Here is a 55,018-nt window from a genome sequence, read left to right as displayed (position 1 = left end):
GTCGCCCCCTCCTACTCGATTGTGACAGCGCGTTTTACGCACTTCCTTGTTAATCCAACCCAGAGGTGAACATGCGTTATGGATTCCCATATATTGCAATTGTTGCAAGAAGGTGCAACATCCGTCTCCAACCTTCTTCTAAAGATGTACAAACGAATGTCTCTGGCAGACGACGAAATGATGCTGCTCATTCATCTGCTTTCTTTTCAGCAGGAAGGGAATCGCTTTCCGACCTTGACCGAGCTGGAGGAGCGCATGTCCATGTCCAGCATGAGATTGATCCAATCGCTGCAAAAGCTGCTGAAGGAAGACTGGATCAGCATTGACGAATTTATCGATCCGCAGACGGGAATGCGCCATGAGCAGTACAATTTGACTCCTTTGTATAAAAAGCTGTATCAGACCTGGCGCGAGCAGCAGGCTGATCCGCGGATGATGGAGCCGTTCATGGAGGCTGCTGCGACATTGGATGCAGAGCCGGTTGCGATTTATTCCCGTTTTGAGCAGGCGTTTGGTCGACCTTTGTCTCCTTTTGAGTTGGAGAGTATCCACATGTGGACAGAGCAGGACGGTTACCAGGAAGAGCTGATCCTAACAGCATTGCGTGAGGCCGCAACGGTAGGCAAGCTTCATATTCGCTACATCGACAGAATCCTTTTGGAGTGGCAAAAGCAGCAAATTACTACGGTAGAGCAAGCCCGCTTGTACAGTTTGAATTTTCGCCGCCAAAATCAGTCCAAAGATTATCGACAGCCGCTTTGATGCTACCAATCAAAGCGGTTTTTTCTATTGTCTGTCTCCTTTGTACACGTACCCATTTTCCGCGTTTGTCATAGCATATTACGTAGAAGCACGTTGCAGGAGGGAAGGCTTATGGAAAAGCGGAAAAAAGGGGATTTGCCCCACTGGGTAACACCAGGCGTTTTTTCGGGGCATTTTGTCGTCGATGAAGCGGTGGAGCGCATCTCGATTGTGAAACCCGTGGAAAAAGCCCAGGAGGCCGTGATCGAGCAAGTTCCAAAACAGCCGGCAGACGAAAAGCCGGATGAGGAAAAACAACTGGTGCTTGAGCCTACATTCGAAATTATTATGCGAGAAACCGACGTGGCGACGAGCGAACAGCTGGAAAAGCTGGAGCAGGAAGTGGCAGCACTGAAGGAATCGCTTGCGGCATGGGAAAAACGCTGGAAAAAGGCAGAGGAGGAACAGTCCAAAGAGAGACAACATCTGTATCAGGTGGTTCTGTCCTTGAAAAAGGAGTGGGAGAGCGAGCGGAATGAACATCGCCATAATTAGCCCGGGGCCATTTTCCGTACCACCCGTCAAAGGAAGCTCGGTGGAGCACGATATCGACGAAGTGACCAAAATGATCGATCCCGAGCACAAAGTGACGATTTACACCCGGCGCTGCGCGACTTACCCCAAGTCGACAGTAGAGGAAAACCGCGAGTTCATCCGTTTTTCCTACGATGGCCCAGGTCCTTATTTGCGAAAGATCATCAAGCATATCCGCAAGCACAAGCCGGATGTCATTTTGGTGGAAAATCGGCCGATTTACGTGCTCCAGCTCAAGAGGCATTTTCCGAAGATTCCGGTCTTTGTCAATATGCATTCCCATGTGTACGGATCGCCAGGCATGATCAGCAAGGAAAAAATGAAGCGTGTCGTTCGCCTGGCGTCCGGCTTTATTACGAACAGCGAATTTTTGCGGCAGCATTTTATCAAGTCATGCAAAATTCCCGCGGAAAAAATTCATGCGGTTCATCTCGGGGTAGATGTGTCGCCTTATCAGGTGGCAAAGCTGCATTACACGATCAAAAAGCTGCGCAAGCAAGTCGGTTTGTCGCCGGATGACCGCGTGCTTTTTTACGCGGGAAGACTGATGCGCGGCAAAGGTGTCCATATTCTGATCAAAGCGTTTCACCAGGTCAGCAAGCAAGACCCACGCGCCCGTCTGGTCATCGTGGGAGGCACAGGCTACGGCAGCAATCGCCTGAATCCGTACGTGCGGGAACTGAAAAGGCTGGCGAAGCCGCTCGGTGACAAAGTCCGCTTCGTCAATTTTGTCCCTAGTGCCCAAATGCCGCTCTACTATCAGATTGGCGACGTGGTAGCGACTCCGTCGATTTGGAAAGAGGCATTTTGCCGCGTCAATCTGGAGGCGATGGCTTCGAGCAAGCCAGTGATTTCCACGACGCGCGGCGGGATCAAAGAGGTTGTCACCCATCAGGGCAGCGGCTTCTTGATTCCTCCCAAAGATTGGGGAAAAGAATTGCCAGCGGTTTGGGAGCTTTTGTGGAGCGCGCCCTATGTTCGGACGGAAATGGGGAAACAGGCGCTGCTGCGTGCCAAGCAGTTTTCCTGGTACGCGACGGCGCAAGGCTACCTGCGCGTCTTTGAGAATGCAGTCGGAAAGCGCCAAAAAGAAAAGCTTCCGCTCCTCAAAACCGGATAACTTTTTTTCGGGCATCGCTAGGTTTATGCCCTTTCTTCAAGGAGAATGGACGTCTGCCCTGTCCAGATATCACGAGACGCATACCTTATAAGTATCGCAGAGCACAACTGGGGAGTGATACTTGTGAAAGGGTTAATCTTGTGTGCTGGACGTGGTACGCGACTGCACCCGTTCTCCTATTCGCAACCAAAAACCCTCCTCCCTGTGGCCAATCATCCGGTATTACACTACTGCATCAGCAAACTGCGTGAAGTGGGTGTGCAAGAGATTGGAATTGTCATACACCCTTCCCAAGTGCAGATTCCTCCTTTGGTGGGCAATGGTAGTCAATTTGGGGCTACCATTACTTTTATCGAGCAGGAGGTGCCGCTTGGAATCGCACATGCTGTCCATTTAGCGCAACCGTTCTTGCAAGACGAACCGTTTATTTTGTTACTTGGTGACAACTTGTTGATGGATTCGCTGCACGGGCTCATGCGTGCGTTTACCAGTGATAATTCAGACGGTGCTGTGATGCTAAGTGAAGTGGAGAGACCACAGGATTATGGGATTGCCGAAGTACAGGAAGGGCGTCTGGTCTCGGTCGAGGAAAAACCCCGCCAGCCGAAGAGTAATCTGGCTGTCATTGGCGCATACCTGTTTACCCCACCCATTTTTGAGTCGATTGCTACACTACAGCCATCCGCCCGTGGTGAATACGAGATCACGGATGCGATCCAGTCCATGATTGACCGCGGTTTCCATATCGCGCACGCCCTTACAAGCGGCAAGTATTCAGATGTCGGAACGATTGACCGTTGGCTGGAGGCCAACCGCTGGATGCTGGCAAAAGATTTGGGCAACACTCATCGGGTTGGCGAAGGGTCAATCGTCACAAATTGCGAGATCGTCGGGCCTGTGTTGATCGGCGAGGGCTGTCATATCGAAAACTGCCGATTGGGACCGTACGTATCGATCCAAAACGGGGTACATCTGCAAAATTGCGCCCATATCGAAAATAGTATTATGTTGGAAAACAGTTCGCTTATGGATGTCGCTTGGAGCATTACGGACAGTGTATTCGGGCGTTCCTCCCATCTGGTCGGGCAGTCAACGGATACGAGCGGGGTCTTTATTTTGAGCGACAAGTCATCGATTCGCATTCCAGCTGTGAAGAGGGAGGACACATGAACCCAACTTTTACTGTGGTCATCCCGACGTACAATCGTGCCAAGTTCATCCGCAAAGCAATCAACAGCGTCTTGAAGCAGACGTCAAAAGACTGGAAGCTGCTGATTATCGATGATGCATCGACTGACAAGACGCGCAAAAAGGTCGAAAAGTATTTGTACCATCCCAACATCATGTACTACCGGATGGAGAAAAACTCAGGCATCGGCAAAGTGATGAATCAGGCTTTGTCGATGGTTGATACTCCGTACTTGTTGCAGCTGGATTCGGACGATTGGCTGCCCAAACGGACGCTGGCGGTCATCAAAAGGTACATTCGCAAAAGCAAGAAAAGCACCGCGCTTTACTACGGGAACGTGAAAATTTGGCGCGTGCGGCGCGGGAAGTATTACAATCCGTTTCTCGTCAAGCACAAGCATTTTCGCAACAAATACCAATTTTTGAAATACAATCGCTGGATGGTCGCGCCGCGCTGCTACCGGGTCGAAGCGCTTCACGAAGTAGGGGGCTGGGACACCTCTGACAAATACGAAGGCCGCATCATGGAAGATCGCCGCATCATTTTGCGGCTGATCGAAAAATACCGCGTCCGCTTTATTAACAAGAAGCTGTACAACCGGACGAAACACAGAGGGCAGCTGACCGACAATAAAATGAAGCGCAGACGGAATCATTTGCGCAAAAAGACGTTCAAATACTACCTCAAACGTTGGGGCAAAAAGTACAAAGCTGTCTACGGCTACAAGGACGGATATCTCGTGATCAAAAGGTTGAAGAAAGTGAGGCGGCGGAAGCGATGACAAAAGCGCTTGTCACCGGTTGTGCTGGTTTTATCGGGTCACATTTGACTCAGCGCTTGCTAAATGACGGGGTGACAGTGATCGGCATCGATGGCTTCGTCGACAACTACGACGTTGCTGCCAAGCTTCGCAATCTCGCTGAGATCGGAAGCCATCCCGCCTTTACTTTTCATTCAACCATGTTGCAGGCAGAGCGTTGGAACGATTGGTTGGACCAAGTCGATGTCGTCTATCACCTGGCTGCGCTGCCCGGCGTGCGGAACAGCTGGGGCAAGGCATTCTCCGAGTACGTCAGCCACAATATTTTGGCGACCCAACTGCTGCTGGAGGCATGCCTGCAAAGACCGAAACCGCCTGTCATCGTAGTCTCTTCCTCCTCATCTGTATACGGAACGATGCAAGGGACGCTGACGGACGAATCCGCTCCGCTGCGTCCCGTATCGCCTTATGGGGTGACGAAGGAAGCGATGGAGCAGGTTTGTTCCGTCTATGTGAAAGCGTTCGGTTTGCCGATTACGATGTTGCGCTACTTTACCGTATACGGCCCGAGGCAGCGGCCGGATATGGCGTTTCACCGCTTTTTCCGGCAGATGATGAAGGGAGATCCTGTCGTCATTTATGGAGATGGCCAGCAATCGCGGGACTTCACCTACGTAACCGATGCAGTAGAGGCGAACATACTCGCTGGCCGCCACGCTGCGCCCGGCGAGATTTTCAATGTAGGCGGCAACCGCGAAATCAAGCTGATCGATGTCCTTACCATCATGGGCACGCTCTTGAACACGACGCCCAACATCCGGTTTCAGCCTGGTCCGGCCGGTGATTCGCAGCGGACTTGCGCAGATATACGGCTTGCCGAGCAACGGTTGGGCTATCGTCCGCAAGTTTCCCTGGAAGAAGGGCTGCGCCGACAGTTGGCGGATATGCGTTTCCAACTGAGGAGCTAAAACTCGAAAATAGGAGGCCAGTTGCATGCATCGGGTCCTCGTCTATCGGAGAAAATTTCTGCCCAGAAGTGAAACCTTCATCTACGAGCAGCTGCTTGGACATCAGAGAGTCAAACCTGTCGTCTTGACCAGGCAGCGGCCGTTCAATCGCAAACAGTTCCCGTATGCGCCTGTCTATGTGCGAAATTCCATGGCAGGACTCTCCGGGTGGATGAAGCGCAAAAAAATCAAATGCTTGCATGCCCGCTTTGGTCCCGCTGGCCTGGAGCTTCTTCCCTACGCGCGAAAAGCGGGGTTGCCGCTGATCACTTCTTTTCACGGCTTCGATGCGACCAAGCGCGTACGGGAAAATCCGGGCTATCGTCGTTCGCTCAAGCGCCTGTTCAAAAAGGGCAAGGCGTTTACGGTCGTCAGCAACCATATGAAAAAGCGTCTGATCCGCCTGGGCTGTTCGGGTGACAAAATCACACTGATTCGCTCGGGGATCGACTTGCGCAAATTCCCGATGCTGCCACCGCAGCCTGTTCAGAACGGCGAGTATCGCCTGCTCAGCGTCGGCCGCCTGACGGAGAAGAAAGGCATGGACACATTGATCAAGGCGTTTGTGCAAGTGCACGAAAAGCATCCGCGAGCCAAGCTGATCATCGTCGGGGATGGCGACGAAAAGAAAAAACTGCGGCGCATGATCAAAAAATACAAGCTGGGCAAGCAAGTCGTGCTCAAGGGAGCCTTGCCGCATCAGGATGTGCAGCGCGAACTGGCGAGATGCCACGTGTTTGTCATCGCCTGCAAAACGGCTCGCAACGGCGACCAGGAAGGGATTCCGAACGTGCTGATGGAAGCGATGGCTTCCGGTCGCCCGGTTGTTTCCACCTACCATTCCGGGATTCCCGAGCTGATCGAGCACGGAGAGTCGGGCTATCTCGTGCCGGAGCGTTCGCCTGCGAAGCTCGGCAGAATGATCAACCATGTCCTCGCCTCCGAGCACGAGTGGCCGGAAATGACCGCCCGAGCCAGGATGAAGGTGGAGAAAAACCACGATGTTTCCAAACAGCGACTGAAGCTGGAAGAACTGTATTTGCGCGTGATGAAAAAATGATGAGGTGAAGCAATGAAAGTTGCCGTGATCGGTACCGGCTACGTAGGATTGACGACTGCCGTTTCCCTTGCCATGAACGGCCATCATGTGATCGGGATTGATCTTGTCGAAGCGAAGATTGTCAAATTGCGGCAAGGCATCTCTCCGATCTATGAGCCGGGATTGGAGGAAGCGCTGCGACAAGTGCTTGCAGCAGGTACCCTGGCTTTTTCCACGCAGCTGTCGGAAGCGAAAGACGCGGATGTTTTTTTCGTCTGCGTAGGGACTCCCGAAGCGGATGACGGAACCGCTGATTTGACTTACTTGTACAGCGCGGTAGCAGCGATCAAAGAAGTGCACAACTCAGCTTTGCAAAAACGGGTTGTGGTGATCAAAAGTACGGTGCCAGTAGGGACCGGAGACAAAGTGGCCGACCTGCTCGACGGCTGCCAGGAACTGTCTGTCGCGTCCAACCCGGAGTTTTTGCGGGAAGGGAGCGCCTTGCTGGATGCCATCGAGCCTTCGCGAATTGTCATCGGCGTGAGCGATCCGTCGACGGGGGAAGTGATGGAACAACTGTACAAAGGCGTGAATGCCCCGCGCGTGGTGACGACCAGGGCGAATGCGGAGCTGATCAAGTACGCTTCCAACGCCTTTTTGGCGACACGCATCTCGTTCATGAATGAGCTGGCGAGACTGAGCACGGCACTGGGTACAGATATCGCCACGATCGCGCACGGGATGGGGCTCGACAGCAGGATTGGCCCGGAATTTTTGCGGGCGGGTGTCGGCTACGGCGGCTCCTGTTTTCCGAAAGACACGATCGCTTTGCTGCAACTGGCAGCCCAGAACGGCATCTCGCTTTCGATTCTGGAAAAGGTACGGGAGGTCAACGCCACACAGCCCGTGTGGTTTTTGCAGCAGTTGCAAAAGCTCGTGCCGGACTTTCAGGGCAAACGGATTGCCGTACTGGGGCTGGCGTTCAAACCGGATACGGACGACATCCGGGAGGCTCCGTCTCTTTCCATTTTGCACGAGCTGACAGAGCAGGGAGCTGCCGTCTTTGCCTATGATCCGGTTGCCGAAGACGCTGTGAAGCAATCTTTTCCGAATGTAACCTATACGAAGACAGCCGAAGAAGCGTTAGCGGGCGCCGATGCTGCGCTTTTGGTCACCGAGTGGAAAGAGTGCGTGCAGCTAGATTGGGAGCGAATCCGCCAGAGCATGGCTCAGCCCGTGCTGCTCGACGGACGCAACGCCTGGCCTGCCCAGACCGTCAAGCAAGCAGGCTTTACGTATATCGGGGTAGGAAAAAGCTGACTTTTCCTTGGGAAAGCTCAGCTTTTTTCTTTTGGCTGGCAACTTGGCGCAAGTGCAGGCTAATGATTTGAACAAGTTGGCATAATACGGTAGGATAGTCACATATGGATGATTTGACCATCTAGCGCAAATTACGAGGGAGTGATCACGGTGAACAAAAGCAAAACACTGCCAAAACGCAGTGACGTCCCCGCTGAATACAAATGGCGGTTGGAGGATATTTACCCAACCGACGCGGATTGGGAAAAAGATGTGCAAAAGGCGAAACAACTCACCGAGCAAGTTGCTGCCTTGAAAGGGACGCTGGCCCAGTCCGGGGAGCAGCTGCTCGCAGCATTGACGCTTCAGGACGAGCTGACGAAGACGCTCGATACGGTGTACGTCTACGCTCGCATGCGCCGTGACGAGGATAACGCAAACAGCACGTACCAGGGACTGACTGATCGTGCTACCAGCCTGAGCACGCAAGTATACGGTGCGCTCGCTTACATACAGCCGGAGATTTTGACCATCCCGACGGACAAGTTGGAAGCGTGGATCAACGACACAGAAGGTTTGGCGCACTACCGGATTTTGCTGGACGAGATTACGCGCTTCAAGCCGCATACGCTTTCCTCGGAGGAAGAGGCGCTCCTGGCGAACATGAGCGAACTGGCTTCGGCTCCTTCGAAAATTTTTGGCATGCTGAACAACGCCGACATGAAGTTCCCGATGATTACGGACGAAAACGGCGAAGAAGTCGAACTGACAAAAGGTCGCTACACGCAGTTCATGGAGAGCAAGGACAGACGCGTGCGCAAGGAAGCTTTTGAAGCGCTGTACACTACGTACGGCAAGTTTCGCAATACGATTGCCGCATCGCTGACCTCGGCGATCAAGGGCGATGTGTTTTACGCCCGGACGCGCAAATATCCGTCCGCCTTGTATGCGGCCCTGTTCGCGGACAACGTGGACTTGTCTGTGTACGACAACCTGATTTCGACGATTCACGAGCACTTGCCGCTGATGCACAAATACATCGCGCTGCGCAAAAAACTGCTCGGGGTCGACGAGCTGCACATGTACGATTTGTACGTGCCGATCGTGCCCGAGGTAGACATGAAAATCCCGTACGATCAGGCGGTCGCAACGATCAAGGAGGCGCTCCATCCGCTCGGCGAGGAGTACGGTCGCGTGCTGGCGGAAGGCTTCTCCAACGGCTGGATCGACGTGCATGAAAACGAAGGCAAGACGAGCGGGGCGTACTCATGGGGAGCATTCACGACCCATCCGTACGTGCTCATGAACTACCAGGACAACGTGAACAACATGTTTACGCTGGCCCACGAAATGGGGCATGCCCTGCACAGCTACCACTCCAATCAGGCCCAGCCATACACGTATGCCGATTACAAGATTTTCGTGGCGGAAGTAGCTTCCACGCTCAACGAAGCCCTGCTGATGCACCACCTGCTCAAGACCACGACAGACAAGAAGCAGCGTCTGTACCTGATCAACTACTATCTGGAGCAATTCCGCGGCACGGTTTTCCGTCAGACGATGTTCGCCGAGTTTGAGAAAATCGTCCATGCCAAAGAAGAGCAGGGCGAACCGCTGACAGCCGACTCGCTCAGTGCGATCTACCGTGAGCTGAACGTCGCTTACCATGGACCAGACATGGTTGTAGATAAAGAAGTAGATTTGGAGTGGGCGCGCATTCCTCACTTCTATCGCAATTTTTATGTCTACAAGTACGCCACGGGCTTCTCGGCGGCGACTTCCTTGTCCAAGCAGATTTTGGAGGAAGGACAGCCAGCTGTTGACCGCTACTTGGAGTTCCTCAAGGGCGGCAGCTCCGACTATCCGCTCAACCTGCTGAAAAAGGCGGGCGTCGACATGACCTCTCCCGCCCCGGTTGCAGAAGCGTTGAGTGTTTTCAAAGAGTTGCTGGACGAAATGGAGCAGCTCTTAAACGAGAAGTAAAGCGATGCTAAAAAAGCAGTCAAGTAATTCTACTTGGCTGCTTTTTCCTGTTTTAGATTTTTTCTGCTGAAAGCCCAAAAAACGGTAACGGTCTTCTATGTTGTTCGTATATACTTATGAAACTGGTAGGGATTATGTCCTCCTCCGCCTTGGGACGGAGACGAAATTCCAACCGCTGACTGTTTTGCAGCGAAGGTAAAAACTGGCACAATTACGCAAGGGGAACAGATTGTGAAAATTTGGAGGAATCATTGTGAAAAAACGGGCATCGATCATCATGGCCTCTCTATTGCTGGTTACGGCTGGTTGCGGAGGCCCAGCACCAGAGCCTCCAACGCAGGCTGAGGCAAAAGCGAAAGTCGTTGAAGTGGTTACGGTTCAAAAAGCTGCACAGCCAGTCGTGCTGCGTGTTACCGGAATGGTAGAGGCAAAGCGTGACGCCGTACTGCCTTTTGGAACGGGAGGAACGATTTCATCCATCCCGGTAAGTAAAGGGATGAAGATCGCGCAAGGCCAGTTGTTGGCAACGCTTGACTCGCGTTACTACCAAAAGGAAGTAGAAGCAGCCGCAAGCCAGGTGGAAGAGGCAGCGGCGCGCAAAAACAAAGCATTGAAGGGAGCAACTGCCGAGGCGATTGAACAGCAACGACTGCAAGTACAAAGTGCCCAAAGCCGTCTGGAAAAAGCAAAGCAGGACCTGACAGCAGGCGAAAAGCTGTTTGCTGGCGGAGCTATTTCACAGACCGAAATAAATGACTTGAAACGCGCCCTGACTCAAGCGGAAATTTCTGCGCGAGACGCACAACTGTCCCTCACCGAATTGCAACGCGGTGCGCAGCCAGAGGACATCGCCATGGCCAACGCATCGATCAAATCGGCAGCCGGACAGGTTGAGCGGGCGAAAAAGAGTCTGGATGATGCGAAAATTCATGCTCCTTTTGCCGGAACGGTCGTGGATGTATACAAACAAACAGGCGAACAGGCTTCGCCAGGCGATCAAATCATTCATCTGGTGGACTTGAGCGAAGTGAAAGTCACTCTTGATATTACCAATGATCTCATCAGTCAATTCCAGGAAAAAACGAAGGTGCAGGCTGTATCCGATGACGGCAAACAAAGCCAGGGAACGATTACTTTTGTCTCCCCGGTCGTGAGCAAGGAAACAGGCAAGTATCGGGTGGAAGTAACGATTCCGAATGCAGATGGATTCTGGCGTGGCGGAATGGCTGCAACGATTGAGGCTCCGCGCAAAGTGAACGGATTTTTGGTGCCGCTGGAAAGTGTCGGAGTTAACTCTACAGAGCACTATGTCATGGCGGTGGAAGATGGCCTTACTGTGAAGAAGGAAGTGAAGACCGGACAGATCGTCGACGATCAAATCGAGATTCTCTCGGGCGTCAAAGAAGGCGACCAGCTTTTGCGCAGCGGCATTACTTTCTACGTCGAGGGGCAAAAAGTAGAGGCGAAGGGAGAATAGTAGCATGGAAAAGTTGATTCTCTTTTTGCTGAAACGACGCCTGATTGTGTACTTGTTTACCTTTTTGCTCGTGCTTGCTGGCTTGGGCTCGCTGTTCAGCTTCAATGTCGAGCTGCTTCCGAAAACAAACTTCCCATCGATCTTCGTCAATGTATCGGGTGGGGCACTTCCCCCGGAAGAGATGGAAGAGAAGGTAACGAAGAACATCGAGCAAAATATCAAGTCAATTGCAAACATTAAAGAATACTCTTCTACTACAGGTACAGGTTACGCCAATATTACGATTATCGCCTTGGAAGGCAAAGGGGAACAAGTTAAGCAAGATGTGCAAAATACCGTTAACCGGCTGCGCAACGGCTTCCCGAAAGCGATTGACACGGTCAGCGTAACCCAGAACAGCTTCGGGGACGATCAAATGATCGACTACGCGCTTGTGGGAGCCGATCCGAAAGCGATGCTGAGCCTGGCAAAAACAACGCTCAAAGACCGGATCGAAGAAGTGCCAGGCGTAAAAGAAGTGTCTGTATCAGATCGCAGCTTCGAGAACAAAATCGCGATCACTTTGCGCCCTGAGAGACTGAACGCCTACCGCACAACGCCATCCGAGGTTGTTTCCCAGCTACAGGAAACGAACTGGAAGCAAGCGATCGGCACGCTCGAAAACACGGGCTTTGACACGGTCATCATGATCGACAACAGCTTCCATTCTGTACAGGAAATGAACGTGCTGCCGATCAACACGCCAAACGGAACCGTCACGCTGGAGCAATTGGCGACTGTGGAAGACATGCGCGGAAAAGTGAAAGACTCGGTAGCGCTGACTGATGGCATGGTATTCGTACACCTTAGCGTGTCGCGCTCAGACGGTTACGATCTGATTACTACCCAGCGCAATGTCGAGCAACTCATCAAGCAGATCAATACGGAAGCCGATGGAAAATATCAAATAAAAGTCATGTTTGAGGCTGCTTCCTTCATCGAGCATGCGGTATCGAACCTCAGCCGCGATGTGGCCATTGGTGGGGCATTGGCGATCATCATCCTGTTTGTGTTCTTGCGCAACTGGAGGGTGACGCTCGTCATCGCAACGACATTGCCATTGTCAGCTCTCATGACGTTTATCGCCATGAAAATGGCTGGCTACAACATCGACATGGTCAGCTTGCTCTCGATGAGCTTGTCGGTCGGCTTGATTGTCGACGCCGCGATCGTCGTACTGGAGAGCATCTATCATTTCCGTGAAAAAGGCGAGCAGCTGAAACAGGCGATCATCAAAGGAACGAAAGAGGTACTGACGCCTGTATTTACTTCGCAGCTTACGATCATCGTCGTATTTTTGCCGCTCGTTTTTGCAGACTTTGCCGATTGGCTCAAACCGATCATGGCGACGATTGCCTTTACCGTATCGGCTGCCATCATCGCTTCGACCATTGCCGCGTTCTTTTTCGTACCCGTGTTTTCCGATCGCTTTTTGCAGAAAGATAAAAAGGTCTCGCTGGAGGGCGAAGGAAAAGAACACGCTGTCAATCGGTTGTTCAACGGGCTGTTGAATATGGCTTTGCGCCACCGGGTCAAGACGATTATCGTGGCGGTGCTCATGCTTGTCGCCGTAACTTTCCTTACCCCTTTTGTGAAGATGGGGAACGGACTCGATCCGAACGAAAACTTTATTTTTGCCACGCTGAAGATGCCGACGGGTTCAACGCTGGAACGCACGCAAAAAGCTGCGGTGGTCGGAGAAGAAGCACTGCGGGGCATTTCCGAAGTAAAAGACGTCTTCTTCATAGCGTCCAAAAGTGATTCGGACATCTTCATCTCACTCGTGCCGAAGTCGCAACGCAATCGTACCAAGGAAGCTTTGACGGCTGATATCAACGAGCGCCTGAATGCGATCCCAGGCATTGAGTCCATCTCCATGTCTTTCGGACAACAAGGTGGATCAGCCCCGGTTCAGCTTAACATCACCGGGGACGATATGGAGCAAATGCGCAAGATCGCCACGGAGCTTGAGGGCATGCTGTCCACGATCAATGGCGTAACGAATATTCGCAACGATTTCAAAGAAGGAAAAGAAAAAGTAACGCTGATTCCGAAGCAAGATGCACTGGCCAGACTGAACGTTGACCATCGCTCCTTGCTCCAGCAACTGAGCGTTCTGATTGGCAACCAGCACATTACGTCCATCACAAAAGATGGCATCGATGTGGATGTGGTCGCCAAAATGCCGGACAACTGGCTGAAGCATCCAGAGCAGCTCAAGGGGATTACGGTAACATCCGAGAAAGGGGCACAAGTGCCGCTTGCTGACCTCGTAGATTGGGTCTACAGCAAATCGCCGATTACGCTTACACATCAAAAAGGCGAACGGATCATCAGTGTGTCCGCAGAGCTGTTGGGAAGCGATTTGGGTACGGTTGGACGTGAAATCAACGAGAAGCTGCCGGGCATGGTCATTCCTGAGGGATACAAAGTGGAAATTGCCGGCCAGTTGAAAGAACAAAGCGCCAACATGACACAAGGGATTCTTGTTTTCCTCGGCGTTCTTGCGCTGATCTATGTCATCATGGTCGCCCAGTTCGGCCGACTGTCGCAGCCGTTCATCATTATGCTGACAATTCCGATGGCACTGGTTGGCGTGGTACTTGGCTTCGTGCTCACGCAACGAACGTTTGGCGAGATGGCGATGATCGGGATTATCATGCTGGTCGGTATCGTGGTCTCCAACGCGATCTTGCTGATCGACCGGATCAACCTGCTGCGCGGTCGCGGCATGGCTACGGCAGAAGCGATCGTGCAAGGAACGAAAGACCGCGTGCGTCCGGTTATCATGACGAAGCTGACAGCAATCCTGGGGATGCTGCCGATGGGATTGGCAATGGCGGAAGGCTCCGACATGGAAGCTCCGCTTGCGACAGCCGTTATTGCCGGCTTGATTTTCCATACGATGGTTACCTTGATCCTCGTGCCTGTGCTGTACTCTTTGTTCGAAGGGGCAAAAGAAAAACGCCTGGCTCGCAAGGCAGCGCGTCAAGCGAAACGGGAAGCCAAGCGTTTGGCGAAACAAAACAAAAACAACGAGGTTTCCAAAACCGAGCTGTAGCACGATGCAGTCAGACTGCTTCGCCTGCCGCAAGCAAGCGGGGCACATCTGATCAACGAAGTGCGTTCCAATACGATAGCGAAAAGAAGAGAAGGGAAGGTGTGCTTTTGCCCCTTCTCTTTGCTTTTCGTTCGTCAGAAAGTTCTGTAGAATAGAAACTAAGGAAGATACATACGCACCGCGAAAGGAGTCTGACTATGGATCTGCAACTGAAGGGTAAGACAGCTCTTGTGCTTGCGTCGACAAAAGGGCTGGGAAAAGCGACAGCGCTTTGCCTCGCTCACGAGGGAGCAAACGTAACGATTTGCGGCAGAGACGAAGGCGCTCTGGAAGCTGTTCGCGCCGAGATTGAACAGGCAACAGGAAAAGCTCCGCTTGCCGTGGTCGTCGATGTGACCAAGCCGGAAGATATCGAGCGGGTTGTGCAGGCGACCGTCAGCGAGTTTGGCAGGGTGGATATTTTAATCAACAATTCAGGCGGGCCTGCCGCGGGCAAGTTTGACCAGTTGACGGACAAGCAGTGGATTTCCGCCTTTGAGCTGAACTTGCTGAGCTATGTCCGGGCGATTCGCGCCGTTTTGCCGCATATGCGCGCCAACCAGTTTGGGCGCATCGTCAACTTTGCCTCTTCTTCGTTCAAGCAGCCGTTGGAAAACTTGATTTTGTCCAACACGTTCCGCACGGGCGTTTTGGGCTTGGCGAAAACGTTGTCTTCCGAGCTGGGGCCGGACGGCATTTTGATTAACACAATCGGCCCGGGACGAATCGCCACAGACCGCGTGCAGCAACTGGACGGACTAAGCGCGAATGCAAAAGGCGTTACGGCAGATGAAGTCCGCGCAAACTGGGAGCAGCAAATTCCGCTTGGCAGGTACGGTCACCCGGATGAATTTGCCCGCACGGTGACTTTTTTGGCGTCGCCAGCCAACAGCTATGTCACCGGACAATCGTTTCTCGTTGACGGCGGCCTGGTCCGGGCGATCTAGGGCACTATTTCCCATTCAAAGGAGGAAAGAAAATGAGCAAAGAAAGCTCGTTTGACATCGTATCCAAGGTGGACTTGTCGGAAGTGAACAACGCCATCCAGACGGCTTTGAAGGAAATCGAGAACCGCTTTGATTTCAAAGGGAGCAAAAGCAGCATCTCATTGGAAAAGGAAGAGCTTGTCCTCATCTCGGATGACGAATTTAAGCTCGGCCAGGTCAAAGACATTTTGCTCGGCAAGCTGGTCAAGCGCGACGTCCCGATCAAAAACTTGGACTATCAAAAGGTGGAGCCGGCAGCGGGCGGGACGGTTCGGCAGCGCGTGAAGCTGGTGCAAGGAATCGACAAGGAAAACGCCAAAAAGATCAACAGCATCATTAAAGACGCAGGGTTGAAGGTGAAAACGCAAGTGCAGGACGATCAAATCCGCGTGACCGGAAAAAGCCGGGATGAACTGCAACAGATCATTCAGGCGATCCGCAAGGCAGATTTGGCGCTCGACGTGCAATTTATCAACTACCGCTGATTGCTAGAAAAGTTTTGCGTCTAACTCTCTTTGCTCTCGCATATGCATGTACAAATAAGTGACAAGCACTTGCGAAAGGGAGAGTAGAGACATGAAGGTCTTTATTATCAGTATGCGCAATCTCATTTTGGGCGGGATCGTCTTCGTAGTTGTTTTGGTGGCGGGAATCGTGCTATTGGTCAAAGACCCGTTGCACGTCTCTGACTCCTATCGACCAGGTGACACGAGTGTGCCGACTACCACGGCCAACACTCCGGTGAGCCAGCCGACCGATGCCGCCAAGCCGTCTTTGAACATGGATATTTCCGTGGACGGAACGACAGCAGAAGTGTCGCTTTTGACGCAAAACTTCGAGTTCGTTCAGGAGAGCAGCGAGCTTGGGCAAACCCCGGTGTTTGGCAAAGGCCACGCCCATCTGTACCTCGATGGAGAATCCAAAGGAATGATCTACCATCCGGAGTTCATGCTGAAAAAGCTGCCAAAAGGCGAGCACGAAATCCGCGTGGAGCTGAATTACAGCAACCATCTGCCATACAAGGTAGAAGCGACGCAAAAAATTGTGGTGAAATAAGCGAAAAGCGTTCCGATGAGGGCGCTTTTCTTTTTCTGTTCGGAAGGAATATGATGGAAGAGAACGAATCCTAGTTGATAAAGATGGAATAGTCTGAATGTTTTTGGGGGTGCTTGCATGCTGCGGATGATTACGATTGGCAACTTGCTGGATGAGACAACCAGACTTTATCAGGATAAGGAAGCGCTAGTCTACCATGAACGATCGTTGCGTTATTCGTTTGCCGAGTTTCAGGAAGTGTGCAATCAGGCGGCAAGGGGATTTATGTCGCTCGGCATTCAAAAAGGGGAGAACATCGCGATCTGGGCGACAAATGTGCCGGAATGGGTGATTTCCCAGTTTGGAACGGCCAAGATGGGCGGAGTGCTTGTGACGGTGAATACAAGCTACCGCGTCCATGAGCTGGAGTATTTGCTGCGGCAGTCTGAATCGACGACACTGCTGCTCATCGACGGGTATCGGGATGCGAACTACCTCGACATGATCAAGGAAATTTGTCCCGAGCTGGAGACGTGTGAGCCGGGCGCTCTCCAGTCGAAGCGGCTTCCCCATTTGCGCAATGTCATCTACTTGGGCGAGGAGCGGCAGCCGGGGATGTTTTTATGGGCAGATTTGCTCGCGCGGGCCGAGCTGGTCAGCGAGGAAGAACGGCGTTTGCGGCAAGAGTCGCTTTCGCCCGACGACGTTATCAACATGCAATATACGTCAGGGACGACTGGCTTCCCCAAAGGAGTCATGCTGTCGCATGTGAACATCGTCAACAACGCCATCAAGGTAGCGGAATGTCAAGGGCTCGGCATCGAAGACCGGGTGTGCATCCCCGTGCCGTTTTTTCACTGCTTTGGCTGCGTGATGGGCACGCTCGCCTGCGTTGCCACGGGAGCGGCGATGGTCCCTGTCACCGCTTTCGATCCCGGATTGGTGCTCTCGATTGTCGAAGCCGAACGATGCACAGCGCTGTACGGAGTGCCGACCATGTTCATCGCCGAGCTGAACCATCCGTCTTTTGCCGAGCGCGATCTCAGTTCGCTGCGCACGGGCATTATGGCGGGTTCTCTTTGCCCGATCGAGGTAATGAAAAACGTAGTGGACAAAATGGGCATCCGCGACATCACGATCGCCTATGGACAGACGGAAGCTTCCCCGGTCATCACCCAGACGCGGCCAGAAGATTCCATCGAGCGCAAGGTATCCACCGTAGGCAGGCTGCACGAAGGAGTGGAAGCGAAGGTCATCGACCCAGCGACGGGAGAGACGCTGCCTCCTGGCGTCCAGGGCGAGCTGTGTACGCGCGGATATTTGGTGATGAAAGGGTATTACAATATGCCGGATCAAACCGCGAAGGCGATCGACGAAGAGGGCTGGCTGCATACGGGAGATTTGGCGACGGTCGACGAGGAAGGCTACTACCGGATCACAGGCAGATTGAAGGATATGATCATTCGCGGAGGGGAAAATATTTATCCGCGTGAGGTCGAGGAGTTTCTGTACACGCATCCGAAAATACTGGACGTGCAAATCGTCGGTGTTCCAGACGCCAAATACGGAGAGCAGGTGCTGGCCTGCATTCGGGTAAAACCGGGCGAGACGCTGACAGAGGAGGAAGTGTTGGCGTACTGCGAAGGCAAAATTGCCCGTTTCAAAACGCCGCGCTACATCCAGTTCGTCGCCGAATACCCGATGACAGCGTCTGGCAAAATTCAAAAGTTCAAGCTGCGTGAACAGGCGCTGGCATCGTTTGATCTTGCCGATTCGGCCCGGAACGAGCTTGCCTGAGCAACGAATAAGTGGTGAAAAGAAGCGCCGGGGGATGCTGTCCTGGCGTTTTTTTGTTCCGGTCAGGCTGGCGATCTGGAAGCGGAGCCGTGTTGTACCGACCAGACTGGCGATCCGGTAGGGGAGTCGCGTTGTTCCGGTCAGGCTGGTGATCCGGTAGTTGTCCACTTTGATCCAACCGGGCTGCCTATCCGATATGGGTACCGCGTTATCCCGGTCAGGCTGGCGATCTGGAAGCATAGCCGCTTTGTGCCGACCGGACAGCCGATCCAGTAGCGGTACCGCTTCGTTCCGTCAGCAGTGGAGAAAATGCAGCTTCCAGTTCCGCAACACCGCTTGTCGTCTCTGTAGCTTGGCGGGAAAGCGAACGCACCTTCCAGGAAAACTTTTCTCCGTTACAAAAATGGTTTAAAAAGGAATTTTTCAACCTTTACAACCTGGCAACTCTTTACTATCATGAGTGGAAATGCGAGGAGAGAGGGGAAACGCACAATGGAAGTCCGCCGATTGGGGCCAGAAGATGCAGAAGCTTTTGTAAAAGTAAGATTGGAAGGGTTGCAAACCGACCCGGATGCATTCGGTGCTACGTATGAAGAAGATGCGGCACGGCCTATGGCGGAGTGGAAGGAGCGGCTGTCTCAGGGACCACAAGGCGACAGCGGTTATTTTGGCGCTTTCGTCGCAGGGGAGCTGGTAGGGATCATCGGCTATTTCCGCCATCGCGGCATCAAGGCGCGGCATAAGGCAGCGGTCGTGTCTATGTACGTCCGGGAAGCGCATCGCGGGACAGGTGTCGCGCAAGCGTTGATGCACGAAGAGCTGGCGTATTTGAAAGCGCGCGGAGACATTAGCCAGGTTCAGCTTGCGGTTGTGACGAGCAACCCTGGGGCTGTACGTTTTTACGAGAAAATGGGTTTTGTGCCGTACGGTTATGAAAAACAAGCTTTGAAGGTAGGGGAGCGCTACGTCGACGAGACGCTGATGTACGTACTCTTGCATGAGTAGTGGCTACCGCTTGAAAACGAACGCTTGACCAGACGAAAAAGCGAAGGCATGTGTGGCAGCATGCCTTCGCTTCTGTATGGAAAAACATGTTTCGAGCAAAAAGATTAACGATTTGCTTCGTAGGCAGCGATTTTGTCCTCGTATTGCAGCGTAATTCCGATGTCGTCGAGGCCGTTCAACAGGCAGTAGCGGCGGTACGGGTCAACCTCGAACGGATAGGACAAACCATCGCTGTCGCGCACGACTTGCTGTTCGAGATCAATCGTCAGCTCGTAATTTTCGCGGCTTTGTGTGCGCAAGAACAGTTCGTCGACTTGCTCTTCGCTGAGCTTGATCGGCAGGATGCCGTTTTTGAAGCAGTTGTTGTAAAAAATGTCGGCAAAAGACGGAGCGATCACGCAGCGGAAGCCGTAGTCGAGCAAAGCCCACGGAGCGTGCTCGCGCGACGAGCCACAGCCGAAGTTGTTGCGGGCGAGAAGCACAGTCGAGTCTTTGTAGGCAGGGGTGTTCAGGATGAACGAGTCGATCGGCGAGCCATCGACGTTAAAGCGCCATTCATAAAACAGGAACTGGCCAAAGCCGCTGCGCTCGATGCGTTTCAGGAACTGTTTCGGGATGATTGCGTCTGTATCTACGTTGACACGGTCCAGTGGCGCGACCAGTCCGGTGTGGATGACAAATGGGTTCATTGGAATACCTCCTCGCTTGCGCTCTCTCTTTTCCATTCACGTACGTCTACGAAGCGGCCTGCGATGGCTGCCGCGGCTGCCATTTCCGGGCTGACGAGGTGAGTGCGTCCGCCACGGCCTTGACGTCCTTCAAAGTTGCGGTTGGAAGTGGAAGCGCAACGCTCTCCTTCTGACAAGATATCCGGGTTCATGGCGAGGCACATGGAGCAGCCGGATTCACGCCAGTCGAAACCGGCTTCCTGGAAAATGAGGTGCAAGCCTTCTTGCTCAGCCAACTGCTTGACTGCCTGGGAGCCAGGTACGACCATCGCGTGTACGGAAGGGGAGACTTTGCGTCCCTTGGCAACTTCCGCCGCTTTGCGCAAGTCTTCAATCCGTCCGTTTGTACAGGAGCCGATGAAGACGCGGTCGATTTTGATTTCGCTCATAGGCGTTCCCGGAGCAAGATCCATGTAAGCGAGAGCGTCCTGAGCCGCTTTGCGCTGTGCCGTAGTCTCAAAAGCTTCCGGGTCTGGAACCGTGCTGGTGATGTTCGTGCCCATGCCTGGGCTGGTGCCCCATGTCACTTGCGGTTCGATGGCAGCGGCGTCGATTTCGACACATGTATCGTACGTAGCGCCTTCGTCTGTGCACAGCTCTTTCCATGCTTCCACTGCTGCCAGGAAGTCTTCGCCTTGCGGAACGTAGCGGCGGCCTTGCAGATAGTCAAACGTCGTTTGGTCCGGAGCGATCAGCCCGGCGCGTGCGCCACCTTCAATCGTCATGTTGCACACGGTCATGCGCTCTTCCATTGTCAGCTTGCGGATCGCTTCGCCTGTGTACTCTACGACGTACCCGGTGGCAAAGTCAGTTCCGTATTTTGCGATAATCGCCAATATTAAGTCTTTTGCGCTGACACCGAAAGGCAGGTCGCCGTTCACGCGGACTTCCATCGTTTTTGGCTTCAGCTGCGGCAAGCATTGTGTGGCGAGTACGTGTTCGACCTCGCTCGTCCCGATCCCAAAGGCGAGGGCGCCGAATGCCCCGTGCGTGGAAGTGTGGCTGTCGCCGCACACGATCGTTTTGCCGGGATGTGTCAGGCCAAGCTCAGGGCCGATGACGTGGACGATTCCTTGATCCGGGCTGTTCAGGTCAGCGAGTGTAATGCCAAATTCCCGGCAGTTATCAGTCAGTGTTTCCATTTGCTGACGGGAGATCGGGTCTTTGATATTGAAGCGATCCGCTGTCGGCACGTTGTGGTCCATGGTGGCAAAAGTCAGTTCTGGACGGCGGACTTTGCGGCCAGCCAGGCGGAGCCCTTCAAACGCTTGCGGAGAAGTCACCTCGTGCACCAGATGCAGATCAATGTACAAAAGGCTCGGTTTGCCAGCTTCCTCGTGAATCACGTGATTGTCCCAAATCTTTTCAAACATTGTACGGGGTTTCATTAGTGAATGCCTCCTTCGTGCGAAAACTCTTAACAAGGTTGTATCATGGCAAAGAAAATAGTTCAAAGATATAATAATTATGAGAAGGATAGCTTTTGCCTATCGGGAGGTTTTTTATGGAGTTACGACAGATTCGTTATGTGCTTGCAGTAGCGGAGGAACGCAGCTTTTCGCGTGCGGCCAACCGCTTGCATCTGGCTCAGCCATCGCTTAGCCAGCAAATCGCCAAGCTGGAAAAAATATTGGGTGTGAGTCTGTTTCATCGTTTGCCCCAGCATGTGGAGCTGACAGATGCGGGCCAGCGTTTTGTGCAGGTGGCGCAGACGCTGGTAGACATGTCGGAAGGGCTGGAGCGGGAAATGCGCGCGTATGCAGTGGGGGAGAGCGGCCGACTGCTGGTTGGCAGCTTGCCGATCACGGGCGCTTACGTCCTGCCGCGTGTGTTGCCGACGTTTACCAAGCTGTTCCCCGGAGTCGAGCTGCAACTGATGGAGGAAACATCCAGCCATCTGGAACAGTTGCTCGTGCGTGGAAAAATCGACGTCAGCTTGCTGACGATGCCGATCAGCGACCCTTCGCTGGAGATCATTCCGGCGATCAATGAAGAAATTTTCCTGGCGGTGCCGCCGAATCATCCATTGGCTGGCAAAAAGCAGGTCGACTTGGCCGAGCTTGCGGATCAGCCGTTCATTTTGCTGAAGGAAGGGCAAGGCTTCCGGACGATTTCCTTGCGGTTGTGCGAGCAAGCTGGCTTCCGTCCGCGCATCGTCTTTGAAAGCACCAACATCCAGACCGTCCAATCGCTGGTCGCGGCGGGCATGGGGCTGTCTTTTGCCCCGGAAATGATTACGCTGGCGCCAGGGACGATAGAGCCGCCCGCCTACGTACGGCTTACGACGAAGCCATACCGGACACTCGTCGTTGCCTATCGCAAAGACAAGCCGCTGTCGCGCCCGGCTGAAGCGTTTGTGCGCTGTTTGGTGGAGCAGGGCGGGGCGTTGTAAAAAGCGGATGAAGTGTCAGCCGCGTGCGACAAACAGGCAGGCTTTGTGCTACACTGTTTCCAAATCATTCTAGGAAGGAAGATCCATGATGAGAGAACTCAAGACAGAAGCAGAATTTGAACAGGCGATTGCCGCCGAGAAGCCCGTCGTGGTCAAATTTTTTACCGATTGGTGCCCGGACTGTCACCGCATCGATCCGTTCATGCCGGAAGTGGAAGAACAATATAAAGAGCAAGTGGACATGGTCGCTGTCAATCGCGATACGCTGCCTGATTTGTCCCAGAAGCACGATGTGTTCGGGATTCCCAGCTTCATCGCGTTCAGCCGGGGCAAAGAGCTCGTTCGCTTCGTCAGCAAGCTCGGCAAAAGCCGCGAAGAGATCGAGCGTTTTCTCGACCGCGCCGTTCAGGTAAACAACGGTTTGAACGCAGAGTAATGCAACGAACATAAGGCAGGGAGATTGACCATGCGATCGATGAAAAAAGAAGGGGAATGGCTCGTCTGCCACTTGCAGGCGGAGGACGACGCCATTCCGATCGGGAACCTGCTGCGCGAGGGATGGAAGCTGCCACGCAAGCAGGTCCATCTTTTGTTTCAGCATAAAGAAGTGCTTGTAGACGGCGCTCCTTGTGCCCAGCACACGCAAGTGCGAGAGGGACAGGAAATTCGCATGCGCTTGTGCCAGCCAGAGCCGCTCGGACTGGACCCGGCGAGCGAAACGGTGCCGATTTTGTACGAAGACGACCATCTGCTGATCGTGAACAAGCCTGCGGGCATGCTGCTTCATCCAACCGAGCCGAACCATCACCTGACTTTGGATCATTTGGTGTCCGGGCACTTTTTCCGCACCGGACTGCAAGCGAAAGTGCGTCATGTGCACAGGCTGGATCAGGATACGTCCGGGGTGGTTTTGTACGCCAAGCACGCCTGGGCGTCGGCCTTGCTGGACGAAATGCTGCGCGAGCGCAAAATCAAGCGGACATACCTCGCTTTCGTCTCCGGGCAGATGGCAAAAGGGAACGGCAAAATCAATGAGCCGATCGGCAAGGACAGGTATCATGCCACCCGCAGAAGAGTCGCGCCCAACGGCGATTCTGCCGTCACGCACTATGAAGTCAAGGAGCGCTACAAGACGGCGACAAAAGTCGAGTGCAGACTGGAGACGGGGCGCACGCATCAAATTCGCGTCCACCTGAGTCATATCGGGCATCCGTTGCTGGGCGACGAGCTGTATGGAGGGAAGCAAGATTTGATCAGAAGACAGGCGCTGCACGCGGCGGTACTGACGCTTGCCCATCCGTTCGGGGGAGAGCTGGTGCAGGCGTCGGCCCCGCTGCCGCTCGATTTGCTCGCTTTGGAAAAGAAGCTGCGCTAAGCGCCATTTTGCCGAATCGTGAATAAACTGCCAAGGAAGAAACGAGAGAGGGTGGCAGGATGAAACGACCCACAATCGGCATCTTGACTTGGCGGGAGGGCAAGCGATTCGCGGAGCCAACCTATTTTCGCCGATTGCTGAAGGCGGGACAAGAACTGGGCTGCACTGCCTTTTTATTTTCGCCAAAAGACGTGCTGGCATCAGGCAAGCAGGTGAGAGGGTACGTCCTGGATGCAAACGGCAAGTGGCAATCGCGCTTGTTTGACCGTCCGGACGCTGTGTTCGACCGTTACCGCTACACACCGACCCAGGCGTTCAAGGATTATGTGGCATTTCGCCGCACAAGCCCGTTCTTGTACGCCAACAATCGTCTGGCGAACAAATGGCGCGTCCATGAGGTATTGCACCGCGATTCGCGCATGCATCGCTGGCTGCCGGAAACGCTTTTGTACAATCGGCAAAATCTCATCAAAATGCTCGGCAGGCATTCGCTCTTGTACGTAAAGCCGTTGAATGGAACAGGCGGACGCAACATCCTCTCGATCGAGAAGCACGGCGGAGGGTATCGTCTGCTTGGGCGCGACAAGCAAAGGGCGAAGATTTCCAAGGTCTTTTCCGACATCTCCGCCGTTTTGCGCTGGACGGATCGGTGGACAAGGCAAGAGAAGTACATCGTTCAGCAAGGCTTGCGGCTGCAACTGGTGCCAGCGCGAGCCGTAGACATGCGGCTTTTGATCCAGAAAAACGGCCAGGGCGAGTGGAGCATCACAGGCCACGGCTTCCGGGTAGGGGGGGAGCGCAGCGCTACTTCCAACCTGCACGGGGGCGGAAAAGCTGTGCCGGTTCCCGCCTTTTTAAAGCCCAAATTCGGCGAGGAACGCTCGGCGCAAATCGTCCGCGACTGTGAAGACCTCGCCCATCAAACAGCGGAGACGCTGGAAGATCACTTTGGGCGAATGGTGGAGTTCGGACTGGACATCGGGATCGATGTAGACGGTCGCGCCTGGCTGATCGAAGTCAACCCCAAGCCAGCGCGAGAAATTTTTCGCGAGATGGGGGCTACGGAACAGTACAAACGCGCGATCCAACGGCCGCTGGAGTACGCCATCTACCTGGCGAAAACGCAAGGGCGCGAAGGACGCGAGCCTTTGCTGAAACGAAAGGTTGCGAGTCGGTAAGAAATCAAGCAAGCAGAAAGCGGAGCAAACAGCCGGGCTGATGAAGCTGCGGCTGTTTGGTGCGGGTAAAAGCGGATGAAGCGGGAGATCACTTGGTTATCTGATTTGCTTCGCACACGCAAGGATCGTCTCGATGACGAGCTGCGGTTCCGTAAATTGCGGGAAATGTCCGCTGTTTTTGGCGACGACATGCTGGCTTTGCGGGGAGAGGGCGAGCAATTCCCGTTGGTTCTCCCACCTTTTTCGCCGCGCTGCTTCTGGCATCATGCGGTTTTCCTTGCCTCCGGTGATGACGTACAGCGGGATGTCAGGGAATGCCGCGTGATCATTCAACTGGGCGACGGTTTGCTGGACAAAATGCACCTCACTGAACTTTTTGTGTGCAGACCAGGAGTCGAACAGGGCGAGCAGTCTGTTGATTGCCTTGACCGCGCTGGTTTGGTAGTCCCCGAGCAGGAGATCTTTCGGATGGCTGGCTTCAATCAGGACCATCCCGGATACTTCAGCAGGATAGCGGCGGGCATACAAATTGGCGTACAGCCCTCCCAAAGAATGTCCCACCAGCAAAAAGGGCGGCTCCCAGCCGGCAGCGGCTAGTGCTTCGCGCAGCGTTTCCACAATCGTGACGCCATCCTGAGGCTCTTGCGGTTTGTCGCTGCCCGAGACGCCCAAGCGATTGTAGGAAAAAACGGAGCTTTCCGCAGACAAGGCGGGGAGGACTCGCATCCAGCCTTCGATGGGACCAGACCCGCCGTTGATCAGCACCAGCTTGGGCGAGCCGTCGCCGCTGATGTTGTATTGCAGCATTCCTTTTGAAGTACGGATGTTCTTGATCTCGATCGCCAAAGCAAGCCACCTTCTTTTAGGTTGATATGGTTACATACGTGGACAAACCGATCAAGTTCCGCAAAATGGAAAAGGTTTTTAGGGGGAATAGAGAGAGTAGGATCGTGCTGTTAGGTGAACCATAATTTAATTATGTAAACTAAATGCTGGTTTCCAACATGCCAAAGTGGAGTTGCCAACTTGCCAGATACCTCGTCTGGCTGTTTTGTCTGAGTGAGGGGAGAGCAGTTGGGCGAATTGCCCAATGGTTGCCGAGATGGAGTTAGGGGAAGGTTTCGCAGTGTTCGATATAGCTAAACAGCCAGGACCACCCGCTTTCTTGACTGGAACTGGGCATCGCAGAGAGTTTGATCTTAGTGAATATCGCGCCTGATCAAAAAACGATGCGCAGAAAAAGTTATAAACCTCCCATATAAAAAATTCTACGCGATACAACCGCACGGGAAATGATTTGTTGTTTCGCAAAAGAACAGGAGCTTGCGGTCTTTCAGTGCCAGATGCTAGATTGTTGTTCAGTAACATATCCGCCTTTTCCCCATAAAAAACCTCCCTTGCCACGCCATGGTGGAGGGAGGTGAACCTGAACCGATCGGCAAAGCTATCCGTTTTTCACCGCTTCTGCCACTTCCGGGAGCGGCAGGCGCTCGTACTGGATTACCCGATCGCCCTCATAAGTAAAAACGTGCTGGATCGGCTGCTCGTGTTCCAGCATGTACGGCAAAAACTGCGGAACATTTTCGGCGATCCCTTCGTTCTTCGGATGCAGCATCCAGTCGAGACTCAGCCAGTCCAGGATGCCTTCCTCAACGCGACGTGGCGTCAGCGGACGCTCAAACGTCTCAGGCAGTTCCGCCACATAGGCGTACATGCCGCCAACGACATCTCCGTCCAGCTTCCACGAAACGACCCCTTTGTAAGTGGCGGAGGACAAGGCAATACCTGTCTCCTCGAAAACTTCGCGCAGCACGCAGTCAAGCGGAGACTCGTTTGGCGCGAGCTTGCCGCCGACGCCGTTCCAGCGGCCCATCAGCGGCGGTTTGCGCCGATTCAACAGAAGGTATTCGTTTGCATGCTTGAGAAAACAGATGGTGTACGTGTACATATCGTTCCTTTCCAGGTGACGCCCGCTCTCAAATGTCTTGGGAGAAGCGAACCATGTCTGTCAGCTGAATGCCGTTTTCATAGATTTCTTCCTCATAATGGCGCAGAAAGAAGTCCCGGTCAATCCAGGTCATGCGAAAGCCGCATTTTTGGTAGAGGGCCAGTTGATCCAGGCTGGAGTTGCCTGTGCCGACCTCAATCGTTTTGTAGCCGGACACTTTCGCTGTCTCGATGGCATGCAAAACGAGCTGCTTGCCGATGCCCTGTCCTTGATGCGCTTCGTCTACAGCGACGTTGACCAGCTCAATCGTATCGGGGCGCGTAGAGATGAGGACGTAGACGCCAACAAACTGTTCATCCTGGGCGGCAACATAGCACTGGCCCCTTTGCAAATAGTCTTCCACCAATTTTTGCGAAGGATCTGCGAGCAAGAGCAGATCCATGGGCGCTTCTTCATGGGGAGCCAGCTTTCTGATTTCCATTTCGTTCTCTCCTTTTGCCAAAAACCTATCCACATCGGGGAAAAGGAACCGCGCTGTCAGCGGCCATTCCTCGCGTGTGGAAAGCTTGTAATTTGTGCTATTATAACAATCGTTGCGAAAGTTTGTAAAATGTGCCAATCCAAAAGCGGGAATCAAGCTACAGGATGGGACCAGTCAAGTCGAGAAAAGAGAGGAAAGCAGCTATGGATTTGATTCACGTAAATGTGGCCTACGTCTTGCTGTATGACCAAGATACCGATAAAGTGCTCATGGTGCAAAATGAGGAGTATTGGAGTTTGCCAGGCGGGAAGCGGGAAAATGGCGAGCTGCTCTGCGACGCAGCGAAGCGCGAGGCTATGGAAGAGACGGGGCTTTCCGTGCAGGTCGGCAAGATTGTGCATGTCAGCGAAAAGGTCATTGGCCGCGAGTTTGCGACATTTGTCACGTTTATGGGCGAGATTGTCGGCGGCGAGTTGGGAACGACCGATTCCGAGATTCAGGCGATCGAGTGGAAAAGCATTGCGGAAGCAGAAAAGTTGATGCCGTATTTGCCCAACATCCGTGAACTGATGCGCAATCAGGCACATTACCAGGTAGAATAAATTGCCCAAAAAAGCTCACGGTTGCAACAGCCGCGAGCTTTTTTCATGTGCACACTGATCCACTCCGTGCAAAAAGCACTATGAAGTTTGCCCGAGCAGCACAGGCAGTTCGTCGAGCAAATACTGCTTGGTGATCGGGTCGTCGTAGTTCCATTTGTCGTCGATCAGGTAAGCCTGTCCGTTTTGCACGGCTGGCAGATTGCTCCACTGAGCCGTCCGCTCCAGCTGTTGGCGGGTCTGGCTGTCATTGGCCGACTGAATCAAGTAGACGCGGTCGCCGGCGAACAAGGGCAGTTGCTCCGGCGTGACTTCGGCAAAGGCGACATGTTGCGCGATCAGCTTCCGGATGTTGGCCTGAGCGTTCACCATGCCCGAGCCGTAAAGCGTAGAGAGCAGCCCTTTTCCGGCCATGACGAACAGTTTCCCATCCTGACAAATGAAAGAAGACGCCGTTTCTTCCCGATTCGGCAAAGGTAAGTGCCGTTTGAGCGCATTCAGCTTCTGCTCATGCGTTGCGATCCATTCCTCTGCAAGCTGTTGCCTCCCGACGATCGTGGCAATCGTCCGAAAGCGTTGGTACAGCGGGGCGTATTTGTTGTACGTCACGATCGGGGCGATCCGGGAAAGCTTCCGGATCAGCTCTTCGTCCTCGCAAAAACCGAGCAGGATCAGATCGGGCTGCAACTCCGCGATCTTTTCCCAATCGACCAGGTGACCGATGTCAGCGACGCCAAAGAGTTGTTCCTGGTACAAAATGCCCGAACTGTTTGCTTTGTTGACGCCGACGGGACTTACGCCGAGCGCGAGCAGTTCCCCCGGGGCATCGCCGATCATCACGATCCGCTCCGGGGCAGGGGGCAGGGCGATTTTGCGTCCAGTTGCGTCCCGGTAGTTCAGTCTCTCCTGCTGCATGCGGATGAACTGCCGCGGCGTCACCCCGGTGGCTTGGCGGAAGCGACGGTTAAAGTAGTATTGGTCTTTGAAACCGACCTGGTCCGCAATCTCGTAAAGCCGATCATCCGAGTAGAGCAACAGTTCCTTTGCCCGCCTGATCCGCAAATCGGTCAAGTAATCGAGCGGCTTTTGCCCTGTCAGCGACTTGAACAGATGAGAGTATTGCCAACGGGGAAGGTGGGCGAGAGCAGCCAGCTGTTCCACGGTAATCGGCTCTTGAAAATGCGTGTGCAAAAAAGCGCGTGTTTGCTCGACAGCGAGCTCCGGCGACAGGCGCGTATCCGCGTTTCGTTTGGCAGCGAAAATCAATTCCAGCAGCTCATGAAACAAAATGCGCTCGCGCATTCCGCCGGGATCGTTGTCCGGGTGACGAGTGGAATACAACGTTTGCAGTTTTTGCAAAACGGGTGAAAACGGATGAACGACAAAATCATCCGCCCCGGCGAACAGCTTTCCCCGATACGGATGAGACGACTGATCCTCCATTTGATAGACAAAGAAATCGAGCCGAAAATAGCTGACGCTTTCTTCCGCAGCGGGCGCAACGAGGCACGATGTATCCGGCGGCAACAGGAAGCAGGTTCCTTTTGCCAACATCAGGCTTGTCTCGTCTACTTGCACGGCACCTGACCCGCCTGTACATGCCAAAAGCGTATGATGAGCGCCAGGCGAAATCCGTTCAGGCTCGGCAGGCGACTGAAACAGCATTTCATGGAACGAGAACAAGAGCGTGCGCAGGGGAGGGATGGCAAGTTTGTTCAAAAAGGAGAGCCTCCTTTTGCTAACAATCGAGAATAATAATCATTATCTATCATACGCAAAGAAAAACAGCCTTTCAACGAAAAGGTTGAAAAGCTGTTCACAGGCAATGCAAGGTGTCGAATCGATCTACTTTTTGGCTTGCATAATGGTTGGCAGCTCGCCCAAAATGCGTTGCTTGGTAATGGCGTCGTCATAGCCCCATTTTGCGTCTACGAGATAGGCGTGGCCGTTTTTGACGGCAGGCAAGTTTTTCCACAGCGGGTTTTCGATGAAACGCTCAAATTCGGCTTTGGAGTCGTCGAGCGACACCATCAGGAACAGGTGATCCCCGGCGACTTCGCCGAGCCGTTCTTTGGAAAACTCCTCAAAAGACACGCCGTTGTCCAGCATTTTTTGAATAGCCCCGGTAGGCTTGAAGCCTTTTTCGTGATACAGGCTGGAGGACAGTCCTTGCGTGCCAAGCGCGTAAAGGCTTTTGCCGCCGTCGTAAAAAATAAAGACGCTGGCCGTTTCGTTCGGCTTCACCTGACCTTGGGCTTGCATGTTGCTCCAGAACTGCTCTGTTTGCTTTTCGTAGTCGGCGATCCACGCCTTGGCTTCTGGTTGTCTGTCCAAAATATCGCCCAACGTCAGCAGGCGCTCCTTCACAGGCCGATATTTGTCAAAAGCGACGGTCGGAGCGATTTTCGAAAACACTTGCAGCCGCTCTTCCTCGATGTTCACACCGAGAATAATCAGATCGGGATTGAGCGCGAGCATTTTTTCCGGATCGCCCGGATGGCCCACGTCCTCGACGCCTTGCAGCTCGTCGCCGAACACGGTCGGCTTCGCATCGATCATATTCAGCCCGACAGGCTTGACGCCGAGGGCGAGCAAATCTCCAGCCGTATTGCCGATGAAGATAACGCGTTCGGCGTGCGCGGGAATTTCCACTTCGCGATTCATGAAGTCTTTGTACAGTCGCGTTTGCTTCTGGCTGTCGCCCGTCGGTTGCGTGGTTGCAGCGGCTCCTTTTGCAGTGGCAGGCGCTTCCGCTGTCTTCTGGGCAGCATCGGTTGGGGCGGGGGTAGGTGCTGATTGCCCGCACCCGGAGAGCAAGAGCGCTGCGGAGAAGAAGACAGCTTGCAAGGTGGCGATGAGTGGTCGTACCTGTATCATTTTGCGAGGACATCTCCCTTGTAAAAATGTATCGATAATGATTATCAATCAACCTCATCTTAGGAGATCGCAGGAGGTTGCTCAATGGACAAACGTAAATTCTTTTAATAGAAAAATAAGAGAAGGGGGCTTTCTTTTCCGGCAAATGGGTTGCTTCCCGCTTCCTTGTTGCACTATCATACTAAAGGATAAGCTTCATCACACAGATGACTCACAACGGTTGAAAAGACGAAATATTCCCGAATATCAAATGCCTAAGGGTGGAGGTTTGCGATTGCGATGGAAAACGGTGTGAGAGTTGAAGGAAAAACAATCGAGCAATGGAAAAGCGAGTATCCGTTGTTGTCCGAGCTGATGGCAACAGCGGAAGTATTTTGGACAAATCCGCGTCTGACTCCGGTGGCGGAAGCAGAAATGACGGTTACGGCGGAAGAGGTGCAAGATGCAGAGGAGCGTTTGCGCCGATTTGCCCCGTTTATCCAGCAGGCTTTTCCGGAAACGAGCTCGGCTTCCGGGCTGATCGAGTCGCCGCTTGCTTCGATCCCCAACATGCAAGACGAGCTGGCAAGGCGTTTTGGTCAGGAAATACCGGGCCGTCTCCTGCTGAAGTGCGACAGCCATTTGCCGATCGCGGGTTCCATCAAGGCGCGAGGCGGGATTTACGAGGTGCTTGCCCACGCAGAAGAACTGGCGAAAAAGCACGATAGGCTGCCCGCAGACGGCGATTACTCCGTGTTTGCCACAGAAGAGTACCGCGCGTTCTTTTCCCAATACTCCATCGCCGTAGGATCGACAGGCAATCTTGGACTGAGCATCGGGATCATCAGCGCGAAGCTCGGGTTTCGGGTGACGGTTCATATGTCTGCGGATGCAAAAGCGTGGAAAAAAGATTTGCTGCGCGAAAAAGGCGTGCAAGTCGTCGAGTATCAATCCGATTACGGCAAAGCGGTCGAAGAGGGAAGAAAGCAGGCAGAAGCCGACCCGCAGTGCTATTTCATTGACGATGAAAACTCCAAGCGGCTGTTTCTCGGCTATGCCGTCGCCGCCGGACGGTTGCAAAAGCAGCTGGAGGAGCAGCAGGTGATCGTGGACAGCGAGCATCCGCTTTTCGTGTACTTGCCGTGCGGGGTAGGCGGCGGGCCGGGTGGCGTTGCCTACGGATTGAAGCTGCTTTACGGCGATCGCGTCCACTGCTTTTTTGCGGAGCCGACTCATTCGCCTTGCATGCTGCTCGGCTTGATGACGGGGTATCATGACAAGCTGGCTGTGCAAGACTTTGGCATCGACAACAAGACAGACGCTGACGGACTCGCTGTAGGACGTCCTTCGCGCTTCGTCGGCAAAGTCATGGAACCGTTGCTCAGCGGCGTCTATACGGTGGCGGACGGGGAGCTATACAGGCTGCTGCGGGCTTTGCGCGACAGCGAATCCGTGCGGCTTGAGCCGTCTGCGCTGGCTGGTATGCCAGGGCCGATCCGTTTGCTTGCGCAAGCAGCGGGGCAGCAGTACATCGAGCAGCACGGTCTTGCGGACAAAATGAAAAACGCAACCCATATCGTCTGGGCGACAGGGGGCAGCATGGTGCCTGCGCATATTCAGGAAGCGTACTATGCCAAAGGATTGGAATGCGAAGAGCAGAGCCATTCGTAACATCGTTTCATTCATACACGAGAACGCCGTTGGTCTGCGAGGATCGAGGGCGTTCTTTTTTTAGGCGATGCGTTATCTGGTGTAGAAAAAAATATAGAGAAACGCAGAAAAGACAGAGAAGTTTTTATGCATAACTTTTTCTACTCTCGTTCTTGCGAAGTGGGAGGAAAAGCTGTGGTTTCGCTGCGTTAACGGATGATTCCGGCTCTGGTCAGCTTTGATAAGAAAGTCTATTCGTCAGAATTTTATAGAAAAAATTATATTTTATCTTGAATAAATTATATGGACAAGTATAATGAGGGATAACAAATAGCACCACCATCCCGGAGGAAAGGAGAGTGAAGCATGGGAAAATACGCCGAGGAACTGCGCCGATACATTCCGATCGCCGATGCCATGGCTCAGACGTTTGGCAAAAACTGCGAAGTTGTGCTCCACGATTTGAGTTCGCCGCAGTCGTCCGTCATCTACACCGCGAACAACCACGTCACAGGCAGGGCGGTCGGGCAATCGTTCAACCATTTGATCACACAAGTTCTCTTGTCCCAAAAGCTGCAAAATGACGTCGTCGCCAATTACCGGACCGAGACGGAGGATGGGCGGACGATCAAGTCGACGACCGCGCTGATCCGCAATGCAGACGGGGAAGCCATCGGCGCTTTTTGCATCAACATCGACATTCACCCACTGGTGAGCACCCGCGAGTTCATCGAGGACTTCATCCGCATGGACGAGGAGCCGCTGGAGCGCGAAGAAGTGGAAGTGGTGCAAAATGTGTGGGAGATCGTAGAGCAGATGATTAACCAGATGATCTCGGAGAAAGACGTGGAGAAAATCGACAAGAACGAAAAAATGCAAATCGTCCAGTTCATGGACAAAAAAGGGGTATTTCTGATCAAGGGCGCGCTGGAAAAAGTCGCTGCTGAGCTGAAAATTTCCAAGGTAACCATGTACAGCTACCTAGACGAGCTGCGCAGGAATCAGAAGCAGGAGCAAGAGGAGTTGAGCAGATGAAGCTGATCGGATCAAGCGTGGACGAACTGGACACGCCCGCTCTGCTCATCGATCTGAACCGTCTGGAGAAAAATGTGCAGGAGATGCAGTCGCTCGCCGATTCAGGAGGGGCTGCTCTTCGCCCCCACATCAAGACGCACAAATGCGCAAAAATCGCCCAGATGCAGATCGATGGCGGAGCACAAGGGATTACCGTGGCAAAGCGTGGCGAGGCGGAAGTCATGGCCGACTATGGACTGACAGACATTTTTGTGGCGACGCAAATTGTCGGGAGAAAAAAGCTTGCCAGACTGGAAGCACTGGCGAGGCGAGCACGCATCAGGCTGGCGGTCGATTCGCTTGTTCAGCTAGAACAGCTTTACGAGTACGGGGGAGAGGCTCGCTCCGTCGGAATCATGATCGAGGTCAATACCGGGTTGCAGCGCTGTGGCGTGGAACCGGATCAGGTAGAGAGCCTTGTCGAGAAAATTATCGGAAAATTTCCTGAAACAAAAATAAATGGAATATTCACTCATGAAGGACAAGTGTATAACGCGGCAGACAGAAGCGAGCTGGAAAAAGTGGCGCGCCAAGCGCAGGAGACAATGGTCGAGATCGGGAAGCGAATCCGCTCGCGCTGGGGCTTTCCTTGCGAGGTCAGTGTCGGTTGCACGCTCGGTTTGCTTGGGGCAGGCGTCGTTCCCGGAGTCACCGAGATACGTCCGGGCACCTACGTGTTTTACGACAGGACGCACGCCGCCTTTTTCGGAGATACGGAGCGCTGTGCCGCGACGATTCTCGGCACGGTTATTTCCAGGCCGAATGACGAACGTGCTGTGGCTGATGCAGGGGCGAAAGCGATGACAATCGACTTGCGGGCGAGCGGCCTGCTTGCGACCAGCGGTTTTGGGCAGGTACGAGGGGAGCGGGATGTACACATCCGCAAACTGTCGGATGAGCATGCGATTATGGTGCCGGGAACGTCCTTTTCCATCGGCCAGCGCATCGAAATCATTCCGAACCACATTTGTCCAACCGTCAATTTGTACCAGGTGGCTTACGGAATACGCGACGGAAAAGTCGAAACCGTGTTTCCGATCCATGCGCGAGGATGCAATCAATAGGGGTGTAGTCATGGCAAAAGTGCTCGTAATCAATCAGGAACTGTTTGCGGAGATGTTGAGCTTTCGTGAAGCGATGGAGACGGTGGAGCTGGCTTTTTCCCAGTTTGCTCAAGGCAAAAGCGCCGTTTTCCCGTCCGTTCGCGAAAAAATCGGGGAGCACAACGGGATTTACAGCATCAAATCAGCGTATTTGAGCGAGGAGTCAGCGATTGGCCTGAAGACAGGCGGCTTCTGGAGCGACAATTGGCAAAGCGGCAAAACAAACCATCAATCCGTCATGCTGCTGCTTTGTCCGCAAACGGGCGAGCCGACGTGCCTTCTGGACGCCAATCTGCTGACGGCGATCCGCACAGCGGCGGCAGGGGCGATTGCGGCCAAATATTTAGCCCGCCAAAAGAGCAAGTCGGTCGCACTAATTGGCGCGGGCGTCCAGGCAAGAGCGCAGCTGGAAGGGCTGCTGCACCTGTTTCCGCTTGAAACCGTTTCCGTCTACTCCCGCACAGATGCTTCGGCAGCCAGACTGACCGAGGAAATCACGCGGATGGGACTCGGCGCCAGACAAGCCGCTTCGGCGCAGGAAGCGGTCGAGCAAGCCGATATTGTCGTCACGACGACACCTGCCTTTTCGCCCGTGCTCAAGTCGTCGTGGCTGCGGGCGGGAACTCATGTGAATGCGATGGGAAGCGATACGAGCGGGAAAAGGGAGATCGAGCTGGATCGGCTGCCGGACAAGCTCGTCTGCGATTGGTGGGAGCAAGCTTCGCACCTGGGAGAATTGCAAGGACAGCCTTCCCGCGACGGTTTGTTTGCAGAGCTGGGACAAATTACGAGCAAGGAAAAGCCGGGACGCCAATCGGCGAGCGAGATTACCTTGTTCGACTCGACGGGGATCGCCGTTCAAGATTTGAGCGTTGCCGCGTTTGTGTATCGCAAGGCGAAGGAGACGGGCAAGGGCATGTATGTAGACTTGTAAGGGGGGACAGCCTGTTATGCACGTAGTTGATCTGCATTGCGACACGTTGTTGAAAATGTGGCTGTCAAAAGGCGAGCTTGCTTTCGCCAGTGCGCCACAGTTGGAGTCGAACAAAGCGCGTTTGCAGCAAGGCGGAGTAAAAGTTCAAGTTTTCGCGCTGTTTCCGCCGCCGGACTTGTCTGTGGAGCAAAAGCTTTCGTCTGTGCTTGCGCAAATGGATTATTTCCATGAGGAAGTCTTGGGGAAAAATCCCGAGATGAAGCAAATCAAGGAATGGGACGACATCGATCGGCTGCGAGACGGAGAAATCGGAGCGCTGCTCTCGCTGGAAGGAGTGGATGCGATCGGAGAAGACTTGTCCATGTTGACGACACTGTATCAGTTGGGGGTGCGCTCTGTCGGATTGACCTGGAATCATGGGAATCTCGCTGCGGGCGGAGCGTTGGACAAAACGGCTACGGGATTGACTTCGTTCGGCGTAAAAGTAGTGAATTTTCTGAATGAAAATCGGCTTTTTACAGATGTCTCGCATTTGCATGAACAGGCTTTCTGGGACGTGATCGAGCTGGCGGCCCATCCTATCGCAAGCCACTCCAATGCAAGGGCGATCCTCGACCATCCGCGGAATTTGTCTGATGAACAGGCGCGGGCGCTGTTCGCCAAAGGGGGTCTGGTCCACGTGTTTTTTTCTCCCGCCTTCGTCAAGGAGGGACGAAAGGCTGCGATCCCGGATTTGATCCGCCATATCGAACATTTTTGCGGGTTGGGCGGTGAGCGGTACATCGGAATCGGCTCCGACTTCGACGGCATCTCGATTCCCGAACGCATCGAAGAACTTTCCCATGCAGGCATGATGCAAAATTTGCTGCACGAGCTTTCGCGGTACTATACAGACGAGCAAGTGCGCGGGTTTGCCTCGGAAAATTTTATGCGCAACAGGCCACAAAAACGGTAAACAGACAGGAGCATAAGGGGGAAAAGAATCATGAGGGTAGCAAGCAAGCGGTTCCTTTGTTTCGTGACAGCCGTTCTCGTAAGCGGTGTGGCGCTCGCAGGATGCAACTTCGGGTCGGCTGGGAAAAATGACACTTCTCCTGCCAGTGAAGGAAAGCAGGGCGAAGCGAGTGCCGTCAAGCAAGTGCTGAATGTGTCCGAAGGCGCGGAGATCGCCACGCTCGATGTGGCCCAGATTTCCGATGCGGTCAGCTCTACGGTGCTCAACAACATCAACGAAGGGTTGTTCCGCTTCGACGACAAGCACCAACCGATCCTCGCGATTGCGCAGGAGCATAAAACGAGCGAGGACGCTTTGACGCATACGTTTTTGTTGCGGGATGCGAAATGGGCGAACGGCGATCCGGTAACGGCCCAAGATTTTGAATACGGCTGGAAGCGGGTGTTGCGGGAAGTGGGGCCATTCGGCGTATTTTTCGAAATGGCCGGGATTGCCAATGCCGACAAGATTTTGCAAGGCGAGAAGAAGCCGGACGATTTGGGCATCAAGGCGATTGATGCGAAGACGCTGGAAGTGAAGCTGGACAGAGCGAATCCACTGTTCCTGCCGCTTCTGCCACTTGCCCCGTTTTTGCCGCAAAACGAGAAATTCGTGGAAAAAGCAGGCGACAAGTATGGCCTGGAGTACGACCAGGTGCTGGCGAACGGACCTTTTGTTCTGAACGACTGGAAGCACGAACAAAGCTGGCAATACAAGAAAAACGAATCCTACTGGGACGCCGCGAACGTCCAGTTGGACGAGATCAATGTCTATATCGTAAAGGAACCTTCGGCAGCCGTCAACCTGTATGAAACGGGGAAGCTTGACCGCGTGACAGGTCTGACCTCCTCTTTGGCCGACGCTTACAAAGGCAAGGAAGATTATCAAAAAGTAGCGACTCCGACGACCATTTTTATGCGTCTGAATCCCGATGTTGCCGCTTTCCAAAACGAAAATATCCGCCGGGCGATCGGCATGGCGATTGACAAGGAAAGCTTGACAGACGTCGTGTTAAACGATGGTTCAATCCCGCTGTACGGCTTGGTGCCAGCAGCGTTCTCGCTCTCGCCCGACATGAAAGATTATCGTGTGCTGAATGGGCAACTGAACAAAGGAACGGTCGAAGAAGCGAAAACATTGTGGCAAAAAGGCTTGGCTGAAATCGGACAAAGCGGCCTTGCGACGTCCATGATTGTGGCGGATCAGGAATACATGCGACAAACTTCCGAGTATTTGAAAGCGCAGCTGGAAACGAATTTGCCCGGCTTCAAGCTCAAGCTGAAAACCGTTCCGTTCCAGCAGCGGATCAAACAGGAAAAAGCGTTTGAGTATGAGATCGCTTTGTCCACATGGGGGCCGGATTACATCGACCCGATGACGTATTTGGACATGTGGGTGACGGGCGGCCCGGCGAACCGGATGAAGTATTCCAACCCGCAGTTTGACCAACTGGTGGCACAGGCCAACAAGGAGCTGGACCCGCGGAAACGGTACGACATCTTGCTGCAGCTAGAAAAAATCATCATCGAAAAAGATGCGGCGGTCGTCCCGCTGTATCAATACGGAGAAGTCATTTTGCAGAGCCAAAAAATCAAAGGGCTGATCTGGCATCCGAGCGGTCCGGAGTTTACGTACAAATGGACGCATATGGAGTAAGGTTGAAAAGCCAGGCGCGGAAATGGGGGGCATGCGGATGAGACTGTATTTTTTGAAACGACTGGGAGTCATGCTGACGACTTTGTTCATCATTGCGACCGTGACCTTTTTCCTGATGAAATTGCTTCCAGGCACCCCGTACAGCAACCTGGACAAGCTGTCCGAGCAGCAATTGGCTTCGTTGAATCAAAAATACGGACTGGATCAGCCGCTGCCCGTTCAATACGCCCGCTACCTGGGGAATTTGGTTCAAGGTGATTGGGGCGTCTCCTTTCAATTCAAGGGGCGCCTGGTCACGGACATCATTTTCGAGCGGATCGGTCCGTCTGTTTTGATCGGCTTTCAAGCCATGGTGATCGGCTCGATTATCGGACTGGGGCTGGGGATTCTCTCGGCGCTGCGTCAGAACAGCCTGTTTGACCTGGGAGCCGTCACGATGGCTGTCCTGGGCATGTCGATCCCTTCGTTCGTATTCGCGGCGCTGTTGCAATACTACGTGGGCGTCAAGCTCGGCTGGCTGCCGCCCGGACTTTGGGAGGATTACTCTTATTCCATTCTGCCTTCCTTGGCGCTATCCGTGACGGTGATAGCGGCAGTCGCCAGGTTCATCCGCACGGAAATGCTGGAGGTGCTCACGCAGGACTATATTTTGAGCGCGCGGGCCAAAGGGATTTCGGAGTTTGCCGTGGTGTGGAAGCACGTCGTGCGCAATTCGCTGATCCCGGTCGTGACCATGCTTGGGCCAATGGCGGTGTCGATCATGACCGGAACATTGGTGATTGAGAAAATTTTTTCGGTGCCAGGGCTGGGGGAGCAGTTCATTTTATCCATCATGGTGAACGACTACAGTGTGATCATGGGCATTACGCTCTTTTACAGCACGTTGTTCATTCTGGTCGTGCTTTTGGTCGATATGATCTACGGGATTTTGGACCCGCGCATTCGTGAAAAATGGGGGGAAAGCACATGAGGACTTTGCCGGCAACCGGGACGTCCCCGCATGAAATAACCGACGATCTGTTTGTGCACGAGCCAGTTGCAGCAGAAGCAGCGATGGAGGTTGCGGCTCCAGCTGCGGATGCGCCCTGGAAGGCTGCGCTCAAACGGCTGGGAAAAAATCGCGGAGTCGTCCCTGCCTTCGTGTTGATCATGGTCATTACGGTGCTGGCTTTTGTCGGGCCGCTGCTGACCCCATACACTTATGACGGGCAAAATGTGGCCCATTCCAATTTGCCGCCGAAAATAAGCGGGCTGGGGTGGCTCGGGTTTGACGGGCTGGACAGCAACGGAGCCGATCTGTACGCGAAACGGAATATAACGGAGGCGCACTGGTTCGGCACGGACGAATTTGGCCGGGATATGTGGACGCGGGTGTGGAAGGGAACGCAAATTTCGCTGTTGATTGCCCTCGTAGCCGCCTTGCTCGACTTGTTCATCGGCGTCCTTTATGGCGGGATCTCGGCTTATTACGGCGGAAAAATCGACAACGTCATGCAGCGCATCATTGAAGTGCTCGTCGGCATCCCCAATCTGATCGTCATTATCTTGTTCATCCTCATCTTGGAGCCGGGAATCACGTCGATTATTTTGGCGATGACGATTACAGGCTGGGTCGGGATGGCGCGGATTGTCCGCGGACAAATTTTGCAGCTAAAAGGTCAGGAATTTGTGCTGGCTGCCCGTTCGCTCGGGGTTTCCAACAGCCGGATCATGTTCAAGCATTTGATCCCGAACGCGATGGGGCCGATCATCGTCACTTTGATGTTCACACTGCCGACCGCGATATTTTTTGAAGCGTTTCTGAGCTTTATCGGGCTTGGTCTACAGGCGCCGCTCGCCTCGCTTGGGGTTCTGATCAACGACGGCTACAAAGGGATGCGGCTGTTCCCTTACAAGCTGGTGATTCCCGCCGTGATGATCAGTTTGATCATGATCAGCTTCAACCTGCTTGCGGACGGGCTGCGCGATGCGCTCGATCCGAAAATGACGAAATAAGAAGGGGATGTCGATGAATCAACCGATCCTGACAGTAGACGGCTTGCATGTTGCGTTTCATTCCCAGCGAGGCGAGGTGCATGCGGTAAGAGGGGTCAGCTTTTGCTTGCAAAAGCAGGAGACGCTCGCCATCGTGGGTGAATCCGGCTCTGGCAAATCGGTCACGGCCAAAGCGATCATGCGGCTTTTGCCGAAGCAGAGCACGAGCATCCCCGCCGGGCAGATCACCTATGCAGGGCAAAACGTGCTGGCGTTGCCTCCGCGAGAGCTTCAGTCGCTTCGGGGAGCGGAAATCTCCATGGTGTTCCAGGACCCGATGACGTCGCTGAATCCGACGATGACGATCGGCCAGCAGCTGGTAGAAGGGATCAGCAAGCACCAGCGGCTCGACAAAGCCGCCGCCTATGAAAAAGCGGTCAACATGCTGCAACTGGTCGGCATTCCGAACGCGCAGGAGCGGATCAGGGCGTACCCGCACCATTTTTCCGGGGGAATGCGCCAGCGTGTCGGGATTGCGATGGCGCTTGCCTGCGACCCGAAAGTCCTGATCGCCGACGAGCCGACGACTGCGCTCGACGTGACGGTGCAGGCGCAAATTTTGGAGCTGATGAAGTCGCTTCAGCAACGGACGGGGACGGGCATCATTTTGATTACGCATGACTTGGGAGTCGTCGCCAACATGGCGCAAAAAGTGGCTGTGATGTATGCCGGAGAGGTAGTGGAGACAGGGCCGATTGCGGAAATTTTTTACCGTCCCAAACATCCGTACACGTGGGGCTTGCTGCGCTCGATGCCTCGTCTGGACGCCGCGGGCAACGAGCCGCTCATCCCGATTCCGGGTACGCCGCCTGATCTCGCCCGCCAGCAACAAGGCTGCCCGTTCGCCCCGAGATGTGCGCACGTGATGAAGGTGTGCAAACATTTTTCGCCGCCACTCACAGAAGTGTCGAGCGGGCATACAGCCAAGTGCTGGCTGCTCGATCAGCGGGCGCAGCAGCAAGAGCGGCTGGCAGGAGTCGCAGGAGGGTGAATGAGGCCATGAACAACCGCGTACTACTTGAAGTGAACCATCTCAGCAAGCATTTCCAGCTCGGGCCGAATCAGACGCTGCGCGCAGTCGATGATGTCAGCTTTCACATTTGGCAAGGCGAGACGTTGGGACTGGTCGGAGAGTCCGGGTGTGGCAAATCGACGGTGGGCCGGACGCTGTTGCAGCTGTACAAGCCGACCAGCGGCGAAATTCGCTTTGCGGGCGAGCGTGTAAGCGACATGACCGAGCGCAAGGGGCACAAGGCGTACACCAGCCAGATGCAAATGATTTTTCAAGACCCGTACTCGTCGTTGAATCCGCGAATGACTGTCACCGAGATCATTTCCGAAGGGCTGATGATCCATCGTCCGAATCTTGCGAAAAAAGAGCGGAAAGAGCAGGTCAGCGAGCTTCTGGAGCTTGTCGGACTCAGTTCCAGGCAGGCGTATCGTTACCCGCACGAATTTAGCGGCGGGCAGCGTCAGCGGATCGGGATTGCCCGGGCGTTGGCAGTCGAGCCTTCCTTTATCGTGGCGGATGAGCCGATTGCCGCCCTCGATGTGTCGATTCAGGCGCAAATCGTCAACCTGCTGATGGATTTGCAGCGGCAAAAACAGCTGACCTATTTGTTTATCGCCCACGACTTGTCCATGGTGAAGCATATTAGCGACCGGATCGCCGTCATGTACCTCGGGCAACTGGTCGAGCTTGCCGCAAGCGATGAGCTGTATGCGCGACCGCTGCATCCGTACACGGAAGCGCTGCTGTCGGCGATTCCCTTGCCTGACCCGGTTCAGGAGCAGTCCAGAGAACGAATCGTTTTGCAAGGCGAGATTCCCAATCCGCTGAATCCGCCGAGCGGTTGTCGCTTTCATACGCGCTGTCCGAAAGCGTTCGACATTTGCGCCAAGGAAATACCGAGCTTTGCGGAAGTGCTTCCGCAGCATTATGTCAAATGCCATTTGTATGGGGAGAAGGGGGAGTGACACAGATGACAGTGGAAAACTGGCCTGAGTTCGAAGCATACGTCACCAAGCGGATGGACGAAGAGCAAATTCCGGGCATCGCCATCGCTGTTGCGAAAAACGGAACGGTTGTATACGAGCGCGGCTTTGGCTATGCCGATTTGCAAACGAAGCGGCCGATTGGCCCCGACACGCTGTTCGGGTGCGGTTCCGTCACGAAGTCGTTGACGGTGATGGCGCTGCTTTCGCTGGTGGAAGCAGGGCGCTTATCGCTCGATGATCCGGTATGCGCGCATCTTCCCGAGTTCAAGCTGTGCGGCATGGATGACCCCGGCATGGTAAAAGTCCATCATTTGATGTCGCACACGAGCGGCTTGCCGCCTCTTCCCCGCAAACCGGAAATCAACAGGCTGGAAGACCACCTCACGTACATCGCGGGGCAGGAGTACGAGCTGTTGGGCAAACCGGGCGAGTATTTCAGCTACTCGAACGATGCCTTTTTGCTGCAAGGCGCGATCATCGAACGGCTGACGAACCGTCTCTACCGCAGATTCGTCACGGAAACGATCCTCGCTCCGCTTGGCATGCACCGCTCCACGTACAGTCTGGAAGAAATTGCGAAAATGGCTGACGTCTCTGTACCGTATATGAAAAACAACGAGACAGGCAAGTTGGAAGCGGTGCCGTGGCCGAGTCTGGGAAATTACGAGGTGGGCGGCGGCTTGCGCTCTACGGTCAACGATCTGTTGCGCTACGGCGCGGCTTTTGTAGGCGGCGAAAATCCGGTCGCAAGCGAAGAGCTGCTGCGCAAAATGTGGCAGCCTGTTCATCAGGTTGGCCGCAAGCAATTTTACGGACTGGCGCTGGAGATCGTTCCCGATTATTCGGGCGTGACGCTCGTCAGCCACGGCGGAAGTCAGCAAGGGGTATCGTCTTGCTTCGGTTTCGTCCCGGAACAGGGACTTGTCGCAGCTGTCCTGATCAACGCGACGGATATGCCAGCAGGAGACATTTGGCTGGCGGCGGTCAACCAGGCGCTCGGCTTGCCGCTCACGCAAAAAGCAAGCCAGGAGCCGCACTATACGGCGACAAAGGAACAACTGGAAAAGCTCGCAGGCACGTATCAGTCCAGAGAAGGGGGCAGCTTGCAGATTGAGCTTGCCCAAGACAAGCCGACTCTCGTTTTTGGCGGCGAGCGCTACGATTTGCGCGCCAGCGACAGTCAGACACTTGTCATGGAAAAAGACGAGTACCCGATCCGGTTTTTTGCCAATGACGACGAGCAGGCGTGGGCGGCCTTTTTCGGATTTCGCATGTGGACTCGTCAAGAGAAGGGGAGGAAGGCATGAGTGTACATCCGCAAGTAAAGGAAGTATTTCGCAAACAAAGCTTGCTTGGACTGCCAGATACCGAATCCATGACGCCCGCAGAAGCGCGTCTCGCTTTTTCACGAGCGCGGGCCAATCTCTCGGAGCTTGAGACGCCTGTAGTAGCAGTAGAGGATCGGGTGATTGCAGTGGCAGAACAAGGGGGAGCAGAGCTGCCGATTCGTTTGTACACCCCAGGCGGGGAAGGGGTGCCGGAGCTTCTGCCTGTGTTCGTCTTTTTTCACGGGGGCGGCTTCGTGCTCGGGAATATCGAGATAACCGATCGCATTTGTCGCTATTATGCACAAGCGGCGAGCTGCATCGTCGTCTCTGTCGACTATCGCCTCGCGCCTGAGCACAAGTTCCCGACAGCCGTCACGGATGCGTATGCGGCGACCAAGTGGGTAGTTGAGCATGCGGTTTCCTTCAACGGAGACAGCAAGCGAATCGCTGTTGGCGGAGAGAGCGCAGGCGGCAACTTGGCGGCTGTCGTCTCCTTGCTGGCGCGCGATCGCGGCGAGTTTGGCTTATGCTGCCAGCTGCTGATCTATCCGGTTGTCTCGTTTGCCCTCGATACAGCGTCTTGTCGGGAATGCGGGAATCAATACAACTTGACTTACGACGAGATGCTCTGGTTCCGCGCTCATTACTTGCAGGATGAGGAACAGATCAACGATCCGCTCGCCTCTCCCTTGCTTGCTGCCGATTTAAGCGGCTTGCCGCAAGCTGTAATCGTCACGGCCGAGTTCGATCCTTTGCGCGACGAAGGAGAGCTGTATGCCGAGCGGCTGGCTTCGTTCGGTGTCGCGGCAAAAGCAAAGCGCTACCTTGGCATGGTGCACAGCTTTTTCAACTTTTCCGGCGAGGTAGACGCGAGCAAAGAAGCGTTGGCCGAAACGGCTGCCGAGCTGAAACGCGTGTTTTACACCTGACAGACAAGGAGGTCGACGATGTTTATTCCCCCATCTTATCGCGAAAACGATATAGAGACGCTAGTAGCCTTTATGAAAAAGTACCATTTTGCTACCATCGTCAGCTTCGACGGGACGATTCCGCTGGCGACCCATTTGCCGTTTTTGGTGGAGCATGAGCACGAGCAGGCGAAGATCACGCTGGTCAGCCACATGGCTTTGGCGAATCCGCAATGGCGAACGTTTGCGGAGCAGGACGTGCTGGTCATGTTCCGAGGGCCGCATGCGTATATTTCGCCGCAATATTATGAAAGCCGCTACGGTGTGCCGACTTGGAACTACGCGGCTGTGCACGTCTACGGCAAGCCTGTCATTTATTCGCAGGCAGAAGACGTCGCGCAGACGCTGTTGCAGACGATCCGCACGTTCGAGCCTGCTTATGAAAAGCATTTTGACGCCATTCCACAAGACTATACAGAGAAGCTGAAGCAAGAGCTGGTCGCTTTCGAGATCCAGGTAACGAAAATCGAAGGGGCGTTCAAGCTGAGCCAGGACAAGCCGCTGCCGATTCGCCAACGGGTGGCGGACGCGCTGGCACGAAGCCCGGACACGGTGGCGGCAGAGCTAGGAAACATGATGCAGCGCCAGTTGCCCAAAGCAGGATCAGGAGAGGAGCAATGAACATGAGTTTGCAAAAATGGCTGACCGAACTGGACGCGATCCCCGGTGTGGCGGGGGATGAGGAGCGGGTTGCCGCTTACTTGCGGGAAAATTTGCTGGATGTGGTGGACGAGCACCAAAGCGATGCGCTAGGCAACCAGTTTTTCATTAAAAAAGGGAGCGATCCCGACCTGAAAATCATGCTGTGCGCGCATATGGACGAGATCGGCTTTATCGTCAGCTACATTGACGAAAAAGGATTTGTTTGGTTTCACCCGGTCGGCGGTCACGATAGCCGCATGGTGATCAACCAGGTGCTGGACATTCATACGGACAAAGGCATCGTCAAGGGAGTCACAGGAGCGAAGCCATCCCATATCGTGACGGCGGAAGAGGCGAAACTGGCGATTCCGCTTAGCGAGCTGTATGTGGACGTAGGGACGGCGAGTCGAGAGGAAACAGAAGCGCTTGGCGTCACGGTCGGCGATTTCGTCACCTTTTCGCGGGAGGGGCAATTTTTGAACGGCGGCAAAGTGTTTACCGGAAAAGCGGTCGATGACCGCTCCGGCTGCGCCGTCATGCTCGAAGTCATGAAGCGGCTCGCGGGCAAACAGCTCACCGCATCGGTCTATGCGGTCGGCTCGGTTCAGGAAGAAGTCGGGATGCGCGGCGCAGGCCCTGCCGCTTTCGCCGTTCAGCCGGACGTTGCGCTGGCGCTCGATGTCGCGCTCACTGGCGGTACGCCGAAGATCGAGGAGAAAATGATTCCGCTGACGCTTGGCGGCGGCCCGGTCATCCTGTTTTTCGAGTGGGTCACCGACAACTGGGCGGGAAGCAGTGTCCCGAAAAAGCTGACGAGAAAGCTGGTGCAAACGGCCGAAGAAAATCACATCCCGTACCAGCGCGGCGTGTATTTGAACTGCGTGACAGACACGTACTCAATCAGCCTCGCTGGCAAAGGAACGGTAGCCGGATGCATCTCGGTCCCGTCCCGTTACATTCACTCTGCGACTGGACTCGTGCATCTGGACGATCTGGAAAACGCGGTTCAGCTCCTCGTCGCTTTCATTGAAAGCTTTCGGCAGAAGTGGTAGAGTTGGGAAAAAGAGGCAGAGGTCGACTGATGTAACAGGAAGCTGGTCTGCTGAGCCAGAGGAGGCAAGGTTGTGAGTAGATATGATGCGGGGATAGCGGCAAAAATCGATGACTTGTTCGCGGATTGGCAGCAAGGCGTATGCCCGGGCGGACAGGTTGTGGTTCGCAAAGGCGGGGAAATCGTCTACGAAAACTGCTTTGGCTACGCCAGCGTGGAGCATAGGCTGCCGATCACGGGCGAGACGGTGTTTCATGTTGCATCGGTGTCCAAGCAAGTGACAGTGATGTGTGTACTGCTGCTTCAGGAAGACGGTCTACTGAACGTAGATGACGACATTCGCAGCTACGTGCCGGACATGGTTTCGTTCGCCGAGCCTGTATCGGTGCGCAATCTGATGAACAACGTGAGCGGCATCCAGGATCAGTGGGAGCTGCTCATGCTGCAAGGAGTCCGGCTTGATGACACGATCACACAGTCTGACGCCAAAGACGTTATTTCCACGCAAACGGAGCTGAATTTTCCGCCACTTACCCGCTATATGTACTGCAACTCGAATTTTACCCTCCTGGCCGAAATCGCTGAAAGAGTGTCCGGCAAAAGTTTGAACGAGTTTGCCCGTGAGCGGATTTTTGCCCCGCTCGGCATGGCGCAAACGTGCTTCAAGGATCGGTATTGGCAGGTGATTCCAAATGGCGCGGATTCTTACAAGCGCGTCGGCGGGGAGCTGATTCATGCCGTGCTGAACTACGGCACGTATGGCGCCACTTCGCTGCACACGACCGCAACTGATTTTATGAAGTGGATGGCCAACTTCAAGGAGCCGGTCATTTGCAAACGGGAGACACTTTCCGAGATGTTTGACTGCCCGACGCTGCTGGACGGAACGAAGATTCATTACGCGGGCGGATTGATCGTGAATGATCCTGCTCTGTACCAGGGGCGTCCTTTTATCGGGCACGACGGTTCAGACGCGGCATTCCGCAGTTGTACCGTCCGGTTTCCGGTAGAGGATATCGATATCGCCATTTTCAGCAACACGGATACGGTAGCAATCGGCAGGGCTGCGGAGAAAATCGTCGACTTGCTGCTGGGAGTGGAGCGGAGCGAGGTGGAGCCGCAGGTTTTGCCTGACTTTTACGATGCCGATTTTGCAGACGAGGACGTGGCAGGGACGTATTATTCCGACGGAACGTACGCGTTCATCGCGCAAGTGGTGGGCAAGGGAGATCAGCTGTATTTGCTTGAGGAGTACGGAGCTGCGCCCCTTGTTCAGGTGGAGGGAAACCGCTATCAAGCGGGAACGGCCAACTACGAACTGTATCTCGGTTCAACAGCCGGATTTCGCTTTGGAACGCGCTGCATCCCACTGAAAAAATGGCAGCCTGATCAGGAATGCGAGGCAGACGGGCTGGCATATGCGGGCACGTACGAGAGCGCGGAGCTGGGAACCGCCTACGAGGTGCTGGTCGAGGACGGGGCGCTCTATCTCTCGCATCGCCGGAACAAAAAGCAGCAGTTGCTGCGCACGGCCCCCGATCAGTTTATCGCCGGAGTCGGGGGAAGCTTGTATGGCGTAACTCTCACTTTTGCGCGAGCAGCCAATCAAGCGGTCAGCGGGTTCCGGGTGTCGACGGGCAGAGCACAAGCAGTAGCCTTCGCCAAAAGGAACTAAGCAGGCACTAAGCCAAAAGAAAAATAGGCTGCCGTACGGACTGGAAAGGTTATCCGTACGGCAGCCTTCTTTGCGCTTGTCTCCACCATCAGCTTTCCCGCATTTGTCATTGATTTGTCGCCGTTTTTGCGCTTCGTGGCAGGACTCGATGCGGCAGTTGTCGAATGGTGTTACAGATTGAAAAGTTGTGCCGAAAGAGTCCGTCCGCACCTTTGCGGCGGTTTTTTCTACTTTTCAAAAACAAGCGCCATTTTCTCTGTCGTCTGTGATTAGGGACCGCCCTTTTTTGGCGAAAATGAAATGGTGAAGGAGTGATGAGGATGGAGCAAGTTCTTCAACTCGTGAAAGATTACTGGCCCGTCGCGGTTTGTATCATAGTCTTGATCTTGGCAGCTCAATGGGTCGTGCGCAGCTTGATTCGGATCATCTCGCTTGCAGCCATCATCGGAGTCGTACTGGTGTTGTTTTTTCACTTCAGCCCGGAGGAAGTCATCCAGATGGGACGGCAAGCGGCGGTGGCTACGCAGGAAGTGGTGGACAAGACGATCACGCCTGTGCTCGACAGCGAACTGAAAGATGCAGACATTACGTTTCAGCCGGACGGCACCTACGAGGTCAAGACGGCGAGCATTCGCATCGTAGGCAAAAAAGGCGAGACGAAGGCGACCGTCTACTACAAGGACGACAAGTGGGAAGTGGACATCGGCCAGCTCGGCAAGCTTTTCGAGGACCGACTGGGCAAGGCAGAACAGCAAACGACTATGTAAAGAAAAACGCATGCACCGATTCGGGGTACATGCGTTTTTTGTGGGCGGAAACAGAAAGGGCAGTCAGGGCGCTCAGCCAGTCAGCCAGTACCCGCCCCAGTAGAGCACGCCGCTGATGACAACCAGGCCGAGAAAAAAGCCGAGACGCATCCGCCATTTTCCCGGGGCAGGGCCGAACAGAAATTCTGCGCCAGCCCAGGCGAACAAGAGGATGGCAGCCAGTATGTTGCCGAAAAGAGCCACGGCACTTCCCTCCTGTGGAGACATTCTCGGTTCTATGTGTGTATACGATTGGAAGATGCTGGGGTTTCAGAGCGTTTCGAGGCGTTGGCGTCACTTATGCTGCCGTCAAGCCGTCAACCTTCCCGCACCATGATCAGCTCCTCGACATCACAGCCGCGGGCATTGGAAAATCCCGCGTCTTCTCCTGCCTGGCGGAAGCCGCATTTGTGCAGGACGCGGATCGAACCGACGTTGTCTTTGGCGACGCGGGCGTAAACAGGTCGGACGGGGAGAAGCGCGAGAAAGGCGGTAAGCGCCTGTGTCGCGATCCCTTTGCCCCAAAATGGTTTGCCGAGCCAATATCCGACGGAAGGGCTGCCAAATTGCTCGAAGAAAACGATGTAGCCCGCGATCTGTCCATCGGCAAGTACGGTCATTTTCTCAATCGAGTCGTCTGCCAAAATCTTGTTCCAATGGGCGGTAAAAGCTTGCCTGTCACTCGGGTCTTTAGCGGTAAAGGCGGCCATATGGTTTGCCTCCGGGTCGAGCTGCTGCTCAAACAAAATCGGCAAATCTTCCGCAGTGGTCGGGCGCAAACGAACGTTTTCCAACAAAAATTCACCTCCGATCCTACTGAGCTTGGGATTGGCGTTCTGGCGATTGGTTTGCGACACGAATGGGCGAGAGCAGTGTATCGTCTGTGCCGCTCGCCAGGTTCTCAACAAGGAGTTAAGCTATCAAGCTTGCTCCGTCAAGACAGGCGGGACACGCAGCAAAGTCGCTTGCTCGTAGGCGTAGCCCATGCGCAGAAGAGCAGGCTCCGAGAAGGCCAGTCCAGTCAGCATGATGCCAAAAGGCTTTCCTTGCGCAGTGTAGCCGGAGGGAAGGGCAATGGACGGGTAGCCAGCTTTCGCCGCAATGTCACAGCCCGTGTCTCCCGGGAACAGCAGAGCGTCCAGGGCGTGTTCCTTGAGTGCGGCGTCGATCCCTTGGCGTTGCGACATTTCCAGATCGTACAGCCTTTGCCGCAAATAGGCAGGATCGGTCAAGGTGCCGCTGGTTTGCTCGGACTGCTCCAGTACGCTTTGCCCAAACCGGAGCGCTCTTGCTTCGTGCTTGCGATTGAAGGCGACAATATCTTTCAGGGTGCGGATCGGGAAAGAGGCGGGCAATGTTTTCAAATAGGCATTTACACCTGTCTTAAACTCGTGATACAAAACTTGCGAGTTCCAATCGGCATTTTCAGAAGGAATGCTTACGGAATCGATGACAGTAGCGCCAGCCTGCCGCAGCTGCGAGATGGCGGCTTCGTAAAGAGCGGCTTCTTCCTCGTCGCATTCAGCCAAATAGCCGGAACGCACGACACCGATTCGGGCACCTTGCAGTCCGTTTGCGTCGAGGAAGGGGAGGTAATCGCGGTGGGCCAGCCCTGCGCTTTTTCCAGTCACCGCGTCCTGCGGATCGACACCTGTCAGGACACCGAGCAAAATGGCCGCGTCCGTTACGTTTCGCGTCATCGGGCCTGCCGTGTCCTGGCTGTGGGAAATCGGGATAATGCCCTGGCGGCTGATCAAGCCTACCGTCGGTTTGATGCCGACGAGCGAATTTTTTTTGGCAGGGCCGAGGATCGACCCGGAAGTCTCTGTTCCGACAGCCGCTACGGCAAAGCCTGCCGCGATTCCCGCGCCTGAACCGGAGCTGGAGCCGCCGACATCGAACGCAGGATCGTACGGATTGAGAACTTGTCCGCCGCGCGAGCTGTAGCCGTTCAGCATGTTGTCAGCCATGAAATTCGCCCATTCGGTCAGATTGGTTTTGCCCAACAGGACGGCGCCTGCTTCGCGCAGACGTGCGGCGACAAACGAGTCTGCCGACGCGTACGAATCGGCCAAGGCGAGCGACCCGGCTGTCGTGTGCATGTTGTCTCCGGTCGCAATGTTGTCTTTAATCAATATCGGAATGCCGTGAAGCGGCCCGCGACTGCCGGATATCGCCCGCTCCCTGTCCAGAGCTTCGGCAATATGCAAGGCATCGGGATTGATTTCACTGATGGCGTTAATGGTCGGTCCCTGTTTGTCGTAGGCAGCGATCCGTTCCAAAAACAGAATGGTCAGCTCTCGTGACGTCGTGTGTCCTGCTTCCATGGCAGCTTGCCATTCCAGGATGCTTGCTTCATGGTTCGGCGACATAATTTTCACCTTTTTCTGTTTGATTTGATCTTTCTTAGTTTACCAAATGCAGGGAAGCGGGCAAATGGTTGTGGAACAATTACATGCGGGAATGTTCGTATCATTCAAAAAGGAGCGTGATGCAGATGATACAAGCGGTACTATTCGATCTGGACGGCACTTTGCTCGACCGCGACACTTCGCTCATCCGGTTTGTCCACGACCAGTACGAGCGAATTTCCCAGCTTCAGCACGTCCGACAGGAAACATTCGTGCAACGTTTTATCGAGCTGGATCAGCACGGATACGTATGGAAGGACAAAGTGTACGCGCAGCTCATTGAGGAGCTTGCCATTGCGAAGCTGGAAGCGGCCTTTTTGCTGCAAGACTACCTCTGTCATTTTCAAAAGCATTGTGTCGCGTTCCCGCATCTGCATGAAATGCTTGCCGACCTGCAAAAGCAGGGCATCCGGCTGGGCTTGATCTCAAACGGTTTCGGGCAGTTCCAGTACGACAATGTCAAGGCACTGGGCATCGCGCCTTATTTTGACGAGGTGCTCATGTCGGAATGGGAAGGCTTGCGCAAGCCTGATCCGGCGATTTTTCACCGGGCATTGGACAAGCTTGGAGTGCCTGCTGAACAGGCGATGTACATAGGTGACCACCCCGACAACGATGTTCGCGCCAGCAGGGCGGTCGGTATGAAGGCGGTATGGAAACGCAGCCCCCAGTATGCAGCAGTTGCCGAGGCTCATGTCGTCATTGACGATTTGGCAGAGATCAGCGCATGGGTACTTCCGTCTTTTCAAGGCCAGATGGGGAGAGGCGCAGGCTTCACCTGACAATCGGCGGGGTCACTCCATGTACCCAGTCCAAAATGAACGGAGCCTGATGGGGGTTCAGACTGTCCGGCAATTCGTTTTTGGCAAAAAACTGTTGGCGGGTGCTCTCTTCATTTGTCTGGAGCACGCCTGCGTAGTCTGTGACGCGAAAGATCAGCTGGACGCTAAACACTTTATCCCCATTGGCATACTGGGCGAAGCCGTTTTTTCCTGAGTAGAGGCCAAACAATTGCCACTGCAAGACAGTCAGACTGGTTTCCTCCAGCACTTCGCGTTTGAGCGTCTCCACGAACGTTTCGCCAAGCTCCAGCAGACCGCCGGGAATGCCCCAGATGCGGTTGTGTTTTTGTTGCAAAAGGATGCGTCCCGATTCGTCTTCCAAAATGGCTCCGCAGCCGACTGTGAGCAGCGTTTCGTGGCCGATGAGCTTTCGCATGGTCGAGATATAGTCATTCACAAGCGTTGTTCCCTCCATTATCAACTGGACCGAATGGCTTTCCAAGCGTCGAATAGCAAGGTGAGTCCACAGAACAAAGCGCCTACAAAACCGATTGTCTTGACGGCCGCTCTCACAAAAGCAGGATCGACATTCATTTCGAGCAGAAAAGAATAGTCAAAGTCGAAGTTGACGAACACAAGCCCGACAATGAAGCCGAGAATGATGCTGAGCTTTTTTTCCATGGCATACGTCTCCTGTTTTTTTTGACACTTCGCCAAGTAATACGAGTGAGGGAGCTTTTTGGCAACGACCAAACAAAAAAATCAGAAGAAAGCAGCAGGGGGAAGAGTGGGATGACCGAACACCGATTGTGCAGCTCGCCGCGTTTCGCACCGAATCAGACAGCGGCAAATAAAAAACAAGCTGACTGGCACAAAGGCACGGTCAGCTTGTTTCCTTTTCGTATGGTTATGCGTTCGCTCCAGCGGCTTGCAGCTTCGCTTTTTCTTCCTCTTCAACGAAGCGGTTGCGCGGATGCTCGCGGCATTCGTCGGAGCAGGAACGCTTGAATTTTTGCTCGCACTCTGTGCAGCAGAAGTGCTGTTTGTTGCAGAAAGGGTTGGCGCAGTTCACGTAGCGATCTTCCACAGTGCCGCAGTAGTGGCAACGGCCGATAACCACATCTTCTTCGGTATGGTTGATCGGTACGGAGATACGCTCGTCGAATACGTAGCATTTTCCGTCCCACAGGCGGCCTTTTACTTCCGGATCTTTTCCGTAGGTGACGATTCCGCCGTGAAGCTGGTACACATTTTCAAAGCCTTGATCCAAAAGCACGCCTGTCAGCTTTTCGCAGCGGATGCCGCCTGTGCAGTAGGTGAGGACTTTTTTGTCTTTGAATTGGCTCATGTTTTCCGCAATCCACTCAGGGAACTCGCGGGAAGAATCCACTTCTGGACGAATCGCGCCACGGAAGTGTCCGAGGTCGTATTCGTAGTAGTTGCGGCCGTCGAGGATGACAACGTCCTCTTGCTGCATCATTTCGTAAAACTCTTTCGGGCTCAAATAGTGTCCTGTTTTCTCATTCGGATCAACGTCGTTTTCCAGACGCCAGGTCACCAGTTCTTTTTTCGCGCGAACAAACATTTTTTTGAATGCGTGTTCTTCCGATTCGTCTATTTTAAACCACATGTCCGCGAAGCGCGGGTCTTTTCGCACGTATTCCATGTAAGCGTCGGTCTGCTCGACAGTGCCGGATACCGTTCCGTTAATTCCTTCCGGAGCGATGATGATCCGTCCTTTGAGTCCGTTTTCCTTGCAAAATTGCAAGTGTTCAGCAGCATACTCCTCGTAGTTTTCCAACGGAGTATACTTGTAGTAGAGCAAAATGCGGTATGGTTTTTGTACTTGCAAGGTACAATCCACCTTTCTTTTTTCAATTGTAGTTTATGACGCAACGGTGATTATATCATAATCCGCAAACAAAAGTGTAGAAAAAGACAGGAATTTGTGATCGTTCTATGAAAACGCGGGCAAGTGGCTGAACTTGCTGGATGGTGGCCCATCTTGTACACTATGGGAGGACATTAGCAGAATGGTGATAGATGAGGAGAGACTTTTGATGAATCAGACAAATGATCGCCTGGTTGCCCAGGTCAAACTAAAAAAACTGCACCCGGAAGCAGTCATTCCCCAATACGCCCGTGCCTTGGACGCGGGATTTGACCTCGTTGCCGTCGAAGACGTGTTGATTGCTCCGGGGCAAACCGTCAAAATCCCGACCGGACTTGCTTTTGCACTGCCAGAGGGCTACGAGCTGCAAGTGCGTCCGCGCTCCGGCATTGGCGCGAAAACAAAACTGCGCCTGCCGAACGCTCCGGGCACGATCGATGCGGGATACCGCGGAGAAGTGTGCGTCTTGATGGAAAACATCCGCATTCCGTCCGGCAAGATCGGCAACGTCTGCCTCGATGCGGGAGAAAAAGAAGTGACGGTAGACACAGAAGTGGATTCTCACAGCTATTTCATCAAAAAAGGCGACCGCGTCGCGCAAGGCGTAATCGGTGTCGTGCCTGTTGCCCGTTTCGAAGTGGTAGACGAGCTGGATGAGACTGAGAGAGGCGCTGGCGGCTTCGGCAGCAGCGGCATTAACGGATAAGACAGCCCTAAAAAAGAACAGACCCCTGACTCCGAGCAAGTGTGCGAGACACATGCGCTGACGGAGGAGGGGTCTTTTTGTTTTTGGCAGCTGCTATTTTTTGGCGGCGAGAAACTGGTCGATGACACGAATGTCGTCCTCGCTAAGAGAACGGCCGTCTGCCTTGACGAACACACACGGGCCATATACCCAGTCGAGGTAGCCGTCTGCGGTAATCGGAAAATTGTTGGCCAATACACCTCGTCCGTCTTCATTCACGATCAGCGAGATCCCTTCCAGATGGTCGTCCGTCACCACTTCAAAATCCCCATCGACCAGCTCGGATAAAGCATCCGTATCGGCAATTTCAGCAATCGCGGCGTCCTCATGCGGACGTTTGACATAAACGGTGATCACGATCATTCACTCCTTTTGTCCCATCATAACCGAAAGCCAAAAAATGCGCGAGAGTGTTGGCTGGGATTGCGCGGAATATGCTGCGAGCGGATTGGAAAAAGCGGCAGTGCGGAATGGCAAAAAGGCGGCGAGAAGCGAAAAAACGGTGTGCGAAGTGGAAAACGGCAGCGAGAAGCGAAAAAACGGTGGTG

The 55,018-nt window shown here is 54.1% G+C and carries 53 protein-coding genes; 39 read left to right on the top strand and 14 right to left on the bottom strand.

Going from position 1 to position 55,018, the window contains the following annotated elements; all coding sequences use genetic code 11:
- The first annotated feature begins 78 nt into the window (after positions 1 to 78).
- The 16 genes from DEP07_RS04255 to DEP07_RS04180 all read left to right on the top strand — a co-directional run bounded on the left by DEP07_RS04255 (position 79) and on the right by DEP07_RS04180 (position 19,171).
- Positions 79 to 762 (top strand): DnaD domain-containing protein, encoded by a 684-nt coding sequence (locus DEP07_RS04255; protein ID WP_063226996.1) that lies wholly within the window; start codon positions 79 to 81, stop codon positions 760 to 762.
- Between the two features lie 111 nt (positions 763 to 873).
- Positions 874 to 1,296, top strand: coding sequence for a hypothetical protein (locus DEP07_RS04250; protein WP_122963539.1), 423 nt, complete (start codon positions 874 to 876; stop codon positions 1,294 to 1,296).
- Entirely contained in the window at positions 1,277 to 2,455 is a 1,179-nt protein-coding gene (locus tag DEP07_RS04245) for a glycosyltransferase family 4 protein (protein ID WP_287102168.1), read from the top strand. Before DEP07_RS04250 ends, DEP07_RS04245 begins: the two co-directional genes overlap by 20 nt.
- A 123-nt stretch (positions 2,456 to 2,578) precedes the next feature.
- Complete coding sequence (locus DEP07_RS04240) at positions 2,579 to 3,625, top strand: glucose-1-phosphate thymidylyltransferase (RefSeq protein WP_122963655.1); 1,047 nt, start codon at positions 2,579 to 2,581, stop codon at positions 3,623 to 3,625.
- Positions 3,622 to 4,425 carry a glycosyltransferase family 2 protein gene (locus tag DEP07_RS04235; protein WP_063226999.1) on the top strand — a complete coding sequence of 268 codons (804 nt, stop codon included), beginning with the start codon at positions 3,622 to 3,624 and terminating at the stop codon, positions 4,423 to 4,425. The genes DEP07_RS04240 and DEP07_RS04235 overlap by 4 nt, the downstream gene beginning before the upstream one ends.
- A complete protein-coding gene (locus DEP07_RS04230; RefSeq protein WP_122963537.1) occupies positions 4,422 to 5,372 on the top strand; it encodes an NAD-dependent epimerase/dehydratase family protein in 951 nt (316 codons plus the stop codon). Before DEP07_RS04235 ends, DEP07_RS04230 begins: the two co-directional genes overlap by 4 nt.
- A gap of 25 nt (positions 5,373 to 5,397) precedes the next feature.
- Positions 5,398 to 6,471, top strand: coding sequence for a glycosyltransferase (locus tag DEP07_RS04225; protein ID WP_122963536.1), 1,074 nt, complete (start codon positions 5,398 to 5,400; stop codon positions 6,469 to 6,471).
- Positions 6,472 to 6,483: 12 nt separating this feature from the next.
- Positions 6,484 to 7,770, top strand: coding sequence for a UDP-glucose dehydrogenase family protein (locus DEP07_RS04220; RefSeq protein ID WP_287102167.1), 1,287 nt, complete (start codon positions 6,484 to 6,486; stop codon positions 7,768 to 7,770).
- A 150-nt stretch (positions 7,771 to 7,920) separates the two neighbouring features.
- Positions 7,921 to 9,732, top strand: coding sequence for an oligoendopeptidase F (gene pepF / locus DEP07_RS04215; protein WP_173595824.1), 1,812 nt, complete (start codon positions 7,921 to 7,923; stop codon positions 9,730 to 9,732).
- Between the two features lie 253 nt (positions 9,733 to 9,985).
- Positions 9,986 to 11,209 carry an efflux RND transporter periplasmic adaptor subunit gene (locus DEP07_RS04210; protein ID WP_122963533.1) on the top strand — a complete coding sequence of 408 codons (1,224 nt, stop codon included), beginning with the start codon at positions 9,986 to 9,988 and terminating at the stop codon, positions 11,207 to 11,209.
- Between the two features lie 4 nt (positions 11,210 to 11,213).
- Entirely contained in the window at positions 11,214 to 14,309 is a 3,096-nt protein-coding gene (locus DEP07_RS04205; RefSeq protein WP_122963531.1) for an efflux RND transporter permease subunit, read from the top strand.
- A 197-nt stretch (positions 14,310 to 14,506) separates the two neighbouring features.
- Positions 14,507 to 15,295 (top strand): SDR family oxidoreductase, encoded by a 789-nt coding sequence (locus DEP07_RS04200; RefSeq protein WP_122963529.1) that lies wholly within the window; start codon positions 14,507 to 14,509, stop codon positions 15,293 to 15,295.
- Between the two features lie 32 nt (positions 15,296 to 15,327).
- Entirely contained in the window at positions 15,328 to 15,819 is a 492-nt protein-coding gene (locus DEP07_RS04195; RefSeq protein ID WP_063227007.1) for a YajQ family cyclic di-GMP-binding protein, read from the top strand.
- Positions 15,820 to 15,910: 91 nt separating this feature from the next.
- Positions 15,911 to 16,390, top strand: coding sequence for a hypothetical protein (locus DEP07_RS04190; RefSeq protein WP_122963528.1), 480 nt, complete (start codon positions 15,911 to 15,913; stop codon positions 16,388 to 16,390).
- A 117-nt stretch (positions 16,391 to 16,507) separates the two neighbouring features.
- Positions 16,508 to 18,166, top strand: coding sequence for an AMP-binding protein (locus tag DEP07_RS04185; RefSeq protein ID WP_122963525.1), 1,659 nt, complete (start codon positions 16,508 to 16,510; stop codon positions 18,164 to 18,166).
- Between the two features lie 492 nt (positions 18,167 to 18,658).
- Entirely contained in the window at positions 18,659 to 19,171 is a 513-nt protein-coding gene (locus tag DEP07_RS04180; protein WP_173595829.1) for a GNAT family N-acetyltransferase, read from the top strand.
- 104 nt (positions 19,172 to 19,275) lie between these two features.
- Here the strand turns inward: DEP07_RS04180 and leuD are convergent, their stop codons facing one another.
- The gene (gene leuD, locus DEP07_RS04175; RefSeq protein WP_122963521.1) at positions 19,276 to 19,860 is read right to left on the bottom strand and encodes a 3-isopropylmalate dehydratase small subunit; all 585 of its coding nucleotides are present in this window, start codon (positions 19,858 to 19,860) and stop codon (positions 19,276 to 19,278) included.
- Positions 19,857 to 21,287, bottom strand: a complete 1,431-nt coding sequence (leuC, locus tag DEP07_RS04170; protein ID WP_122963519.1) for a 3-isopropylmalate dehydratase large subunit — start codon at positions 21,285 to 21,287, stop codon at positions 19,857 to 19,859. Before leuC ends, leuD begins: the two co-directional genes overlap by 4 nt.
- Positions 21,288 to 21,403: 116 nt before the next feature.
- Here leuC and DEP07_RS04165 point away from each other — a divergent pair, with 116 nt between their 5' ends.
- From DEP07_RS04165 to DEP07_RS04150, 4 genes are all read left to right on the top strand, one after another.
- Positions 21,404 to 22,291 (top strand): LysR family transcriptional regulator, encoded by an 888-nt coding sequence (locus DEP07_RS04165; protein ID WP_122963518.1) that lies wholly within the window; start codon positions 21,404 to 21,406, stop codon positions 22,289 to 22,291.
- An 88-nt stretch (positions 22,292 to 22,379) separates the two neighbouring features.
- Positions 22,380 to 22,727 carry a thioredoxin family protein gene (locus tag DEP07_RS04160; RefSeq protein WP_122963654.1) on the top strand — a complete coding sequence of 116 codons (348 nt, stop codon included), beginning with the start codon at positions 22,380 to 22,382 and terminating at the stop codon, positions 22,725 to 22,727.
- A 30-nt stretch (positions 22,728 to 22,757) separates the two neighbouring features.
- On the top strand, positions 22,758 to 23,666 hold the full coding sequence (locus DEP07_RS04155; RefSeq protein WP_173595830.1) for an RluA family pseudouridine synthase: 909 nt from the start codon (positions 22,758 to 22,760) through the stop codon (positions 23,664 to 23,666).
- A 59-nt stretch (positions 23,667 to 23,725) separates the two neighbouring features.
- Positions 23,726 to 24,844 (top strand): YheC/YheD family endospore coat-associated protein, encoded by a 1,119-nt coding sequence (locus DEP07_RS04150; RefSeq protein ID WP_122963516.1) that lies wholly within the window; start codon positions 23,726 to 23,728, stop codon positions 24,842 to 24,844.
- A gap of 96 nt (positions 24,845 to 24,940) precedes the next feature.
- Here the strand turns inward: DEP07_RS04150 and DEP07_RS04145 are convergent, their stop codons facing one another.
- The 3 genes from DEP07_RS04145 to DEP07_RS04135 form a co-directional block, all read right to left on the bottom strand.
- Positions 24,941 to 25,690: an alpha/beta fold hydrolase gene (locus DEP07_RS04145; protein WP_229049902.1), complete on the bottom strand. Its 750-nt coding sequence runs from the start codon at positions 25,688 to 25,690 to the stop codon at positions 24,941 to 24,943.
- A 598-nt stretch (positions 25,691 to 26,288) separates the two neighbouring features.
- A complete protein-coding gene (locus DEP07_RS04140; protein WP_122963515.1) occupies positions 26,289 to 26,792 on the bottom strand; it encodes an NUDIX hydrolase in 504 nt (167 codons plus the stop codon).
- A 28-nt stretch (positions 26,793 to 26,820) separates the two neighbouring features.
- The gene (locus DEP07_RS04135) at positions 26,821 to 27,273 is read right to left on the bottom strand and encodes a GNAT family N-acetyltransferase (RefSeq protein ID WP_217021778.1); all 453 of its coding nucleotides are present in this window, start codon (positions 27,271 to 27,273) and stop codon (positions 26,821 to 26,823) included.
- Positions 27,274 to 27,476: 203 nt separating this feature from the next.
- Between DEP07_RS04135 and DEP07_RS04130 the strand changes: the two genes are divergently transcribed.
- Positions 27,477 to 27,875, top strand: a complete 399-nt coding sequence (locus DEP07_RS04130) for an NUDIX hydrolase (protein WP_173598805.1) — start codon at positions 27,477 to 27,479, stop codon at positions 27,873 to 27,875.
- Between the two features lie 78 nt (positions 27,876 to 27,953).
- Here DEP07_RS04130 and DEP07_RS04125 read toward each other — a convergent pair whose 3' ends face one another.
- Positions 27,954 to 29,591 (bottom strand): helix-turn-helix domain-containing protein, encoded by a 1,638-nt coding sequence (locus tag DEP07_RS04125; protein ID WP_287102166.1) that lies wholly within the window; start codon positions 29,589 to 29,591, stop codon positions 27,954 to 27,956.
- Between the two features lie 126 nt (positions 29,592 to 29,717).
- Positions 29,718 to 30,749, bottom strand: a complete 1,032-nt coding sequence (locus DEP07_RS04120) for an ABC transporter substrate-binding protein (RefSeq protein ID WP_281868453.1) — start codon at positions 30,747 to 30,749, stop codon at positions 29,718 to 29,720.
- A 279-nt stretch (positions 30,750 to 31,028) separates the two neighbouring features.
- Between DEP07_RS04120 and DEP07_RS04115 the strand changes: the two genes are divergently transcribed.
- The 16 genes from DEP07_RS04115 (at position 31,029) to DEP07_RS04040 (ending at position 48,602) form a co-directional block, all read left to right on the top strand.
- Positions 31,029 to 32,399 carry a D-serine ammonia-lyase gene (locus tag DEP07_RS04115; protein WP_281868455.1) on the top strand — a complete coding sequence of 457 codons (1,371 nt, stop codon included), beginning with the start codon at positions 31,029 to 31,031 and terminating at the stop codon, positions 32,397 to 32,399.
- Between the two features lie 345 nt (positions 32,400 to 32,744).
- Entirely contained in the window at positions 32,745 to 33,413 is a 669-nt protein-coding gene (locus DEP07_RS04110) for a helix-turn-helix transcriptional regulator (protein ID WP_173595836.1), read from the top strand.
- On the top strand, positions 33,410 to 34,516 hold the full coding sequence (locus tag DEP07_RS04105) for an alanine racemase (protein ID WP_287102165.1): 1,107 nt from the start codon (positions 33,410 to 33,412) through the stop codon (positions 34,514 to 34,516). Before DEP07_RS04110 ends, DEP07_RS04105 begins: the two co-directional genes overlap by 4 nt.
- A gap of 10 nt (positions 34,517 to 34,526) precedes the next feature.
- Positions 34,527 to 35,489, top strand: coding sequence for an ornithine cyclodeaminase family protein (locus DEP07_RS04100; protein ID WP_287102164.1), 963 nt, complete (start codon positions 34,527 to 34,529; stop codon positions 35,487 to 35,489).
- A 16-nt stretch (positions 35,490 to 35,505) separates the two neighbouring features.
- Positions 35,506 to 36,444: a dipeptidase gene (locus tag DEP07_RS04095; protein WP_242771698.1), complete on the top strand. Its 939-nt coding sequence runs from the start codon at positions 35,506 to 35,508 to the stop codon at positions 36,442 to 36,444.
- Positions 36,445 to 36,474: 30 nt separating this feature from the next.
- Positions 36,475 to 38,139 (top strand): peptide ABC transporter substrate-binding protein, encoded by a 1,665-nt coding sequence (locus DEP07_RS04090; protein ID WP_173598812.1) that lies wholly within the window; start codon positions 36,475 to 36,477, stop codon positions 38,137 to 38,139.
- Between the two features lie 37 nt (positions 38,140 to 38,176).
- Positions 38,177 to 39,109, top strand: coding sequence for an ABC transporter permease (locus tag DEP07_RS04085; RefSeq protein WP_287102163.1), 933 nt, complete (start codon positions 38,177 to 38,179; stop codon positions 39,107 to 39,109).
- Positions 39,106 to 40,134, top strand: a complete 1,029-nt coding sequence (gene opp3C / locus DEP07_RS04080) for an oligopeptide ABC transporter permease (RefSeq protein WP_287102162.1) — start codon at positions 39,106 to 39,108, stop codon at positions 40,132 to 40,134. Before DEP07_RS04085 ends, opp3C begins: the two co-directional genes overlap by 4 nt.
- Positions 40,135 to 40,147: 13 nt before the next feature.
- Positions 40,148 to 41,164: an ABC transporter ATP-binding protein gene (locus DEP07_RS04075; protein WP_173595843.1), complete on the top strand. Its 1,017-nt coding sequence runs from the start codon at positions 40,148 to 40,150 to the stop codon at positions 41,162 to 41,164.
- 8 nt (positions 41,165 to 41,172) lie between these two features.
- The gene (locus DEP07_RS04070) at positions 41,173 to 42,150 is read left to right on the top strand and encodes an ABC transporter ATP-binding protein (RefSeq protein WP_287102161.1); all 978 of its coding nucleotides are present in this window, start codon (positions 41,173 to 41,175) and stop codon (positions 42,148 to 42,150) included.
- Between the two features lie 5 nt (positions 42,151 to 42,155).
- Entirely contained in the window at positions 42,156 to 43,478 is a 1,323-nt protein-coding gene (locus DEP07_RS04065) for a serine hydrolase domain-containing protein (RefSeq protein ID WP_287102169.1), read from the top strand.
- Positions 43,475 to 44,428 (top strand): alpha/beta hydrolase, encoded by a 954-nt coding sequence (locus tag DEP07_RS04060; protein ID WP_287102160.1) that lies wholly within the window; start codon positions 43,475 to 43,477, stop codon positions 44,426 to 44,428. Before DEP07_RS04065 ends, DEP07_RS04060 begins: the two co-directional genes overlap by 4 nt.
- An 18-nt stretch (positions 44,429 to 44,446) precedes the next feature.
- Positions 44,447 to 45,088: an FMN-binding negative transcriptional regulator gene (locus DEP07_RS04055; protein ID WP_287102159.1), complete on the top strand. Its 642-nt coding sequence runs from the start codon at positions 44,447 to 44,449 to the stop codon at positions 45,086 to 45,088.
- Positions 45,085 to 46,161: a M42 family metallopeptidase gene (locus tag DEP07_RS04050; RefSeq protein ID WP_287102158.1), complete on the top strand. Its 1,077-nt coding sequence runs from the start codon at positions 45,085 to 45,087 to the stop codon at positions 46,159 to 46,161. The genes DEP07_RS04055 and DEP07_RS04050 overlap by 4 nt, the downstream gene beginning before the upstream one ends.
- Positions 46,162 to 46,233: 72 nt before the next feature.
- On the top strand, positions 46,234 to 47,835 hold the full coding sequence (locus tag DEP07_RS04045; protein WP_287102156.1) for a serine hydrolase domain-containing protein: 1,602 nt from the start codon (positions 46,234 to 46,236) through the stop codon (positions 47,833 to 47,835).
- A gap of 320 nt (positions 47,836 to 48,155) precedes the next feature.
- Positions 48,156 to 48,602, top strand: coding sequence for a hypothetical protein (locus DEP07_RS04040; RefSeq protein ID WP_122963495.1), 447 nt, complete (start codon positions 48,156 to 48,158; stop codon positions 48,600 to 48,602).
- A gap of 72 nt (positions 48,603 to 48,674) precedes the next feature.
- Here the strand turns inward: DEP07_RS04040 and DEP07_RS04035 are convergent, their stop codons facing one another.
- The 3 genes from DEP07_RS04035 to DEP07_RS04025 all read right to left on the bottom strand — a co-directional run bounded on the left by DEP07_RS04035 (position 48,675) and on the right by DEP07_RS04025 (position 51,013).
- Positions 48,675 to 48,845, bottom strand: a complete 171-nt coding sequence (locus DEP07_RS04035; protein ID WP_287102155.1) for a hypothetical protein — start codon at positions 48,843 to 48,845, stop codon at positions 48,675 to 48,677.
- Positions 48,846 to 48,958: 113 nt separating this feature from the next.
- Positions 48,959 to 49,435 carry a GNAT family N-acetyltransferase gene (locus tag DEP07_RS04030; RefSeq protein WP_122963652.1) on the bottom strand — a complete coding sequence of 159 codons (477 nt, stop codon included), beginning with the start codon at positions 49,433 to 49,435 and terminating at the stop codon, positions 48,959 to 48,961.
- Between the two features lie 126 nt (positions 49,436 to 49,561).
- Positions 49,562 to 51,013 carry an amidase family protein gene (locus DEP07_RS04025; RefSeq protein WP_287102154.1) on the bottom strand — a complete coding sequence of 484 codons (1,452 nt, stop codon included), beginning with the start codon at positions 51,011 to 51,013 and terminating at the stop codon, positions 49,562 to 49,564.
- 125 nt (positions 51,014 to 51,138) lie between these two features.
- Between DEP07_RS04025 and DEP07_RS04020 the strand changes: the two genes are divergently transcribed.
- On the top strand, positions 51,139 to 51,834 hold the full coding sequence (locus tag DEP07_RS04020; protein WP_280648324.1) for an HAD family hydrolase: 696 nt from the start codon (positions 51,139 to 51,141) through the stop codon (positions 51,832 to 51,834).
- Here the strand turns inward: DEP07_RS04020 and DEP07_RS04015 are convergent.
- The 3 genes from DEP07_RS04015 to trhO form a co-directional block, all read right to left on the bottom strand.
- The gene (locus DEP07_RS04015) at positions 51,827 to 52,291 is read right to left on the bottom strand and encodes an NUDIX hydrolase (RefSeq protein WP_229049904.1); all 465 of its coding nucleotides are present in this window, start codon (positions 52,289 to 52,291) and stop codon (positions 51,827 to 51,829) included. The two genes, DEP07_RS04020 and DEP07_RS04015, sit on opposite strands and share 8 nt — an antisense overlap.
- A 20-nt stretch (positions 52,292 to 52,311) precedes the next feature.
- Positions 52,312 to 52,515 carry a hypothetical protein gene (locus DEP07_RS04010; RefSeq protein WP_122963486.1) on the bottom strand — a complete coding sequence of 68 codons (204 nt, stop codon included), beginning with the start codon at positions 52,513 to 52,515 and terminating at the stop codon, positions 52,312 to 52,314.
- Between the two features lie 226 nt (positions 52,516 to 52,741).
- Positions 52,742 to 53,686 carry an oxygen-dependent tRNA uridine(34) hydroxylase TrhO gene (trhO, locus tag DEP07_RS04005; protein ID WP_122963485.1) on the bottom strand — a complete coding sequence of 315 codons (945 nt, stop codon included), beginning with the start codon at positions 53,684 to 53,686 and terminating at the stop codon, positions 52,742 to 52,744.
- A 208-nt stretch (positions 53,687 to 53,894) separates the two neighbouring features.
- Here trhO and dut point away from each other — a divergent pair, with 208 nt between their 5' ends.
- Positions 53,895 to 54,431 (top strand): dUTP diphosphatase, encoded by a 537-nt coding sequence (gene dut, locus DEP07_RS04000; protein WP_122963484.1) that lies wholly within the window; start codon positions 53,895 to 53,897, stop codon positions 54,429 to 54,431.
- A gap of 93 nt (positions 54,432 to 54,524) precedes the next feature.
- On the opposite strand, the gene DEP07_RS03995 is transcribed toward dut, so the two are convergent.
- On the bottom strand, positions 54,525 to 54,833 hold the full coding sequence (locus DEP07_RS03995) for a DUF3846 domain-containing protein (protein WP_429827593.1): 309 nt from the start codon (positions 54,831 to 54,833) through the stop codon (positions 54,525 to 54,527).
- Between the last annotated feature and the right edge of the window lie 185 nt (positions 54,834 to 55,018).

The sequence above is a fragment of the Brevibacillus sp. genome (assembly GCF_003521185.1).
GTDB classification, from domain to species: domain Bacteria; phylum Bacillota; class Bacilli; order Brevibacillales; family Brevibacillaceae; genus Brevibacillus; species Brevibacillus parabrevis.
The sequence above is the reverse complement of the archived record's forward strand: the minus strand, read 5'-3'. Positions and strand labels throughout refer to the sequence as shown.

Excerpts from the sequence above, each read along its gene's own strand:
- DEP07_RS04120 (WP_281868453.1), bottom strand. The coding sequence starts at position 30,749 with ATGATACAGGTACGACCACTCATCGCCACCTTGCAAGCTGTCTTCTTC.
- DEP07_RS04205 (WP_122963531.1), top strand. The coding sequence starts at position 11,214 with ATGGAAAAGTTGATTCTCTTTTTGCTGAAACGACGCCTGATTGTGTAC.
- DEP07_RS04090 (WP_173598812.1), top strand. The coding sequence starts at position 36,475 with ATGAGGGTAGCAAGCAAGCGGTTCCTTTGTTTCGTGACAGCCGTTCTC.
- DEP07_RS04150 (WP_122963516.1), top strand. The coding sequence starts at position 23,726 with ATGAAACGACCCACAATCGGCATCTTGACTTGGCGGGAGGGCAAGCGA.
- DEP07_RS04025 (WP_287102154.1), bottom strand. The coding sequence starts at position 51,013 with ATGTCGCCGAACCATGAAGCAAGCATCCTGGAATGGCAAGCTGCCATG.
- DEP07_RS04250 (WP_122963539.1), top strand. The coding sequence starts at position 874 with ATGGAAAAGCGGAAAAAAGGGGATTTGCCCCACTGGGTAACACCAGGC.
- DEP07_RS04040 (WP_122963495.1), top strand. The coding sequence starts at position 48,156 with ATGGAGCAAGTTCTTCAACTCGTGAAAGATTACTGGCCCGTCGCGGTT.
- leuC (WP_122963519.1), bottom strand. The coding sequence starts at position 21,287 with ATGAAACCCCGTACAATGTTTGAAAAGATTTGGGACAATCACGTGATT.
- DEP07_RS04220 (WP_287102167.1), top strand. The coding sequence starts at position 6,484 with ATGAAAGTTGCCGTGATCGGTACCGGCTACGTAGGATTGACGACTGCC.
- DEP07_RS04135 (WP_217021778.1), bottom strand. The coding sequence starts at position 27,273 with ATGGAAATCAGAAAGCTGGCTCCCCATGAAGAAGCGCCCATGGATCTG.
- DEP07_RS04190 (WP_122963528.1), top strand. The coding sequence starts at position 15,911 with ATGAAGGTCTTTATTATCAGTATGCGCAATCTCATTTTGGGCGGGATC.
- DEP07_RS04085 (WP_287102163.1), top strand. The coding sequence starts at position 38,177 with ATGAGACTGTATTTTTTGAAACGACTGGGAGTCATGCTGACGACTTTG.
- DEP07_RS04065 (WP_287102169.1), top strand. The coding sequence starts at position 42,156 with ATGACAGTGGAAAACTGGCCTGAGTTCGAAGCATACGTCACCAAGCGG.
- DEP07_RS04100 (WP_287102164.1), top strand. The coding sequence starts at position 34,527 with ATGGCAAAAGTGCTCGTAATCAATCAGGAACTGTTTGCGGAGATGTTG.
- DEP07_RS04195 (WP_063227007.1), top strand. The coding sequence starts at position 15,328 with ATGAGCAAAGAAAGCTCGTTTGACATCGTATCCAAGGTGGACTTGTCG.
- DEP07_RS04185 (WP_122963525.1), top strand. The coding sequence starts at position 16,508 with ATGCTGCGGATGATTACGATTGGCAACTTGCTGGATGAGACAACCAGA.
- DEP07_RS04095 (WP_242771698.1), top strand. The coding sequence starts at position 35,506 with ATGCACGTAGTTGATCTGCATTGCGACACGTTGTTGAAAATGTGGCTG.
- DEP07_RS04235 (WP_063226999.1), top strand. The coding sequence starts at position 3,622 with ATGAACCCAACTTTTACTGTGGTCATCCCGACGTACAATCGTGCCAAG.
- DEP07_RS04010 (WP_122963486.1), bottom strand. The coding sequence starts at position 52,515 with ATGGAAAAAAAGCTCAGCATCATTCTCGGCTTCATTGTCGGGCTTGTG.
- DEP07_RS04230 (WP_122963537.1), top strand. The coding sequence starts at position 4,422 with ATGACAAAAGCGCTTGTCACCGGTTGTGCTGGTTTTATCGGGTCACAT.
- DEP07_RS04020 (WP_280648324.1), top strand. The coding sequence starts at position 51,139 with ATGATACAAGCGGTACTATTCGATCTGGACGGCACTTTGCTCGACCGC.
- DEP07_RS04050 (WP_287102158.1), top strand. The coding sequence starts at position 45,085 with ATGAACATGAGTTTGCAAAAATGGCTGACCGAACTGGACGCGATCCCC.
- DEP07_RS04140 (WP_122963515.1), bottom strand. The coding sequence starts at position 26,792 with ATGTACACGTACACCATCTGTTTTCTCAAGCATGCAAACGAATACCTT.
- dut (WP_122963484.1), top strand. The coding sequence starts at position 53,895 with ATGAATCAGACAAATGATCGCCTGGTTGCCCAGGTCAAACTAAAAAAA.
- DEP07_RS04245 (WP_287102168.1), top strand. The coding sequence starts at position 1,277 with ATGAACATCGCCATAATTAGCCCGGGGCCATTTTCCGTACCACCCGTC.
- DEP07_RS04070 (WP_287102161.1), top strand. The coding sequence starts at position 41,173 with ATGAACAACCGCGTACTACTTGAAGTGAACCATCTCAGCAAGCATTTC.
- DEP07_RS04160 (WP_122963654.1), top strand. The coding sequence starts at position 22,380 with ATGAGAGAACTCAAGACAGAAGCAGAATTTGAACAGGCGATTGCCGCC.
- DEP07_RS04110 (WP_173595836.1), top strand. The coding sequence starts at position 32,745 with ATGGGAAAATACGCCGAGGAACTGCGCCGATACATTCCGATCGCCGAT.
- DEP07_RS04225 (WP_122963536.1), top strand. The coding sequence starts at position 5,398 with ATGCATCGGGTCCTCGTCTATCGGAGAAAATTTCTGCCCAGAAGTGAA.
- opp3C (WP_287102162.1), top strand. The coding sequence starts at position 39,106 with ATGAGGACTTTGCCGGCAACCGGGACGTCCCCGCATGAAATAACCGAC.
- DEP07_RS04180 (WP_173595829.1), top strand. The coding sequence starts at position 18,659 with ATGGAAGTCCGCCGATTGGGGCCAGAAGATGCAGAAGCTTTTGTAAAA.
- DEP07_RS03995 (WP_429827593.1), bottom strand. The coding sequence starts at position 54,833 with ATGATCGTGATCACCGTTTATGTCAAACGTCCGCATGAGGACGCCGCG.
- DEP07_RS04255 (WP_063226996.1), top strand. The coding sequence starts at position 79 with ATGGATTCCCATATATTGCAATTGTTGCAAGAAGGTGCAACATCCGTC.
- DEP07_RS04130 (WP_173598805.1), top strand. The coding sequence starts at position 27,477 with ATGGATTTGATTCACGTAAATGTGGCCTACGTCTTGCTGTATGACCAA.
- DEP07_RS04200 (WP_122963529.1), top strand. The coding sequence starts at position 14,507 with ATGGATCTGCAACTGAAGGGTAAGACAGCTCTTGTGCTTGCGTCGACA.
- DEP07_RS04155 (WP_173595830.1), top strand. The coding sequence starts at position 22,758 with ATGCGATCGATGAAAAAAGAAGGGGAATGGCTCGTCTGCCACTTGCAG.
- leuD (WP_122963521.1), bottom strand. The coding sequence starts at position 19,860 with ATGAACCCATTTGTCATCCACACCGGACTGGTCGCGCCACTGGACCGT.
- DEP07_RS04105 (WP_287102165.1), top strand. The coding sequence starts at position 33,410 with ATGAAGCTGATCGGATCAAGCGTGGACGAACTGGACACGCCCGCTCTG.
- DEP07_RS04165 (WP_122963518.1), top strand. The coding sequence starts at position 21,404 with ATGGAGTTACGACAGATTCGTTATGTGCTTGCAGTAGCGGAGGAACGC.
- DEP07_RS04115 (WP_281868455.1), top strand. The coding sequence starts at position 31,029 with ATGGAAAACGGTGTGAGAGTTGAAGGAAAAACAATCGAGCAATGGAAA.
- DEP07_RS04060 (WP_287102160.1), top strand. The coding sequence starts at position 43,475 with ATGAGTGTACATCCGCAAGTAAAGGAAGTATTTCGCAAACAAAGCTTG.
- DEP07_RS04075 (WP_173595843.1), top strand. The coding sequence starts at position 40,148 with ATGAATCAACCGATCCTGACAGTAGACGGCTTGCATGTTGCGTTTCAT.
- DEP07_RS04055 (WP_287102159.1), top strand. The coding sequence starts at position 44,447 with ATGTTTATTCCCCCATCTTATCGCGAAAACGATATAGAGACGCTAGTA.